The sequence below is a fragment of the Psychrobacter aquimaris genome (assembly GCF_016107525.1).
Lineage (GTDB): Bacteria > Pseudomonadota > Gammaproteobacteria > Pseudomonadales > Moraxellaceae > Psychrobacter > Psychrobacter aquimaris.
On sequence record NZ_JABASR010000008.1, the window covers coordinates 1 to 57,671 of the forward strand.

44 protein-coding genes, 1 tRNA gene, 1 other RNA gene and 1 pseudogene (1 of these 47 running past the window's edge) are annotated in these 57,671 nt (G+C 42.4%); 16 read left to right on the top strand and 31 right to left on the bottom strand.

Annotation, left to right across the window (positions count from 1 at the left end; translation table 11 throughout):
- Positions 1-77: 77 nt before the first annotated feature.
- From JFC10_RS08345 to lspA, 3 genes are all read left to right on the top strand, one after another.
- Positions 78-629 (top strand): protein disulfide oxidoreductase, encoded by a 552-nt coding sequence (locus JFC10_RS08345; protein ID WP_198332468.1) that lies wholly within the window; start codon positions 78-80, stop codon positions 627-629.
- Between the two features lie 424 nt (positions 630-1,053).
- Entirely contained in the window at positions 1,054-3,915 is a 2,862-nt protein-coding gene (ileS, locus tag JFC10_RS08350; protein ID WP_198332469.1) for an isoleucine--tRNA ligase, read from the top strand.
- On the top strand, positions 3,908-4,543 hold the full coding sequence (lspA, locus tag JFC10_RS08355) for a signal peptidase II (protein WP_198332470.1): 636 nt from the start codon (positions 3,908-3,910) through the stop codon (positions 4,541-4,543). The genes ileS and lspA overlap by 8 nt, the downstream gene beginning before the upstream one ends.
- A 152-nt stretch (positions 4,544-4,695) precedes the next feature.
- Here lspA and JFC10_RS08360 read toward each other — a convergent pair whose 3' ends face one another.
- On the bottom strand, positions 4,696-5,367 hold the full coding sequence (locus JFC10_RS08360) for a DUF1294 domain-containing protein (RefSeq protein WP_198332471.1): 672 nt from the start codon (positions 5,365-5,367) through the stop codon (positions 4,696-4,698).
- A gap of 148 nt (positions 5,368-5,515) precedes the next feature.
- Between JFC10_RS08360 and JFC10_RS08365 the strand changes: the two genes are divergently transcribed.
- A complete protein-coding gene (locus JFC10_RS08365) occupies positions 5,516-6,013 on the top strand; it encodes an FKBP-type peptidyl-prolyl cis-trans isomerase (RefSeq protein WP_198332472.1) in 498 nt (165 codons plus the stop codon).
- 49 nt (positions 6,014-6,062) lie between these two features.
- Positions 6,063-7,103, top strand: a complete 1,041-nt coding sequence (locus JFC10_RS08370; protein ID WP_198332473.1) for an aldo/keto reductase — start codon at positions 6,063-6,065, stop codon at positions 7,101-7,103.
- 167 nt (positions 7,104-7,270) lie between these two features.
- Here the strand turns inward: JFC10_RS08370 and JFC10_RS08375 are convergent, their stop codons facing one another.
- Entirely contained in the window at positions 7,271-8,071 is an 801-nt protein-coding gene (locus JFC10_RS08375; protein ID WP_198332474.1) for a lysophospholipid acyltransferase family protein, read from the bottom strand.
- A gap of 285 nt (positions 8,072-8,356) precedes the next feature.
- Between JFC10_RS08375 and hflX the strand changes: the two genes are divergently transcribed.
- The 4 genes from hflX (at position 8,357) to JFC10_RS08395 (ending at position 12,616) form a co-directional block, all read left to right on the top strand.
- On the top strand, positions 8,357-9,820 hold the full coding sequence (gene hflX / locus JFC10_RS08380; protein WP_198332475.1) for a ribosome rescue GTPase HflX: 1,464 nt from the start codon (positions 8,357-8,359) through the stop codon (positions 9,818-9,820).
- A gap of 420 nt (positions 9,821-10,240) precedes the next feature.
- Positions 10,241-10,675, top strand: coding sequence for a CidA/LrgA family protein (locus JFC10_RS08385; RefSeq protein WP_193013211.1), 435 nt, complete (start codon positions 10,241-10,243; stop codon positions 10,673-10,675).
- A 22-nt stretch (positions 10,676-10,697) separates the two neighbouring features.
- The gene (locus JFC10_RS08390; protein ID WP_193013212.1) at positions 10,698-11,387 is read left to right on the top strand and encodes an LrgB family protein; all 690 of its coding nucleotides are present in this window, start codon (positions 10,698-10,700) and stop codon (positions 11,385-11,387) included.
- 407 nt (positions 11,388-11,794) lie between these two features.
- The gene (locus JFC10_RS08395; protein WP_198332476.1) at positions 11,795-12,616 is read left to right on the top strand and encodes a lytic transglycosylase domain-containing protein; all 822 of its coding nucleotides are present in this window, start codon (positions 11,795-11,797) and stop codon (positions 12,614-12,616) included.
- A gap of 210 nt (positions 12,617-12,826) precedes the next feature.
- Here the strand turns inward: JFC10_RS08395 and tsf are convergent, their stop codons facing one another.
- The 10 genes from tsf to JFC10_RS08445 form a co-directional block, all read right to left on the bottom strand.
- The gene (gene tsf / locus JFC10_RS08400) at positions 12,827-13,711 is read right to left on the bottom strand and encodes a translation elongation factor Ts (RefSeq protein WP_198332477.1); all 885 of its coding nucleotides are present in this window, start codon (positions 13,709-13,711) and stop codon (positions 12,827-12,829) included.
- A gap of 350 nt (positions 13,712-14,061) precedes the next feature.
- Complete coding sequence (gene rpsB / locus JFC10_RS08405) at positions 14,062-14,859, bottom strand: 30S ribosomal protein S2 (RefSeq protein ID WP_198332478.1); 798 nt, start codon at positions 14,857-14,859, stop codon at positions 14,062-14,064.
- 358 nt (positions 14,860-15,217) lie between these two features.
- Positions 15,218-15,667, bottom strand: a complete 450-nt coding sequence (locus JFC10_RS08410; protein ID WP_193013216.1) for a chemotaxis protein CheX — start codon at positions 15,665-15,667, stop codon at positions 15,218-15,220.
- Positions 15,668-15,708: 41 nt separating this feature from the next.
- The gene (locus tag JFC10_RS08415) at positions 15,709-16,158 is read right to left on the bottom strand and encodes a chemotaxis protein CheX (protein ID WP_198332479.1); all 450 of its coding nucleotides are present in this window, start codon (positions 16,156-16,158) and stop codon (positions 15,709-15,711) included.
- Positions 16,159-16,187: 29 nt separating this feature from the next.
- Positions 16,188-16,550, bottom strand: a complete 363-nt coding sequence (locus JFC10_RS08420) for a response regulator (RefSeq protein ID WP_045443633.1) — start codon at positions 16,548-16,550, stop codon at positions 16,188-16,190.
- A 62-nt stretch (positions 16,551-16,612) separates the two neighbouring features.
- Positions 16,613-18,817: an ATP-binding protein gene (locus tag JFC10_RS08425; RefSeq protein ID WP_198332480.1), complete on the bottom strand. Its 2,205-nt coding sequence runs from the start codon at positions 18,815-18,817 to the stop codon at positions 16,613-16,615.
- A gap of 12 nt (positions 18,818-18,829) precedes the next feature.
- The gene (locus JFC10_RS08430) at positions 18,830-19,714 is read right to left on the bottom strand and encodes a transporter substrate-binding domain-containing protein (protein WP_198332481.1); all 885 of its coding nucleotides are present in this window, start codon (positions 19,712-19,714) and stop codon (positions 18,830-18,832) included.
- 356 nt (positions 19,715-20,070) lie between these two features.
- Positions 20,071-21,330 carry a multidrug effflux MFS transporter gene (locus JFC10_RS08435; RefSeq protein WP_193013220.1) on the bottom strand — a complete coding sequence of 420 codons (1,260 nt, stop codon included), beginning with the start codon at positions 21,328-21,330 and terminating at the stop codon, positions 20,071-20,073.
- Positions 21,331-21,582: 252 nt separating this feature from the next.
- The gene (locus JFC10_RS08440) at positions 21,583-22,395 is read right to left on the bottom strand and encodes a crotonase/enoyl-CoA hydratase family protein (RefSeq protein WP_198332482.1); all 813 of its coding nucleotides are present in this window, start codon (positions 22,393-22,395) and stop codon (positions 21,583-21,585) included.
- A 161-nt stretch (positions 22,396-22,556) separates the two neighbouring features.
- Complete coding sequence (locus JFC10_RS08445) at positions 22,557-26,090, bottom strand: ATP-binding protein (RefSeq protein WP_198332483.1); 3,534 nt, start codon at positions 26,088-26,090, stop codon at positions 22,557-22,559.
- Between the two features lie 497 nt (positions 26,091-26,587).
- Here JFC10_RS08445 and cysM point away from each other — a divergent pair, with 497 nt between their 5' ends.
- The 6 genes from cysM to JFC10_RS08475 all read left to right on the top strand — a co-directional run bounded on the left by cysM (position 26,588) and on the right by JFC10_RS08475 (position 34,775).
- Positions 26,588-27,562 (top strand): cysteine synthase CysM, encoded by a 975-nt coding sequence (cysM, locus tag JFC10_RS08450; protein WP_198332484.1) that lies wholly within the window; start codon positions 26,588-26,590, stop codon positions 27,560-27,562.
- A 56-nt stretch (positions 27,563-27,618) separates the two neighbouring features.
- Positions 27,619-28,443: a 3'-5' exonuclease gene (locus JFC10_RS08455; protein ID WP_193013224.1), complete on the top strand. Its 825-nt coding sequence runs from the start codon at positions 27,619-27,621 to the stop codon at positions 28,441-28,443.
- An 88-nt stretch (positions 28,444-28,531) separates the two neighbouring features.
- Complete coding sequence (gene rlmD / locus JFC10_RS08460; protein ID WP_198332485.1) at positions 28,532-30,073, top strand: 23S rRNA (uracil(1939)-C(5))-methyltransferase RlmD; 1,542 nt, start codon at positions 28,532-28,534, stop codon at positions 30,071-30,073.
- A gap of 384 nt (positions 30,074-30,457) precedes the next feature.
- The gene (locus JFC10_RS08465; protein WP_198332486.1) at positions 30,458-33,010 is read left to right on the top strand and encodes a RelA/SpoT family protein; all 2,553 of its coding nucleotides are present in this window, start codon (positions 30,458-30,460) and stop codon (positions 33,008-33,010) included.
- 53 nt (positions 33,011-33,063) lie between these two features.
- The gene (mutM, locus tag JFC10_RS08470) at positions 33,064-34,002 is read left to right on the top strand and encodes a bifunctional DNA-formamidopyrimidine glycosylase/DNA-(apurinic or apyrimidinic site) lyase (RefSeq protein ID WP_198332487.1); all 939 of its coding nucleotides are present in this window, start codon (positions 33,064-33,066) and stop codon (positions 34,000-34,002) included.
- Between the two features lie 332 nt (positions 34,003-34,334).
- Positions 34,335-34,775, top strand: a complete 441-nt coding sequence (locus JFC10_RS08475) for a hypothetical protein (RefSeq protein ID WP_198332488.1) — start codon at positions 34,335-34,337, stop codon at positions 34,773-34,775.
- 125 nt (positions 34,776-34,900) lie between these two features.
- Here the strand turns inward: JFC10_RS08475 and mscL are convergent, their stop codons facing one another.
- From mscL to JFC10_RS08490, 3 genes are all read right to left on the bottom strand, one after another.
- Complete coding sequence (gene mscL, locus JFC10_RS08480) at positions 34,901-35,344, bottom strand: large conductance mechanosensitive channel protein MscL (RefSeq protein ID WP_198332489.1); 444 nt, start codon at positions 35,342-35,344, stop codon at positions 34,901-34,903.
- Positions 35,345-35,632: 288 nt separating this feature from the next.
- A complete protein-coding gene (gene typA, locus JFC10_RS08485; RefSeq protein ID WP_193013229.1) occupies positions 35,633-37,483 on the bottom strand; it encodes a translational GTPase TypA in 1,851 nt (616 codons plus the stop codon).
- Between the two features lie 357 nt (positions 37,484-37,840).
- The gene (locus JFC10_RS08490) at positions 37,841-39,169 is read right to left on the bottom strand and encodes an OmpA family protein (RefSeq protein WP_198332490.1); all 1,329 of its coding nucleotides are present in this window, start codon (positions 39,167-39,169) and stop codon (positions 37,841-37,843) included.
- A gap of 561 nt (positions 39,170-39,730) precedes the next feature.
- Between JFC10_RS08490 and JFC10_RS08495 the strand changes: the two genes are divergently transcribed.
- The gene (locus JFC10_RS08495; protein ID WP_227685790.1) at positions 39,731-40,459 is read left to right on the top strand and encodes a GspH/FimT family pseudopilin; all 729 of its coding nucleotides are present in this window, start codon (positions 39,731-39,733) and stop codon (positions 40,457-40,459) included.
- Between the two features lie 54 nt (positions 40,460-40,513).
- On the opposite strand, the pseudogene JFC10_RS08500 reads toward JFC10_RS08495, so the two are convergent.
- From JFC10_RS08500 to bioD, 16 genes and pseudogenes are all read right to left on the bottom strand, one after another.
- A pseudogene (locus tag JFC10_RS08500) lies at positions 40,514-41,188 on the bottom strand (pyridoxine 5'-phosphate synthase).
- Positions 41,189-41,376: 188 nt separating this feature from the next.
- Positions 41,377-42,153 carry a DNA repair protein RecO gene (gene recO / locus JFC10_RS08505; RefSeq protein ID WP_198332491.1) on the bottom strand — a complete coding sequence of 259 codons (777 nt, stop codon included), beginning with the start codon at positions 42,151-42,153 and terminating at the stop codon, positions 41,377-41,379.
- 56 nt (positions 42,154-42,209) lie between these two features.
- A complete protein-coding gene (gene era / locus JFC10_RS08510) occupies positions 42,210-43,262 on the bottom strand; it encodes a GTPase Era (protein WP_406947314.1) in 1,053 nt (350 codons plus the stop codon).
- Between the two features lie 265 nt (positions 43,263-43,527).
- Positions 43,528-44,325: a ribonuclease III gene (rnc, locus tag JFC10_RS08515; RefSeq protein WP_198332493.1), complete on the bottom strand. Its 798-nt coding sequence runs from the start codon at positions 44,323-44,325 to the stop codon at positions 43,528-43,530.
- A 119-nt stretch (positions 44,326-44,444) separates the two neighbouring features.
- Positions 44,445-44,837 (bottom strand): DUF4845 domain-containing protein, encoded by a 393-nt coding sequence (locus JFC10_RS08520; protein WP_227685788.1) that lies wholly within the window; start codon positions 44,835-44,837, stop codon positions 44,445-44,447.
- A gap of 145 nt (positions 44,838-44,982) precedes the next feature.
- Positions 44,983-45,885: a signal peptidase I gene (gene lepB / locus JFC10_RS08525; RefSeq protein ID WP_193013234.1), complete on the bottom strand. Its 903-nt coding sequence runs from the start codon at positions 45,883-45,885 to the stop codon at positions 44,983-44,985.
- Between the two features lie 104 nt (positions 45,886-45,989).
- Positions 45,990-47,786, bottom strand: a complete 1,797-nt coding sequence (lepA, locus tag JFC10_RS08530; RefSeq protein ID WP_193013235.1) for a translation elongation factor 4 — start codon at positions 47,784-47,786, stop codon at positions 45,990-45,992.
- A 362-nt stretch (positions 47,787-48,148) separates the two neighbouring features.
- Positions 48,149-49,393, bottom strand: coding sequence for a capsule biosynthesis protein (locus JFC10_RS08535; protein ID WP_198332494.1), 1,245 nt, complete (start codon positions 49,391-49,393; stop codon positions 48,149-48,151).
- A 160-nt stretch (positions 49,394-49,553) separates the two neighbouring features.
- Positions 49,554-52,136 carry a capsular polysaccharide biosynthesis protein gene (locus JFC10_RS08540; RefSeq protein ID WP_198332495.1) on the bottom strand — a complete coding sequence of 861 codons (2,583 nt, stop codon included), beginning with the start codon at positions 52,134-52,136 and terminating at the stop codon, positions 49,554-49,556.
- Positions 52,137-52,215: 79 nt separating this feature from the next.
- Positions 52,216-53,997, bottom strand: a complete 1,782-nt coding sequence (locus JFC10_RS08545) for a polysaccharide biosynthesis/export family protein (RefSeq protein WP_193013238.1) — start codon at positions 53,995-53,997, stop codon at positions 52,216-52,218.
- A gap of 55 nt (positions 53,998-54,052) precedes the next feature.
- On the bottom strand, positions 54,053-55,159 hold the full coding sequence (locus JFC10_RS08550; RefSeq protein WP_226914691.1) for a capsule biosynthesis protein: 1,107 nt from the start codon (positions 55,157-55,159) through the stop codon (positions 54,053-54,055).
- Positions 55,137-55,808: an ABC transporter ATP-binding protein gene (locus tag JFC10_RS08555; protein ID WP_198332496.1), complete on the bottom strand. Its 672-nt coding sequence runs from the start codon at positions 55,806-55,808 to the stop codon at positions 55,137-55,139. Before JFC10_RS08555 ends, JFC10_RS08550 begins: the two co-directional genes overlap by 23 nt.
- Before the next feature lie 35 nt (positions 55,809-55,843).
- Positions 55,844-56,656 carry an ABC transporter permease gene (locus JFC10_RS08560; protein ID WP_198332497.1) on the bottom strand — a complete coding sequence of 271 codons (813 nt, stop codon included), beginning with the start codon at positions 56,654-56,656 and terminating at the stop codon, positions 55,844-55,846.
- 238 nt (positions 56,657-56,894) lie between these two features.
- Positions 56,895-56,971 (bottom strand) — tRNA-Met (locus JFC10_RS08565).
- 161 nt (positions 56,972-57,132) lie between these two features.
- Positions 57,133-57,516: RNase P RNA component class A (gene rnpB / locus JFC10_RS08570), an RNA gene on the bottom strand.
- 49 nt (positions 57,517-57,565) lie between these two features.
- Positions 57,566-57,671: the end of a dethiobiotin synthase gene (gene bioD, locus JFC10_RS08575; protein ID WP_198332498.1), read on the bottom strand. 620 nt of this gene lie beyond the right edge of the window; 106 of the gene's 726 nt are visible here — the last part of the coding sequence; its start codon lies beyond the right edge, outside the window; the stop codon is at positions 57,566-57,568.

The window sequence follows — 57,671 nt, forward strand, 5'->3', positions numbered from 1 at the left end:
CGCAGGACTGGTAAATCTTGAGCTTAATATCTGACTTTTGCAAGAGGTCTAATATGTAGAGTAGAAAAGTAGCCACTATGACAACTGATATTGAAAAGACCATTGAGAAGCCAAAGAAAACACCCAAGCAAAAGGTGTTGTCTATCGCTAAAAACCTACTCATATATGGCTTGGTATTTGCTGTCATTTATACCGCTATTAATTGGTGGCGACAACCTATCATGCCCGCTAACCCGCAATTGCAACTGACCGATTATCAAGGGCAAGTCGTTGACTTAGCGGCGCTGAGCAATGAACAACCAACGTTGGTATATTTTTGGGGCACGTGGTGTCCCATTTGTAGTGTCACCTCGCCGACCATAGATAAACTTGCCGCCGCAAATGATTATCCGGTCGTTACGATTGCCATTAAATCAGGTACTGACCAAGAGCTGCACCGCTACCTTAATGAAAACAACTATCGCTTTACGACGATAAACGATCAAGAAGGCAGTATCTTCGCCGATTGGCAAGGACAAGTGACGCCTTCGTATGTCATCTTAAAAGATGGCGAGATGACTCAAGGTTTGACTGGCATTCAACCCTTATGGTCACTGAAATTGCGCTTATGGTTATCATCGGTTTTTTAACGCTAGCCTGCTGTTTAGAGTCCAATTGTTTAGAGCCCAATCGATAGACAATGGCATTTGCCATCCATATGATTCGATAGGTGATGCGTTACTCATATAAATGATTGGTTTTGGCTAAAATAAGGACAATACTGACCAGCTCTTTTTACCCTAGCCTTTTTGTCATATAATAGCTGGCAATCTCATTGCCTCTTTTTAGTTTATTGCTATCACGGTATTTTATTATCCATAAGCATATTTTATGTTGCATTCGTCTCGATAGCATTTATTATTGACGTGAGCATATTTATGACGTTGATGCATAGCGATATATTATAAGCGAGAAAGCGATCATCAACGGTTAAGCAGCCAGCTAAGCATTACCCTAAATGTCACATCTGACTTTACATCGATTTTTAATCCATCTTCTAAAAAGACACCTTCTATGACTGATAAAAGTACTGATACGCCAAGCCAGGATTATAAAGACACGCTAAACCTTGCCGATACGCCATTTGCGATGCGTGCAAACCTTGCCAAGCGCGAGCCAGATTGGCTTGCTGCTTGGGAAGCGGATGATGTATACGGCAAAATTCGTCAGGCACGTGCTGGGGCGACCAAATACATTTTGCACGATGGCCCTCCATACGCCAACGGTCAGATTCACTTGGGTCACGCGGTTAATAAAGTACTCAAAGACATTATCGTGAAGTCAAAAACGCTATCAGGCTTTGATGCCCCTTATGTCCCCGGTTGGGACTGTCATGGTCTGCCTATCGAGCAAAAGGTCGAAGCCAAAGTTGGCAAGGTCGGTCAAAAAGTATCGGCGACTGAGTTCCGCGGTCTATGCCGTGAATATGCGAGCACCCAGATTGAATTGCAAAAGGCAGATTTTAAACGTCTAGGCGTATTTGGCGATTGGGACAATCCTTATCTAACGATGAACTTCCACCAAGAAGCAAACATCGTACGCGCCCTTGCCAAAATTTATGACAACGGTCATGTCACTCGCGGTATGAAGCCAGTCAACTGGTGCTTGGACTGTAGCTCTGCCCTAGCAGAAGCGGAAGTGGAATACCAAGATAAAGTGTCTGATGCTATCTATGTGAGCTTTGATGTTTTGGATACCGATAAGGTTGCCCCGTTGGCTGGCGTAGCGGGCAACATCGGCGCTGTTATTTGGACTACTACGCCGTGGACACTGCCTGCTAACCAAGCCATCTCAGTACATCCTGAACACAACTATAGCGTGGTTGCTACCGAAAAAGGCAATCTGCTACTGGCAGCTGATCTTGTTGACACAGCGTTGAACGAACTCAAACTAGAAAACAAAGGCATCCTAGCAACTGTGTCAGGACGTGAGCTTGAAGGGTTACATGCACAGCATCCACTGATTGAAGAGCGCCAAGTGCCATTAATCTTAGGCGATCACGTGACCACCGATAGTGGTACTGGCCTCGTCCATACGGCACCCGGTCACGGTCTTGACGATTATATCGTGGGTCTTAAATATAACTTACCCGTTGAAAATCCAGTAAGTGGTACGGGTGTCTATTTAGACAGCGCGGCGGTATTTGCAGGCGAGCACATTTATAAAGCCAATCCAAAAATCATCGCCGCACTGCATGACAATGGTCATCTAATCAGCCATACCAAAATTGAACACAGCTACCCGCATTGCTGGCGTCATAAGTCACCGATTATTTTCCGTGCCACGCCGCAGTGGTTTATCAATATGGAAACCAAGGGCTTACGTGAGCAGGCGCTTACTGATATTCCTAAAGTCAACTGGACGCCAGCATGGGGACAAAACCGCATTGAAGCCATGATGACGGGTCGCCCAGATTGGTGTATCTCACGTCAGCGTACGTGGGGCGTGCCAATTACTTTCTTTACGCACAAAGAAACGGGCGAGTTGCATCCAAACACGCTTGAGCTGATGGAAACTGCGGCACAAAAGATTGACGCAGGCGGCGTGGAAGCATGGTTTGATGCCAGCTGTGAAGACTTCTTGGGTAACGAAGCTGCTGACTATGATAAAGCAACCGACACATTAGACGTTTGGTTTGACTCAGGGACGACACATTTTGCCGTGCTTGAACAGCGTGATGAGCTAACCAATCCTGCTGATATGTATTTAGAAGGTTCAGATCAGCATCGCGGTTGGTTCCAGACCTCATTATTGACCTCAGAAGCCATGTACGGTCGCCCACCATTTAAGCAAGTATTGACCCATGGTTTTGTAGTCGATGAAAATGGTCGCAAGATGAGTAAGTCACTTGGCAATATCATCACTCCGCAAGAAGAGATCAACAAGACAGGCGCGGACATGCTGCGTCTGTGGATTGCGTCTAGCGATTATCGTTATGAGATGAGTGCCGGTAAAGCATCATTTAAAGGGGCAATAGATCAATATCGCCGTATCCGTAATACGCTACGCTTCTTACTTGCCAATACTGATGACTTCGATCCAGCGACCAACAGCGTCGATGTTAATGAGTTGGTCAGCCTTGATAAATTCATCATTGAGCGTGCCCAAGCGGTACAAGCGCAAATCATTAGCGCTTATGATGCGATGGACTTTCACCAAGTCACCCAGCACGTGACGGCGTTTTGTTCGCAAGACTTGGGTAGCTTCTATTTAGATATCATCAAAGATCGTCAGTACACCACGCAGGCGGATGGACAGCCTCGTCGCTCTGCGCAGACAGCTATCTATCATATCACTCACGCGCTTATTCGCTGGATCACACCGATCTTGTCATTCACTGCACAAGAGGCTTGGGAAGTCCTGAACCAACGTGATGCTGATAAAGACGGCTACGTATTTACTCAGGAATGGTATGATTTCCCAGCATTTGAGCTAAGTGCCATCAGCAATGATGACTGGCAGCGCATTATGCTAGCCAAAGATATGGTGAACAAACATATCGAAACCGCACGTGGTGAAAAAATCATCAATGCTAACTTGTCTGCCGATGTCAATCTTTATGCCGATGGAGCAATGCATGAAAGCTTGGCCAAGCTGGGTGAAGAGCTGCGCTTTGTACTAATCACTAGTAGCGCAACTTTGAAACCAATGAGCGACGCTCCTGCTGCAACTAATGATAATATTACAGAGCAAACAGATAGCAATGCTGATGAAGCTATCGATTTAGTGGTCAACGTGAGTGCCGCAACTGGCACCAAGTGCGTACGCTGCTGGCATATCCATGATGATATCGGTACCGATAGCGCACATCCAGAATTATGCGCGCGCTGCGTGACTAACGTCAGCGGTGATGGCGAGGTGCGCCACTATGCCTAACTCAACAGAATCATCAGAAAACAAGCCGCGATATAGTGAAGTCGATAAATCACCTGAGCCAGCTCATGCAACCACAGGCAGCTCAACGACACCGAAAAGTCGTTTGACGAAGACACCAAAAATGATTGCGAATGGCCGTCGCGCGTTTATGTGGTATCTGTTGTCGCTGGTCGTGCTAATCATCGATCAATGGACGAAATGGTTGGCTGAAACTAAGCTGACTTTTCATGAGCCAGTACCTGTGATTGAGCCATTTCTTAATTGGACATTGGCATACAACTATGGTGCTGCTTTCAGCTTTTTGGCGGATGCTGGTGGTTGGCAGAAGTGGTTTTTTTCAGGACTGGCATTATTGATGTCATTGTTCTTAATTGGCTACCTGATAAAAGCCCCGCGCCAAGCCAAGCTACTATCGACAGGTCTAGCGCTAGTGCTCGGCGGTGCGGTTGGTAATCTCATTGACCGCTTGCTGCATGGTCACGTTATCGACTTTATCCATGTACACAATGCAGATGTATGGCATTATCCTATCTTTAATATTGCGGATATGGGCATCAGTATCGGTGTGGCATTGATTGTCATTGATATGCTGTTTTTAGAAAAAAAGCGTGAAATGCCACGGGTATAATTTCAAATCGTATTATCAATACAGTTCAATTTATAAGTAGAAAAGGTGGTTTACGTATTCGTAACCCACCTTTTTTTGTGTCTGCTATTCTTAATAGAAATTTTGTTATCTGTACATTGATGCAGCTAACTATGGCAACAACCACATCGTTTTTATATGAACTCTGACAATAAATCTACCAAAGTCTCTAACCCATCACCTGCCAACAGAAACAACAACCCAGCCATATTGATAACGACGGTCAAATAATAAGTGACTCGAAATTCAGGCTTTTGTGATTTGTGACGTAGATACGTCTGTGCAACCATCGCGCCCACCCAGCCGCCAAGCGCGCTCAATAGATGCAGCGTTGATTCAGGCGTTCGCCAATCATTATTCTGAGCAGCGGCTTTGTCTTTGGCATATATCCCATAGGTTATAATTCCTAGCGCGGCATACCAAGCAACGACTAGCCAGCTCAATTTATTGGTTGCTGCCAGCAAGATTAAAACGCCATAAAAGCCCACACCAAGGAACAAACGTTTCTTTTGTCCCGCTTCAAAGTTTGCTTGATGACTACGTTTAGCATTACGCTGACGGATTTGCTGATTTTTTTGTGCCATTTTCTGTTGCACAAAGCTCAGTTCTTGTACATCTTTTGCTTGCATACGCCCTTGATTGTCTTGCCCAAACGTAAAAACAACTGGCTCACCGACCTCAGGGCGACGGCGCGCTTTAAACTCATTGATATGGAAGAATATTGAATCACCATTCTGTGTTTCGATAAAACCAAAGCCCTTGTCGTCTTGCCACTTTTTAATGTGACCTTGTTGCTTATTTACCATAAAAACCCCTGCCATCCCTTAGAATTGCCAAATATATTACACTATTTGCGTTACACTATTTACGCTTACATACCCTCCCAGATGGCTTATCATTTCTTATATTATTTGCCAAACCAATTCCTAATCCCATAATAAATGGCTGTTGACTATGACCGACTCACAATTTATCAAACCCAATGAAGACACCCGTATCACGTTTGGCAGCCTTGTAAAGCTGCACTTTGAAGTCTCACTAGAGAATGGTACGGTGATTGACTCTACCTTTAGCCGTGACGCGCCTGTGACGCTCACCATTGGTGATGAAAGTTTATTACCTGGCTTTGAGCAAGTTCTGATGAACCTACGCGCAGGTGATACGCGCTCTGCCCACCTTGAGCCGGAGCAGGCTTTTGGTGATTGGAACCCTGACAATATCCAACATTTTAGCCGTACTCAGTTTGCGCTAATCGCTGATAATCCAGAAATCGGTATGATGGTAGAGTTTGAAGACAAAGGCAAAAACACCCTTCCCGGTACGATCAGTGCCATCAATGACGATCAAGTCGAAGTGGATTTTAACCACCCCCTTGCAGGTCAATCACTGTTATTTAAAGTAAAAATCTTTAAAGTGACCCCGCCTGGTGTCACTGGCATTAAGCTAATGTAATGGCTTAAAAACTGTCAGCTATAAAAACACATTTACAAAGGACATTCATATGCAATATCAAATGTTGCCACAACTCAATGAAAAAGTTTCCAAAATCTGCTTAGGCACGATGACATGGGGACAGCAAAATAGCGAAAGCGACGCGCATGAGCAAATGGACATGGCGTTAAGCGAAGGGGTGAATTTTTGGGATACGGCGGAAATGTATCCATCTCCGCCAGATAAAGACAAGCAAGGTGATACAGAACGTTTCATGGGCACGTGGTTTAATAAAACCAAACAGCGGGATAAAGTCATTCTTGCCAGCAAAATATCACCGATGGATTTTTTGCGTGATGGGCAAACGCGTTTTAATGCCGAACATATTAACAGCGCCATCGATGGCAATCTTGAACGTTTGCAGACCGATTATATTGATATTTACCAGCTCCATTGGCCTGAACGCCAAGCGAATTTTTTTAGTCAGCGCGGTTATACAGAAGAGATGGCTGCGCAATCTCTAGATGATTTGACGCCATTTCTAGAGACCATTCAAGCGTTAAATGATGAGATTAAAAAGGGTCGTATTCGCGCTTATGGGTTATCGAACGATACCGCTTGGGGAGTGATGCGCTATCTATGGGAGGCTGATAAAAATGGTTTGATCGCCCCTATAACTGTGCAAAATCCTTACAGTTTGCTAAACCGCTTATACGAAGTCGCTATGGCTGAGATTACCCACCGTGAGAATGTGGGTCTACTGGCTTATTCACCGCTTGGCTTTGGTGTCTTATCTGGTAAATATCTCGATGGCAAACGTCCAGCGGGTGCGCGTCTGACGATGTATGATCGCTTTGCGCGCTATACCAATGAAGAAGCGTTATCAGCCACTGCTCAATACGCCAAAATAGCGGCAGATGCAGGTTTAGATATGGCACAGATGGCATTGGCTTTCGTTAACTCACGCTCATTTGTCACCAGTAACATTATTGGCGCTACTACGATCGAACAGCTAAAATCCAATATCGATAGTATCCATTTAACCTTAAGCTCAGAAGTATTGGAAGCGATTGAAGCGGTGCATACACAGCATCCCAATCCATCACCCTAATTTCGCTTGATGTGACACTATAGTCTTATACAAACCCGACTTTGGCGCATCGAGGCTGTCGTATTTATAATCGACAAAAAAGGCGCAAATCGCAGTTATAAACTGAGCGATTTGCGCCTTTTTATTGGAGCGTGTTGAATATTCGCAACTATTATACTGTCACCGCTTTATACTTTAGCGACTTTCGTTAATACTCGTGAATGTAGTTCTGCCAAACCTTCTTGCATACGTACTTGTAACAAGTCAGTGAGCTCACTTTTGCTCAGCCCTTTGGGATCTATGGGCTCCAGTGGCAGTACGTAAGCCGTCACATCTTTACTATCGAGTACCTTTTTTATGCTTTCTTTCATCGTAAGCTTGCCATAGTAAGGCAACTCTTCACTTAACGTGCCGTCTTTATTGACATAAGCAATTACCAATGGGCGTACGGGTACGTCAGCATCTATGGCAGCTTGTAGCAATGTGCCATGAATACGCTTGATTTTCTTACCATCCGTGGTGGTTGCCTCTGGAAAAAAGATGACCGAAAATCCCTTGGTCAAAAAACTGGCGATTTGGGCGGCGACCGACCCTGCATCACCGGAACCACGCTCGATAAATACCGTGCCTGCCGCATGAGCCAGCTTACCAAATATAGGCCATTCACCGATTTCGGCTTTTGATAAGAAAAAAGCAGGACTCAGTGTACCCACCACAGGGATATCCATCCATGACACATGATTGGATACCCATAATCCATGGTGTTGCTCTACCCGCTCGACTGCCACAACCTTGACACCAAAAGAGCCTGCCATTTTGCGGCAAAAGGCTTGAATATAGCGTGGCAATTTTTCGCGTGGTGGCTGCTTAAATGCGCCAATACGTTGGGCGGCGCGCAATCCACCAGCGATAGTCGTGGTCATGCCAGCAATTTGCTTGCCGCGCCCCAACTGTTGTCTGAGTGAGAAGCCTGACTTAGATTGGCTCATCTGTGTCCCTCGTGGTTAAAAACTTATGATTATATATCGTAAACAAGCGCCATGAGTATAACAAAATTTATTCAGTCAGTGACGATTTGTTCACTGAGTTCTATTTTGTCCACTGATTTGTATATGGCTTTCATTTATGCTGTAACATAAAACTATCGTTAATTGTGCTAAGACGCTTTAATATTAAGTGATGAGACCACATATATATGGCCATATGAACGCTATATCGACGTTTACTGAATTGATAATAGCGATATATTTACTTTATTAAATAGGTGATACTCTTTGGATTATTTTGAAAGACACGAAGGTGGCGAGCGCGCCATTATAGTACATTTAGACATCCGCCAAATTCAAGATCCTGATGATCTAGGTGAATTTGAGCTATTAGCAGACTCAGCAGGGGCTGACCGTTTAGCACTGGTCACAGGCTCACGTCAAAGACCCGATGCTAGATACTTCGTTGGTAGCGGTAAAGCAGAAGAAATAGCAGAATTGGTGCGCGAACATGATGCGGACATCGTCTTATTCAACCACAGCTTATCGCCATCACAAGAGCGTAATATTGAAGCCTTGGTAAAATGTCGCGTACTTGATCGTACTGGTTTGATTTTGGACATTTTCGCGCAGCGTGCCCGTACTTATGAAGGCAAGCTGCAAGTAGAGCTGGCACAGCTCAACCATTTATCGACGCGTTTGGTACGAGGTTGGACGCATTTGGAGCGCCAGAAAGGCGGTATTGGTCTACGTGGACCAGGTGAAACCCAGCTTGAGACCGATCGTCGCTTACTACAAGTGCGAGTGAATCAGCTTAAAAGCAGAATCGAGAAAGTCAGACAGACTCGTGCGCAAGGTCGAGCCCGCCGCCAAAAATCAGATGTACCGACTATTTCACTCGTCGGTTACACCAACGCTGGTAAATCAACGCTATTTAATCGCTTGGTCGACGAAAACATCTATGCAGCGGATAAATTATTTGCCACGCTCGATCCGACTTTACGCCGTTTAGACTGGCAGGGTGTTGGTCGCGTAGTGCTAGTCGATACAGTAGGTTTTGTCCGTCATCTGCCACATGAATTGGTCGAATCCTTTCATGCTACCCTAGAAGAGACGTTAGAGGCAGATTTATTGTTACACGTCATCGATTCTTCCAGCGAAGACATGCATGAGCAAATTCAGGCGGTAAAAGACGTATTAGCAGAGATTGATAATGATGTGCCGGTGCTCAATGTTTACAATAAAATCGATTTGACAGATGAGCCTGCACATATTGGTTATGCTAGCGAAGGACAGCCCAATCGCGTCTATGTTTCTTCTAGAGAAAATCTAGGCATGGAGGAGTTGTCGTTAGCTGTCCAACAGTTACTCACTGGCACACTCACCACCTTTGAGTTGACCTTACCTTATCATGCAGGTCAGTTAAAAAATGCCTTATATGAGCTGGGTGTCATCTTAGAAGAAAGCTATGATGATACAGGTCATGAGTGCTTAACAATTCGCTTACCAAGCGATACGCTAAGACAACTACTGGGTCAGGCCAATTTAGAGCCTTTAGATGTATTGCCATTAGCGCAAGCCACACTATTGATGCCAGTACTTGAAGAGTTCGAAAAGCCTGATGAGGCTGAAGAGCAGACGATGACCGAAGCAGAAGAAAAAGCGTTTGATGAGTTTGATGCACTGAATTCTGAAGCTGCTCAGTCAGAGGAATTAGCAGTAGAAGCGGAAACTCCTGACTCAAAGATATAAATGACTGAATCTGTAAAATAATCGGTTTCTTAAAATCACTCTCTTTTCAAATGACTTCATAAATGATAAAAGGATGATATCCATTGATATTGTCCTTTTTTTGGGGCACATAGCACTAAAATTTATAGGTTACCCGATTACGAAAAAGCGCTACCATAGTCGATGTCATTTACAGTGAGCACAAGGCATTCGAGCACAAATAATGCAATCAGTATATTAAGCGAGCTTAGCACTGTTGCTATTTATAATCGCATTGACGATACTCTATAAGCTTTATTAGTTTGCCTACTCTCTATATAATCATCGGCTATAGGTTCAACCAGTATTAATATCATTGATATATAGGACACGATTGTTAGAGTGCTGTGACCTATATCGTTGCTCCTACCCTATCTATTTCTAAATCGGCCAGTATTTCTTATGAAATCTACTCACTCCGCCCATTTGCCGCTATGGCTTGCCTTAGTCCTGACACTCACGATGGTCATCGTGGTTCGTGAATCAGCTGTTATCATCTGTCAATTGGCAGGAATAGAAAAGGCTGCCAACATCGTTGGGCTGGTCGCCATGTTCTTTATTTTGATGGCATGGCGACTACTCAAAGGTTTGCCCAGTTGGCTCACCCAAGCCAGTAATACTTTATTGGTGGATAGCGGTTTTGCTTTTTTGCCCGTGTCTGCAGGTGCAGGCTTACTGCTATTCGCTTTAGGTGATGAGCTGTGGGGCGTTATGCTGACGATGATTATTAGCACACTCATACCGCTTTGGGGACTTGCCATACTTGCCAACCGTTGGCTCAATCACGATGCTGGTATCAATAGCACCAACGTTGAAGAGCACAAAGGACAGCTATAAGCTGTATGAACAAGGAAATGCAATGACTTTTGATAACGTGTTTGTGGCAACCCTTGCGGCGATATTATTAACGCTAATCGCCCATGTGACCGCTCGTGTACTGGCACGTAAGCTCTCATGGTTGCCGATGGTGATTACGGCGTTGGCGCTTGTTCTTTTATTTTTGTTTATCCTACAATGGGACTACAACGATTATTACGATGTTGCCAAGCCTGTATTTGATCACCTATTGGGATATGTCACCGTACTGTTGGCAGTACCATTAGCAGCAATGAACTTTAAAGGTCTGCCAGTCAAAAAGCTTACTCTCATAGTCATCCTTGCGAGCGTCGTCGGTGCATTGCTGCCGATGTCGTTGGCTTATTTATTTTCATTAAGTCATGACACCATACTTGCTTTCGCAACGCGTTCAGTGACCACCCCAATCGGTCTGAGTGTCGCAGATTTAATTAAAGCACCACTGGCAATGGCAAATTTGATTATTATTGTCTCAGGGCTTATCGGTGGTACTTTGGCGCGTTTCTTATTTCGCGGTATCGATGATGACCGTGCCAAGGGCTTGGCACTTGGATTGGCAGCGCATGCTTTTGGTACCGTAGAAGCTTGGCAAATTAGCCACACTGCTGGACGTTATGCCGCATTTGGATTGGCAGTAAACGGTCTGGTCACCGCTGTCTGGGTACCTATTTTTATCAGTGCGCTTTCTATATAACCCTGCTCAAAGAAGCTTCCCAGTGCTCCAAATAGCTTTTATTTCTCATAATTCAGTTATTACCACAGCCAGAATACTCACGTGGCATACACGCCTAAAAACAGTAAAGCAGATACTCAATCAGCATACTTAGAAACGTTAGTGTGTTGATTTTTTTACAAATTAAAAGTGACTTTTATACTTTGTACTGATAATCGCATGCGTCGAAAAGTTATTATATGTTATAGTAAGCAACTATTATTTTTTGTATCCAATGCGAGTGGTTTCTAGTTAGACGTGATTTTTGCTAGGGTGCTATATCGTTTACAGCGATAAAATCCTACAAGCACGATAACCGCTTAAATGCGCAGAACGACGCGCCTATAGGCAAAGCAATTTGCTATTACTCGATGAAAAGTGATAACCCTATGATAAATGTTGCAACCTTAGTGACTCGCTGCTTGTCTCCTATTTTATTGACCGCCGTTGCCCTATCCAGCCTATCTTTATCTGTTGCCGCTCAAGCAGGTAATATGTATATCTACAAAGACAAGGGCGGACAAGTCTTACTCACTAACGTCAATCCAAGTGGTAATTTTGATAAATTTACCAAAAAAGTGAAAGTCACTTACTACAAAGATTCTAAGATGTATGACGGTAGTGGTAGTAGCAGCAGTAATTATGGTAGCAGCGCTGCCAGTAGTAGCGGTAGCCGTAACGCTTATGACAGCTATATTCGTGCTTCTGCCGAGCGTCATGGCGTAGATCCTGGGCTTATGAAAGCGATGATGCACACGGAATCAGCATTCAACCCCAATGCCCGCTCACCTGTCGGTGCGCAAGGTCTCATGCAACTAATGCCTGCCACGGCTCGCCGCTTTAAAGTAAGCAACCCTTGGAACCCTGCTGATAATATCGAAGGCTCAGCCAAATATATCGCTTGGCTAATGCGCCGCTTTAACAATAATGTCGAACACGCGGTGGCTGGCTATAATGCAGGGGAAGGCAACGTTGATAAATACGGTGGTATCCCGCCTTTTAAAGAAACCCGTAACTATGTCAAAAGCGTGATGAGCCGTTATCATAGCTTATATAAAAATGATTCAGGTTTGTCTGGTGCGACGATGAATGCCAGTAACCAAACAAATAATACGACCATGAGTAATGGTCTACAAAATGTCAGCTATGGCACTAGTAGTAATAGCAATAGTGCCAGCTATGCCAACTCAGCGTATGACGCATTACGTTAGAATAAAGACTGCATAAACATTTGAATCCAAACGTAAAAAAGCCCGTTAATATAATTAACGGGCTTTTTTGTGCTAAGGGGCTTTATCTATTCATTTATAACCTATCTTGTCATATTTTTTGCGTTCGATACAAGATTAATAATAAAGCTGAGCGGTGAGTACCAAAATAAAAGTTTAGTACTCACCATGATTCTTAGCAGAGTTTAAAAATTACTTGTTAGCCAGTGCTTGTGTTGCAGCAACTTCAGCAGCGAAGTCTTCTTGCTTTTTCTCGATGCCTTCACCAACTTCTAGACGTTTGAAAGCAAGTACTTTTACGCCTTCAGCTTTTAGTACATCACCAACTTTCTTCTCGTTGTCCATAACGTATGGCTGACGCAATAAAGTAACTTCTTCTAGGTACTTACGTAGGCCACCTTCAATCATTTTTTCAACGATGTTATCAGGCTTGCCAGACTCACGAGCTTTTGCTTCGATGATGTCTTTTTCACGCGCTAATAAATCAGCAGCGACGTCTTCGTCATCAACCGCAACTGGGTTAAACGCAGCGATATGCATGGCAAGGTTTTTGCCAGTATCTGCGTTGCCGCCTTCAAAAGATACCACAACACCAATACGTAGACCATGACGGTATGAAGCAAGGTTGCTACCTTCTAATACTTCAACTCGGCGTACTTGGATGTTTTCGCCGATTTTTTGTACCAAAGATACACGAGCTTCTTCAATAGTCTGACCATTGCCATATGGCAATTCAGCGATAGCAGCTACGTCAGTCACATTATTTTCTAATGCAATGTTCGCTACTGCTTCTGCAAATGCCGTAAAGTTTTCGTCTTTTGCAACGAAGTCAGTTTGGCAGTTTACTTCTAATAAGAATGCTTTGTTATCGCCTTGAGCGATGATGATAGCGCCGTCAGCTGCAATGTTACCAGCTTTTTTAGCAGCTTTTGCTTGACCAGATTTACGTAGGTTATCAATGGCAGTTTCTACATCACCGTTTGATTCTTCTAACGCTTTTTTACATTCCATCATGCCAAGACCAGTACGGTCACGCAATTCTTTTACCATTTTGGCAGATACTTTTACTTCTGACATAAGAGTTACCTTTTATTATGTATGTGAGTATTGTTATGTATGGGAGTGCTTAATTTCTATAGGATATATCTTTGCTATCTATTCGTACTATATCGCTCTTATAGTAATGGAAGCACTTATGGTTGATCGTGATAACAGACATCATTGTAATAATAGATATTATGCATCACGAGGGCATACATAAGCGATAATACTCGCTTATTAACGAGTGTTCCATCAACAATAAGGCATGACGAGTAAAACTACATCATGCCTATTGTGAGCTTATACGCTGTTAATAACTTTATATGGATGCAGATAGCGTAACTAACAAGCTATCCTTACAAAGTTAAACCTTTTGGGTCAGCCAATTATTCTGCTGGAGTCGCCGCTTCTTCTGCTTTGGCTTCAACTGGTGCTTCTTCAGTAGCAGGTGCTTCTTGCTCAGTTTTGCCGCCTGCTTGAGTCTGTGCGTATTCTTTACCAGCGATAATCGCATCAGCCATAGAAGTCACATACAAGGTCACAGCACGGATAGCATCATCGTTTGCTGGGATGATGTAATCAACGTTATCTGGGCTAGAATTCGTATCAACGATACCGATAACTGGGATACCTAGATTTTTAGCTTCTTTGATAGCAATCGCTTCATGATCTACGTCTACAACGAAGATTGCGTCAGGTAGGCCGCCCATATCTTTAATACCACCTAGTGAACGCTCAAGTTTTTCCATATCGCGAGTACGCTCTAACGCTTCACGCTTAGTAAGCTTGGCGAAAGTACCGTCTTCTGCTTGCTTTTCAAGCTCTTTTAGACGATTGATTGACTGGCGAAGTGTTTTCCAGTTAGTCAACATACCACCTAACCAGCGATGGTCAACGTATGGCATGCCAGCGCGGGTAGCTTGTTCACGGATGATGCCGCTTGCAGCGCGTTTCGTACCAACAAACAATACTTTGTTTTTCTTAGCAGCTAGGCCGTTTACGTAAGTCAATGCTTCGTTAAACGCTTTTACTGTGTGCTCAAGGTTGATGATGTGAATCTTGTTACGGGCACCAAAGATGTATGGTCCCATTTTTGGGTTCCAAAAACGTGTTTGGTGACCAAAGTGAGCGCCGGCTTGTAGTAAATCGCGCATTTCGATTTTGGTTGGATTCTTTGTAGACATGTGAAATTCCTATTGGTTGGGTTATGCCTCCACATCACAAAAACTGCCTATCTAGCGACACGCATCTGCTAACGGTTAATGTTTATTGGGACAGCACTAACTTTTTTGCAAATTAATCAAGTCGCCAAACACCCAGCAATTTTTTGCCATGATGTGTGTGTCATTGGTTGGTTTAAAAAATTGAGCTATATGAATTAGAACTTAAAAATAATACTAAATTATAAAAATAGCTGCGCTGTATTTTATCATAAAATACTCAGCGACTGCTAGTACTATTATGCTGTTGAAGTGGATGATAACGCATAAAAAAACGACGCATTAACGTCGTTTTTTTACTTAATAAGTGAGCAGCTGTAGATTAAGCGATACAGATACCAATAACCGCTTTGTAACCACGCCACGTAAATGGTGTGACATAACTTTGACGATCTTTTGGCAAATAAGACACGCTTGGTGCGCTTTCAACAATATGCGGCGGAGAGATGATAAACTCCGAGCCAAACTCCGTACGAGCATTACCAGAGATAGTGTTGGCCATCTCACCCAACAAATCTTTCATCATCGTGATTGATGAGTCAGGCTCGCCCATTACTTTTATGACCTCTCGTAACATCACGCTTGGCGCACTCACATACACACAGCCTCCGATAGGTCCTGATATCTCTATAACACCACTATAATCATAACCAACAGCACTCTTGTTATGATTTAAATAAGGGGTATCAATGGACACTTCTGAGCCATCAATTTGTGCAAAAAATGCATTGATTGAGCTCAGAAACACACCCAATTTTTCTACTTTAACCATAATATATTAATATCCATCTTTATGACGCGGTGGCAGCAACGTTAATCCTGCAAACAGACCACAATCTCGCCTATTTGCGAGTTCCAAGTGATGGGAATGATAAAAGAACGCTCATCATTCGGCAACACAATACTTTGTGGAGAGCCTTTAAATACAAACGGCACAGAAATATGGAACTCTGAGCCAAACTCTTTACGCGCATTGCCTGCGATAGTGTTGGCCACTTCACCAGCCAAATCGATATAGTTTTCATCACTCTTATCGGTTTCACCCATGCTATCCAATATTGAAGACAGTAAATCACGGGTTGCCGAAAAATACACCACGCCTTTTTGTCCACCCGATATACCGATCACACCCGTATAATCATGGACTTTTGGCTGTTTGTTCTCTAACAGATATGGGGTGTCAGCGACAAGCTCCTCCCCCCCAAACTGATTAAAGTAGTTACTAATAATACTTAAAAAAATCTGTAGCTTTTGTTCTTTCATAATGACATCTACTTAAGTCGTTGAATGGTTTAGTCTTGCATCAGCTCATACAAGGACTCTACAAGCTCTTCTTCTGAAAAAGGCTTGCACAAAAATCCGCTGGCACCCAACGACAATGCTTCAATGCCAGTGGCTTTATCAGACAGGGCTGACACCACTAAAATACGTACTTCAGGATCAATCGCAATGATTTTCTCAATGCATTCAAGTCCATCCATTTGCGGCATGGTCAAGTCCATGGTGATTACATCAGGACGATGTACATTGAATTTTTCGATGGCTTGAACACCACTGGTTGCCGTCGCAACCAGCATAAACTGCCCTGAATCGTACGCGCGTTGAATACGATTTCTAATAATATTTGAATCATCAACAATCATTAACTTATGCATAACTGATCTATTACCTTTAATGAAGTGCTTGTCATCCTTGACAATATACCTGCTGTTTCTAATTAAGCTTTTGGTAAAGTAATAACAAACCGTGTCATCTGACCGAATTCGCTGTTTACATTAAGCTTGCCATCATAATCTTTTACTTTGGCTTTAATGATATCGAGACCGACACCGCGTCCACCATCTTCATCTGCGTGTTCTTTAGTAGAAAAACCCGAAGAAAACAGTTGTTTGAGCAGATCGCTTTGACTGAGCTGGCTGGCTTCTTCAGTACTAAAACGACCTTCTTTGCTTAACTTGGCACGAATGCTGTCATAATCAATACCTTGACCATCATCTTGCACCATCAGCATGAAATCTGAGCCGTTGTCTTTTAATTCTAAATCAATCGTTCCTACCGCGGCCTTACCAGTCGAATGACGGACGCTTGGTGCTTCAATACCATGCACTACAGCGTTACGTAGCAACTGAATGCTAATCTCTTTAATCGGCTTTGCAAGATGTGCTGGTATGTCCGCTTGCATCAGCGTATTACTCTTTAGCTCTACTTGCTTACCTTGTCTTGCGGCGATATCTTTTGCAAACGCTTTATAAAAAGAAAGCTGATCATCAGTCGCTTTATTATCCAGATCGATATTCTGACCACCACCGGTATCTATGCTACCGATTGAAGGATTTGATGCCTGACTTTCAGTCACCACCGTTTTTGGCATACTATTTTGAGTAGCATTGTCATCTACCCCCTTTGCAGTTGGCGCAGGTGCTGAACGGTTAATACGCTCACCCAAGGTCGCAATAGTATTTGATAGGCTTAATAAGTCATCTAAATGTACCGCCAATGGTAGGAAATCATTACCCGACAGCTGACCTTGATTTTGCAACGCGTGCAGTTTGTCTTCCGCATCTGAGGCAATCTTGGTAAAGCTATGCAGTTTCAGAGCAGAAGCTTCACCTTTTAAGCTATGCATTTCGCGATAGATGGCTTTTAGTTTGCCTTCAAGCTCGTATTGCGAACTACCAGGATTTTTCAAAATATTGTTCATCTTCTCAATATGCATCTGAGTATTATCAATAAACTCATTAATAATCTTTGGATTTACATTCAGAATAGTGGTGAGCATCTCAATCTGCATATCATTTTGCGAACGCTCTTTTTCTAGACGTTGCTCTAGGTAAACAGCATCTGATACATCGTTGACGTTAACCAAAATACGGGCAATGTCTTTGTTGTCATAAACACGTGAGAACTTAAAGTCTAAGAAGCGATTATTCTGTGCTTTATCTCCAGAAGCATTGTGTAACATGACCTTATGCAACGGATTGAGAGAATCTACCAGTTTTTCTTTGACTCGTGGATTATAGAGCTGTTCAATAAATTGCTGTGTGGTTTTCAGATCTTTATCAGAAATACGACCACGTAAAACGTTGGTAAAGTTCTCTCCTGACAATTTGTCTTCACCGATAATATCATTCAGTGCGCGAGAATGCTGCTGACCAATATTCAAGTCTTTATCAAGCAAGAATAGTCCCGTATTTACCGTTTCCATAATCTCTTGCGTCTCGCGACGAGCAGCGAACGCTTCAGCATCGGTTTCACGTAAACGGCGCACAAAGAAGAATACGAAGATCAAGAAGTACGTAAAGACAGCAGCAACACCAAGTACCTGAATAAGACGAATAGTAGTCGCCTGACGCTCTGCACTGTTGAACACGTCTTTAGTAAGATTGTCCAACGAATCGTTAACCAATAGACTTGATGTCTTTGCTTGCTCAACGGCTTGGATCAGATCATCTTCAGAGGAGACCATAATATTATCAGCATCTTTGAGATATGCTTGAATTTTAGGCTCTAACGCTTTCCACTGCTCCTTAGCAGCGGCAATATTTGCTTGTGCATTGCTATCAATCTTCGGCAGATCATAAGTCTTGCCATCAGCATCAGTGATCGTCGCACCTTGCTCGATGGCCGCAATAGAGCTAGTAATCAACGCAGTGTTTTGCTCCAAACGGCTCAGCACTCGTTGTATGTGTGGAGAGTTGGTATCTTCACCATAACTATTATCTAAGTCAAAAAGATCCTTAATTACTGCCTGCGCGCTATTAGCGACTTGGTTGGTTTGGTCAATTAAAGCGGTATTTCTTTCTAATAAGTTTGAGGTATAGAACGTAAAGGCTAACAAAGCACCGATGAGCGATAAAAATAGTGCAATTGAAATGATCAGACCTTGATAGCGCTTATTGTCAACATTGGGAGTGGTTGCCATCTTCAGAATTCCTTAGTTCAATTGCGTAGTATTAGTATCAGAATTGCTCTTATCAGCAGATGCAGGTACAGCCTCACCTAACCAGCGCTCTTCAATTTCTTTAAATGTCCCTTTTTCTTTCAGTTTAGCAATACCCTCATTAACCGTATTAATCAACTGAGTATTTTCTTTTGCCATTAATACGACTTGTTGCGCTGAAGGTGCGTCTGCCGCTTCATAAGGTACAATCTTCACTTTATGTTCTGGATAACCTTTTATGATGTACTGCAGCACTGGCATGTCATATAAGAAAACATCAGTCTTACCTTGTATTAAGTCCTGATAAGCCAAAAATGCAGTGGATCTTGAAACCAACTCAACCGAGTTACCCATCTGTTTTAAAGTATCTTCTTCTTTAGAACCTGCCAAAGTACCGGTTTTTAGACCCTTTATATCGTCTAGTCCTTTTATATCAAACTTACCTTCCAAGTACATGATGGTAGCTGGGTTAAAAAAGTAAGGCGTTGATAGACCATATCTTACCGCTCGATCGTCTTTATAAGAAATACCAGAAATAGCTAAATCACGTTTTCCCGACTCCACGCTATCAAACATATCTTGCCAAGTTTCTTTATAAAACTCGACCTTAAAGCCTTGCTCTTCTCCAATAGCTCTAATGGAGTCAACGTCAGTGCCTTGCATGTTGCCATAGTCATCTTGAAATGAGAAAGGCGGTAAATCACCTGTCATGGCGACCTTTAATGTTGGCGCCGTGTCAGGCAGATTACTAACAAAGCTGTCTTTATTTTCTGTTACTGGCGTACCAGTCGCATTGGCATTTTCTTGAGTGGAAGAGTTACTGCAGCCAAACAGGCCAACACTCAATACAATTGGTAACACTCGATATAACTGCATCATAATCTACCCTTAAAGCTTCACGTGGTTGTACATATTAATAAATGACAATCTAGCAAGGTTAGGTAATATATCAACAATACTTACTTACAGAAAGTTACGTTTGATAATACTTGTCTAACTTTGTTATTGCAATAATTATGTTTAGCTACTACGTACAATTTGTTTTATATGGCAAATAAAGGATATTAAGGTCTTACATAAGTCTATTAATATATTATCAATATCGTAATATAGCCTTGTTTTATAATCAGTTTTATACAAATAACAGAATGAAAAAGACACAAAAAAAAGCATTTATACAAAGTAAATGTATAAATGCTTTTTAAAATCAGTAAAAGGTTAGTTAAGCTTCTAGCTTATTCCGCATCATCAAGATTCAAATTACGATCTATCTGCCAGACTAAAAAGGAACCAAGACTCATCAGTGCAAACATGGCAATACCAATTTTGAGCACAGGATTAACTGGAAATAGGTTTAATAACAACCCACCAAAGATACCGACTGAAAACATGAGCGAGCCTTGTAGCGCACTTGCCATACCAGCTCGGCGCTTTTGAAAAGCGAGCGCAATAGCAGAAGCATTTGGCTGGGTTAGACCTAAGCCTGCGATACAGAAGAAAATACAGGCGAGTACCAATGGCAACCAAGCATCAGTACCCAAAAATAGACCTATTATAAATAGCACGCCTGCAGAAATAACCTGCATCATCGCACCAAAGCGTAAAATACTCAAAATACGAAAGCGATTGGTCAGCCACTGGTTCAGCTGAGTTAGAGCCACAAAACCAGCAGCATTCATCCCAAACAGCCAACCAAAATGGGTCGCTGAGACGCCATAAGTATCCATAATCAGCTCAGAGGCCGAGCTGATATAGACAAACATTGCTCCCATCAATAGACCACCACCAATCGCTGGATAATTAAAGGTTGGATCTTTCAATAAATCCCAGTACTGGCTAAGGACTTCTTTAGCAGGGCGCACATTGCGATTCTCTTCCGTTAATGTTTCAAAGAAGAAAAACTTAGTCAGCAATAAATTGAGCGTACCAAAGGCTGCCAAAAACCAAAAAATGGAGTGCCAGCTAAAAAACTGTAGAAATAGCGCACCAAGCGATGGCGCTAATATTGGTGCTAAGCCCATCACCAAAATCATAATAGAAAATGCTTTTGCGGTTTGTTTGGCAGTCAATCGATCACGAATTGCGGCACGGGTGACCACCGCGCCCACACAAGCGCCTAGTGCTTGCATGGTACGCCCAACAAATAATACATATTCGTTATCAGTGGTCGCACAAACAATTGAGGCGATGACATATAGCGTCATACCAATATACAAAGGCTTAACACGACCAACGCGATCACTAAAAGGGCCATAGAACAGCTGACCAAATACCAAGCCTAAAAAATAGGCAGGAACAGAGTTGGCCATAAAGGCTGTGGATACGCCAAAGTCATCAGCCATGGAGGGTAACGCTGGCAAATACATATCGATGGATAGCGGCCCTACCGCTACGATAAGTCCAAGCATCATAATCCATGCAACAGGCAAATCAGCAGAGCGTACTCGCTCAGAAGCAATAGGTTTATTGGGTAGGGAAGATTTTGGAGCAGACATATTTAGACCATTTTATATAGGGATTATTATTTTATTATTCATACTATCTTTATTCTTGACGTTTCTTCTATGCTAAAAACAACGACTATTAACGACAATAGTGCACTTCTACATGTATCTATGCAAGCGGACAGTGTTATATCGCACTATCCGCTCTTATTTCAATAGAAACATGAAATTAACAAAACAAACCCCAACAACAATCAAACCAATATATCAAAATATGCCTAAAAATTTTGAATCCAAAATCTGTTAACGGAATTGCCGCTTGCCAAACACAGTACTGGCCTGCTTGGCTTTTCTCAGTGCAAGCTTGCGATTACGACCAAGCATCATTTTAAGCTGCCAAACTTTTTCTTTATATAAAGTAGTAGCTGGCTGTTGGAACATAGCGTTGACAACACGCTTACTCGCCAACACCGCATCAGGAGAGCGCTCTGCAAATTCGGCAGCGAGCTGTTGTGCCTGCTCAAGTGGCGTTTCACTACAATGGCTGACGAGCCCCAATACTTTGCCTTCACTGGCCGCAACGATACGCGCACTCATGGCAAGTTCTTTCAGGACATCTTCACGTACCACGCCAAACGCCGATTGCGTCAGACCCATGTCTGGTACTAACCCCCATTTAGCTTCCATAATAGACAATTTGCAATCTGGATGACTGATGCGCACATCGCAAGCCAGTGCTAGCTGGAGCCCTGCACCGATACAATAGCCTTCTAATACGGCAATGACCGGTACAGGCACATCGCGCCACACCAGACAAACACGCTGGAATGAGCTCTGCCATGGCTTTACCAGCTCCCAAACGGCGAACGCTTGATTTTTTGGATGATTCAAATCACCCAAGTCAATGCCTGCACAAAACGTGCCTTCAGCGCCATTGAGAATCACCGCACGTATCGTTTTGTCTTTACCAATGCGTTCTGCAACGGCAATCAACTCATTCACGACTTTAAAGCTCATAGCATTTTTTTTGTGTGGGCGATTCAACGTCACCGTGAGTATATTGTCGGTCATACTAACTTGTAAGGTTTCATATCGGTAAGTGGCAATCGCGTTCATAACAATCCTTATTGATGAATAAAATAGAAATGGCACCTAAGTATGATGCCAATACTTCTAAAGCTGATAGCAACAATATTAGCAGCCTTATTACGACGCTACCTCATCAATAACTGACTGCAACGATTCGATTAACCCTTAATATCATAAAATCATCAGTTCTAAATCATTTTCCATGTCATATCATTTTCACTCAAACGATGGTAATTGAGCTGAGGATAGGCTGACAAATCTAGCGCCTGCAAATTATTTAACGCTGTTATTAATGCGGCATAATATGGCTCAAGCATGGCAAACTGCGCAGGTGTGGTGTGCTGGACATTCAGCAAGCATTTATCTTCTAGGTCTTGACTGGCTTGACGTAATTGCGGCACACCCGTATAACGACTGCCGCCTAATATACGATGGGCAATTTGCGCCAGCATACTGCGATCACGGGCATCCCACGCTTGCGTCAGTGCCTGCTTTTCATCATTGATAGTATCAAGCATCATAATGATAAGCTTGGCTGCCAAGTCAGGCTTATTCGCTGAGCGGGTCAGCGCGTCTTGCCAGTCTAAAATAGCAAACCCATCACCTTCATTAACCCCTAAATAATTATGGCTTAGATGGTGGTGACTGCTTTCCCAATTCTTTGTTTCTTGCTCATATGTGTTGGAATCTGTAGGCATTGCCACTCCATCGTGAGCACTGTTTATCGATTTTTCCGATGGATTTAATAGTGGCGTTTGTCCTTGTTTGTGTAAGCGCAAGCTCTCATAGCGTGGCTGGGTTTCGCGCGGTGTTTCGCGTCTATAGTCTTCGCGGGGTTGACTGTCTCGCAAGTAATTATCACGAATTTTTTTCAATGATAAAGGACGAGTTATTTTTTGCTCATTGACCCCATCTGAGCCGCTATAACGATTATTTTCATCACCTTTCACCATAGGATAGGCAATGGTTGTAGAGTCCGATGGCCACGTTGAATACGTTTCAGTCTCCCTATTCTGTAAATCGGTAGAATGTGAATTCTCGTTTGATAAATCGAAGGTCTGCACATCAGTACTATGCAGATTGGTATCAGGCAACGCTGTTAACTGCGGCATTGTCGTCGTGCGTCCAAGCCATTTTTGAAGCACTTGTAATAACTGAGGCTGGCTAATGGGCTTACCCACATAGTCATTAATGCCACTGGCTATCAGTTTGTCTCGCTCATCAGCCAAACCATGTGCAGTCAACGCAATAATCGGGATACGGCTATCATCATTTTCAATATTGCGAATTTGTCTTGCGGCTTCATGCCCTGACATACGCGGCATTTGGATGTCCATGAATATTAGATCAATATGATCTTTATCCTGAATAGCGACCTTATCCTCAGAATTCACCTCTTCATAAAGCGCACTACTTGATTTTTTGTTCACCTCATCGCGTGTTTCAGCTTTAGAGATTTGCGTTTTATTCGAAAGACTTTGCTTATCATTTTTCGTGGTTTTAATATTTTTGGTTTGTTGTTTGCTGATAATTTCTATTGCCTCAAACCCACTACTCGCTGTGATGACCTGAATACCAAGCTCACTAAGCAATGCATCGAGCACCAACAGATTGGGCAGATGATCGTCTACTGCCAGTACTGTTACCCCTTTCCAGCGTGGTTCTTGCACACTTTTTGTGGTACTACGATTTTGGGTGTCGAGCATGGCATAGAGCTGTCTTTTGTCTAAAGGCTCATACAAAATATTGGCATGATAACGATTTAATAATGCTTGATCGGCGGCAACTTGATAGCCAAATACCGCAAGCTTACCTTGATAATGCAGACGAATCTGTTTGAGTAATGCCATCATATCGTCTTGTGTGTCATCATCGACGATGACCCAATCCCAATAGTTGCCACGCTCTTTTAATGACTCAAGTACGCCTGGTAAGGAGTTGGCTTGGGTCAATTTAATCGGCAGATATTGCAAGCTGGCTTTGAGCACTTGGATAGAGGCGGTATGATTGATCCATACCAATACATTAAACTCATCGGTCTCACTCGCCAGCGGAGCCAAGACTGGAAGCTCAATTGTCTGGCCAGTAGCGGCTTCTAACACATCGACATGCGCTGGCATCCGAAACCAAAACGTCGCGCCCTGATTGGCAATATTCTCTTGAGCATTATCATGAAAGCCAATATCACCGCCCATCAGCCGCGTTAATTGCTTGGATATAACCAGACCTAACCCTGTGCCGCCATACTGACGAGTGATTGAAGGGTCACCTTGGCTAAAGCTTTGGAACAGCATCTTTTGATCGGCCAAAGAGATGCCCTTACCGCTGTCTTGCACACTAATCATGAGATAATTATCACGATGATCATCCAAGCTGACGCGCACCACCACATCGCCACTATCGGTAAATTTAATCGCATTGCCCACGATATTGGTCAATACTTGCTTGAGGCGCAGGGCATCGCCATTGATGCGCATCGGCACGTCATTATAAAACAGCACCGCCATGCGCAGACCTTTTTCTGCGGATACGGGCGAAAGCATATCGACCACATCATAAATGGTGTCATAAAGGTCAAACTCATGACGATCGAGTACCAGCTTGCCTGCTTCAATCTTGGAGAAATCCAAAACATCATTAACCAAGGCGAGCAAATGTGCCGATGACTTACGTATGGTTTGCACGTACAAATCTTGTTCGGGATTTAATTCACCATGCCTTGCCAGCAAATTGATAAAGCCATCGATACTGTTTAATGGCGTGCGTAGCTCGTGGCTGATATTGGCCAAAAATGCAGATTTAGCTTGACTGGTTGAGATTGCCGCATCACGCGCATTACGAATAGAGATGTTTTGCATTTCCATCTCATCAAACGCGAGGCGCAAATCATCCTCGGTTTGCTCGGCATGGTCTTTTAATTCCTGAAAGCTTCTATGCAGGCGGCGTAGCGTTTTGACCAAATCTTGCTGTAATAAGTTCAGCTCACCATCTGACTCAACGGGAATAGGCTGATACAGATTGTCGACATGGGTGCGCTGCAACTGCAAACGCAGCTCGTAAATTGGTGCTATCCAGCGCTTTGAATAAATATTTAAACTCAGCAATAAAATCAAAATGGTGAACAAGCCGGTAATCACTAACGCCATGGCGATACGATAGCGGGCTATATAGAGTGGTTCGTTGTCCATATCGACGACCAGCCACAGTTTTTGTCCTTCAAACTCCCCTAACACACTGCCATAAGCAGTTCCAATAGGTGTTGGTTGCTGCGATAAAAACTTCTCTTTTGTGTCTATTGCAGGCCATGCTTCATTCAGTCCATAACCGACTGCGGCGAGAACTTGATTGCTTTCATTGATGATCGCAATACGCTGTACATGTTGCTCAGACTGCATACGACCCAGCTTATCTTGGATTTCCTCAAGCTTCGTGATGGTCGTTTGAGTGGCATCATCGGCACTGACTTCGCTATCCGCATTGGGTTCGCCGTCTGCTTGCTGACGCTCTTGCGCTAACAGCTCAGGGATTAGCTCTGCAATCGCTGGGGTATAACGAATCAGCACCGCCTCCGCCAATACTTCTTGTTCTGAATTGCTGGCACGCATGGTTTCGTAAAAGACCAAAATACCGCCCACCGCTGCCAAGATACAAATGGGTAAAAACACCAATATAATCAACTGGCCATACGCACTGCTGGTATCAAAACGTTTTTTGTATGCCATACTAGCTTTACTCTCTACAGAAAATTGCACTATGAATCAATAGCGGCGGTAAGCGGTTTTAGCCAATAATAAAATTTTTGGGGGCTATTCTCATTTTAAAGCTATCCTGATCTCAAAAATGATAACTGCCCACTCATGATAAAATTTCGTGGTTACTTATTATTGCCGTACCTATATATTGCCATAACTATAACGCATTTCATTAATTATGGTGAATGGCTATGGCGCAAAAGCATTTTAACTATCCAACCCTTTTTAAACACCACTCATTTACCAAAATCTCTTGATGCCTTCAGCGTAGCCAAAAACAAAATGATATAATGACGCAACTTTTCATTTATTGCTATTTGGTTAAAGCGACAGAAATACCATTAACGACTAGATCATCCAATTAACTCGATGGTAGCCGTATCAAAATATTTATTCAAAAACCACAATGACAATTAAAAATAAACGGTTATTTAAAAATCAATTTTAAAAATTAACAAGGATACTTTATGTCCGCAACGGCTATCTCCAACCCTAATTTCATTACTCAAGTCACCAAACTTGCTGATTGCGTCGGTCAGACGCCATTGGTTAAATTACAGCGCTTACCTGAGCAAGAGCAACTGACCAATGGTGCTGTATTACTGGCCAAGCTTGAAGGTAACAATCCAGCGGGTTCTGTTAAAGATCGTCCTGCTTTTAATATGATCTATCAAGCAGAACAGCGCGGTGACATCAAGGCTGGTGACATGTTGATTGAAGCCACGAGTGGCAACACTGGTATCGCTTTAGCCATGGTCGCGGCGATGCGTGGCTATCCGATAACGCTGCTGATGCCAACCAATTCAACTCAAGAGCGCAAAGATGCCATGATTGCTTATGGTGCGACGTTAATTGAGGTTGATGAAGGCATGGAAGCAGCACGTGATTTGGCGCTGCAAATGCAAGCAAATGGCAAAGGCATCGTATTGGATCAGTTTAATAACCCTGATAATAGTCAAGCCCATTACCTGACCACAGGGCCTGAACTGTGGGCGCAAACCGAAGGTAAAATCACTCATTTTATTAGCTCAATGGGCACCACTGGTACCATTACCGGTGTATCGCAATACCTTAAAGAACAAAATCCAGATATCAAAATCATCGGACTACAACCTGATGAAGAAGCTTCGATTGCTGGCATTCGTCGCTGGCCTGCGGCTTACATGCCAGGTATCTTTAACGCAGATTTGGTTGATGAAGTCATGGATGTGGATCAGCGTATCGCAGAAGTTTATATGCGCAAACTGGCCAAGACCGAAGGTATTTTCGCGGGGGTTTCATCAGGTGCCGCAGCATGGGCTGCCGTACAAGTCGCTAAAGAAAATCCTGATGCTGTCATCGCCTTTATTGTTTGTGATCGCGGCGATCGTTATTTGTCGACGGGTTTATACAATATTAACGACAACAATATTGACGACAGTAATGTCGATAACCGCACATAAATTAATTAACGCACAGACAACGCTGCTCAGTTTAGTTGATTTAATCAGGATTTCTTATGTCACAAGCTCTACCATCCGACCCTATATTGGTCTTTGATATCGAAACTGTCGCTGATACGGATGCGGCGCGCCGTATCTACCCGCAATTGGCAGATTTGAATGATGCAGATGCATTGAGCGCACTCACAGCGCTTCGAATACAAGAAGCTGGGCATGACTTTATGCGCTTGCCACTGCAGCGTATCGTCTGTATCTCAGCTTTATATATCAAAGATGGCAAGTTGTCGCTGTTCTCATTGACCGCTGATAAATTTAGTGAAAAAGACATTCTTGCCAAATTTTTTCGAGCATTTAGTGATCTTGAAAAACTGCCACAGCTTATTAGTTGGAATGGCTCAGGTTTTGATATTCCCGTACTGATATATCGCGCTATGCAATACGATTTATCAGCGCCATGGTTATTTGAAGAAGGCGAGCGCATCAAAAACATGCGTTTTGATAATTACGTCAATCGCTTCCACACGCGTCACCTTGATTTGATGGACAGATTTAGCCAGTACGGTGCCAGCCGCCGCGAAGCCATGGACGTAGTGGCAAGCTTATATGGTCTGCCGGGTAAAACAGCCGTCGACGGTAGCATGGTTGGTGAGCTCGTCAGTACTAATGACTGGCAAACGTTATCGATATATTGCGAGTCTGACGTCATGAATACATGGCTCATCTATTTGCGCTGGTTACGTCTGACAGGACAGTTATCTTCACAAGGCTTTGACGCTTGGCAGCAGCAGAGCTACGACTATTTGGTAAAATATACCCAAGCGGATGGTCATGCTCGTCATCAAGACTTCATCGCTGATTGGTCATCTGCACCCACATCATAACAAATGAAGTTATAAGAAGGCGCGTTATAAGACATCGCGTTTATCCTCATTTTTTTAGTTATTTATCATTTATTATTAAGGCAGGTTTATGCAACCCACCGATTCAAAAACGTCTATAACCTCTGATGTTACACCACCGACGAGCGATACCCAAACGATTACTATTCCGCCTAATAAGAAAAAATCTAAGCCGTCATCAAAAACGCGTCGCCGTTTGAAAGATGCAGAGCCGATTCCTTTTACCGTTGATAGATTGTCGCATGATGGTCGCGGTGTTGCCATCTATGGCAATGGTTTTGGGGTTGATGATGGCCACGCTGAAGACAAGCATGGCAAAACAGTCTTTGTCAGTTTTGCTTTGCCAGGTGAAAGCGCATTGGTCAAAATAACCAATAGCCGTGCCAGTTTTGAGGAAGGCGATGCAATCAGCATCACTGCCAATCCAAATCCTGAACGTGCTGTGCCGCCTTGCCCACATTTTGGCGTCTGCGGCGGCTGCAACTTGCAGCACTGGCAGCCAGAGGCACAAATAAACTTTAAGCAGTCCGTACTGGCCGAGATGTTGATGCATCAAGCCAATGTCGCGCCTGATAACTGGCTTGCGCCAGTGGTTGGTGATCGTCTTGGTTATCGTACCAAAGCACGATTGGGCGTACGTTATGTCGTCAAAAAAGAAACCGCGCTTGTTGGATTTCGTGAGCGCTCAAGTAACTTTTTGGCAGAGCTAAATGAGTGTCATATATTAGACCCACGTATTGGTTTTGAGATTGAAAACTTAAAAACATTGATTAGTACGTTAGAGAGCCGTAACAAGATTGCCCAGCTTGAGTTGGCCATGGGTGAGGAAATACCTGAGCTGCCAGATGGTAATCAGCCCGTTGCCCTTATCGTGCGCAACTTAGAACCGCTGTCAGATGCTGATATAGACAAATTAAAAGTATTTTTTGCGGCGCGTAATTGGCAACTATATCTACAGTCGAAAGGCGCTGATAGCATCCAGCGTATTGCACTAACAGATGCTGATGATCTAAGCGAGCAATTTGGTCGTTTGTATTATCAACTGCCAGAGTATGATTTGACGTTTGAGTTTATCCCTACTGACTTTACCCAAGTTAATCTATCTGTGAATCGTCAAATGACCAAGCTTGCTTGCGATTTATTAGACTTAAAAGCGGGCGAACGTGTACTGGATTTATTCAGCGGTTTGGGTAACTTTAGCTTGCCACTCGCGCGTCTCGTTGGTGAGACGGGTTCTGTGGTCGGTGTTGAAGGCAGCGAAGCGATGACAGCACGTGCAGCCGATAACGCACGTCGCAATGGCATCAATAATACAGAATTTTATAGCCAAGATTTGACGCAAGACTGTACCGATAAACCTTGGGCCAATCAAGGCTTTGATGCGCTATTGATCGATCCACCGCGTTCTGGTGCTTGGGAAATTATGCAGTATTTGCCGAAATTTAATGCTGAGAGAATTGTTTACGTCTCTTGCAACCCTGCAACCCTCGCCCGCGATACAAAAGCATTGCTAGAGCAAGGCTATCGTCTGACTGATGCTGGGGTAATGGATATGTTCTGTCATACTGGTCATGTTGAGTCCATCGCTCGTTTTGAAAAAGTAGCGGTTTGATTCTATTTTCCCTCACATCAGCGGTTCAGAATATTACATAGCCATCATAGAAGTCACCAGCACTGATATACCATTTGAATCAATCAGTGACAACAAATGATGGCTATTTATCCTGATTAACCGCAGACATTACATAGCCTCGCTTGATTTGTTACCTCAAAATGAGATAATAACAAACAATCTTCCCAGGCTGGTTTACTCCAAACCTGGTGGGCGTTTGCACTCATAGCTTTATATATTTTATGCGCATTTTATAACTGCTAAAAAACAGATTTTTTAGCAGTTGTATTGGTTTATAGCTGACACTTTATGAATCGTAAGTTCAACGTGTGTGCATAGTAGATGAGGTTATAATCAATTCAAAATAGCTAAGAGGAGTCGGCTATGGTAAAAATTCGTGAAGGATTACCGCTGGTGGATGGACAGACCACGCAAGCCGATAGTGCAGCACTTGCCGCTCAACTGGTCGCGAGCCAACGCTCGCACCAGTCTGCCAATAGCTATGCCCAAATCCCCCTCGATATTAAATACCAGCTGTCCACTCATAAGCTACACACCACTTTTGATCGCTCAGCTCTGCATGCTTTTCATAGTCATGATCCAAAGCTTGAGAATGAGTATTCTGATAACCCACTTTTAGATAAAAACAACGCTCTCGCAGACAAAGAGCTGGAAGCGATTGATCTAGATCAAGTCAACATCGACGTTCCCACTTGGTTAGACAACGTCGCCAAGCGTATCGGACAAGAATCTGTACCCAATTTGAGTGCTGCTTGTGAATTCATTCGCAATCATATGAATACCAGCGAATCTGAGCGCTCAGGTGCATATGTCACTGGTATTGGCATGACAGACATATTGACCTATCTTTACCAAGATGAAGATGCCCTTGTGGCTGCGATGCTCTATCGCAGTGCGCGAAAATCAATCATAAGCCTTGCTGATATTGAAAAAAAATTCGGTGTAGACATATCGACTTTAGTCAAAGATACCTTAGCAATGGGTAAGCTGTCTGAGATTATTGAAAGCAATAAGCGTCTAGAAGATCACTTCGTAAACAACCAGCGCGACCAGCTATCTAATATTTATAGCATGCTAATTTCCGTCACCAATGATGTGCGCGTCGTGCTTATCAAATTGGCTGAGCGTACCTTTGCCATGCGCGAATTGACCTTTTCTAATGAAGAGCGGCAGAATCGCGTGGCGCGTGAAGTCATGACTATTTATGCCCCGCTAGCGCATCGCTTGGGCATCGCGCAACTTAAATGGGAGCTAGAAGACTTAGCCTTTCGCTACCTTGCGCCTGAACGCTATAAAGAGATTGCCAAACTGCTCTCCGAAAAACGCAGCGAACGTGAGTCCTATATTCAGCGCGTACAAGATAAGCTCAATGAAGCATTAGCAGAGGCTAGCATCGAAGGCGAAGTCTCTGGACGCGTCAAACATATCTATTCTATCTATCGGAAAATGAAGCTCAAAGGCTTATCATTTGATCAGCTTTATGACATTCGTGCACTGCGGGTATTGGTCACCAATCCTTCAGACTGTTACCACGTGCTCGGATTGGTACATGGATTGTGGCGTTATATCCCTGAACAATTCGATGACTACATTACCAATCCTAAATCCAATGGTTATCGCTCACTACACACTGCAGTGATTGCTGAAAACAAGTCACTTGAAGTGCAAATTCGCACGCATGAAATGCACTTTGAGGCTGAGCTCGGCATGTGTGCCCATGTCAACTATAAAGAAGGTCTGAAGAATAAAAAAGACAATTATCTGAATCAAAGAATCAGCTCGCTGCGTCAGCTATTATCGATCAATAATGAAACACGCAATCAGCCACGTTCGTCTTTATTAACAGGCGAAGAGCTAGATGAGATGGGGCTTGATGAAGAAGAGCAACTTGTTGATTTTGATGAGCTTGAACGCATCTATATCTTCAGCCGTGATGGTGATATTACTGAATTGCCAAAAGGCGCAACGGTTCTTGATTTTGCTTATTACGTACATACACAAGTTGGTAATCGTGCCCAAGCGGCGCGAGTCAATCAGCGCTATGTACCATTAACCTATCAGCTCAAAACGGGCGAACAAGTCGAAATAATTACCAAAGCATCACGTGAGCCTAACCGTGATTGGCTGGTCGCTTCACTGGGTTATATCCATACCAACCGTGCACGCTCAAAACTGCGTCAATGGTTTAACAAGCAAGACCGCGACAAGAATATTGAGATTGGTCGTCAAATGCTCAGTAAAGAGCTTGAGCGATTATCGGTACATCCTAATAGCATCGATTTAAACGACTATACTCAGCATTTCCACGTCAATAATACTGATGATATTATCGTCGGTTTGGTCACAGGTGATATTGGTCTTAATCAGCTCACCAGTCATATTTCTCGGCAGCTACATTTAGAGCCTGAGAAACCGCCAGAAGATTTTGTGCCGAGCGTAGATACCAGAGGTATAGGCAAACTTGATGCTTATAAAATTCGTATTGATGGGCTGGACAATATAGAAATCAATTTAGCAGGCTGTTGCCACCCTGTACATGGTGAGCCGATTGCGGGTTACATCACCTTATCACGAGGTGTCAGTGTCCATAATCGTGGTTGCCCTGAATACTTACGCTTGATCGAGCGTGATCCTGAACGCGAAATAGAGGCTGCTTGGCGGGTACAAGCTGGACGCTATCAACCAGTTGACATTCATGTAGAGGCGTATGATAGACGTGGACTATTGCGTGATTTGACACAAATCATTGACAAAGAAAATGTCAATATCCGCCAAGTTGAGACGCTCAGCAATGATGATAACATCGCCTTTTTAAAGTTCCATATTGAAGTTTCAGGATTGGCACATCTGTCTAAGCTCTTGGCTAAACTAGAGCAACAGCATGGAATCTTGCATGCTCGTCGCGCTGTTGCTTAAATATACAACCACAAAGTCCATTCATTGAATCATAAGGTTATTATAAAAACATCATGCCTGAACTGCCTGAAGTAGAAACAACTAAGACTAGCCTTACACCATTATTAGGGCAACAAATTATCGATATAAAAGTTTATCAACCAAAGCTGCGCTGGGTGATGCCAGATGACTTAGATAGCTTGATTGATTACACACTAGATAGCGTTGAGCGCCGCGCAAAATATTTGGTTCTCAACTTTTTACCTTCATTACCAAATGATGGTAGCACTGCTGTTCAAACTGATACGTTAGTACCGCGTCAACTTTTGGTTCACTTAGGCATGTCAGGCAGCCTACAACAGCACAGCTACGGTACTGAAAAGCGCAAGCATGATCATCTAATAATCGTTTTCAAGGGCGCTAATAACACAAAATCCCAGCTACATTACTATGACCCAAGACGTTTTGGATCAGTATTATGGCACAAGGATTATGGTGCTAAGCTATTAGATCACTTAGGTCCTGAGCCATTATCAAATAAATTTACCGCAGACTACCTATATCAATTGATTCAACGGACAGATCTGCTTGATCTCAATGCTGAAACCATAGCCATCAGCAAAGCCAAATCCAAGAAGCAGCCCATTGCGCGCGCTATAAAATCAGTCATCATGGAACAGCAAGTCGTCGTGGGTGTTGGTAATATCTACGCGACAGAAAGCCTATATTTATCAGGTATTCATCCAGCCACCCCTGCTCATCAACTATCCCGTGCTCAGATGATTGTTTTGGTTGATCATATTAAAGTTATTTTACAAAAGGCGATAGCGCTTGGTGGTTCGACACTACGAGACTTCACCGTAGCAGATGGTCAAACTGGTTACTTCCAGCAGACATTAAACGTTTATGGTAGACAAGGGGATGCTTGTCCGCATTGTGATACTGTGCTTGAGAATATCAAACTTAATGGTCGCGCCAGTGTGTTCTGCCCCAACTGTCAGCCAATCGCTTAAATATTATTTTGAACTGTTGCTATCTGTTTCGCCTTAGCTACTACAATAACTTAGATATTAGGTCGTATAATATAGCAGCAAAATTCTCCTGATTCGGCTTCCTATTATTTCCCACTGATATCGTTACGTCTTACGCCATTTTTGTTGCTTATTGACACACATCTTGCTTTAATAGTATAAGCACTTACATAAATAGTGCATAATGTTTATATAGCTGTAATATATTTAGCCCATTTACTATCGTTGCCGCATTGTTTATATAGGGAAATTGTCTCTGTGTGGAAATAGCAGCAGCCAATAATCATACCAATTATGCATTTTAGGACATCGTTATGACTGTTAAAGCCAAAACCCAACGTACAGTTAAGCAAAAAGCCTTTACTATAGCTGCAAGCTTAAGTTTAGTGGCTGCTACTATGCAGCCTGCCTTGGCAGCCATAGAAATTGATGAAACCGACTTTGGGCCCTCTTATGAGACAATGGTGGTTGATACGGTGGTGGGTAAACCTTTACAACTGGTAAGTGCCGTTGCCGGTACTGCCGCCTATCTGGTTAGTCTACCCTTCTCGCTTATCGGTGGGAACGCAGATCAGGCCCAGCAGAAACTCTTTGTTGAACCTTGGGACGCGATGGGACGTTGCTTAGGTTGTACTGTGGCTGAAGATAACTATTACAAATCACAAGTAACTAATGATAATGTGATCCGTATTGTCGTTGACCAACCATCTGAGATTTTGATTAATACTAACGATTATGTCGTAGTTACGCCCTAGTCTTTATATTAACAGCTGGTTAAATGATACAACTGTGCTAAAGACAATGCATTTATAAATTATCCATAAAAAAGGCTAACGTCGTGTTAGCCTTTTTTATGTTTTTTCAATCAAATCATCATATTTTATTTTGAAACAGTGGTATTGCTTAACTTAGCACTAATTTCACGAAGCAATTGCACCTCTTCTGAAGGTTGTTTTACCAACTCTTGCACTTCTTCTTTACGACGCATTTTGTTAACCATTCTAACCATCATAAAAATGATGAAAGCCAAAATCAGAAAATTAATAAGAACAGTAATAAAGCTACCATAGGCCAATACTGGAACGCCCGCTTGTTTGAGTGCATCATATGTCATTGCAACACCTTCAGGCACATCACCCAACACTAGTAACATATTTTTGAAATTGATTTCGCCACCTGCTATGAAGGCAACTATTGGCATAATAATATCTTCAACCAAGGACATTGTGATAGTCGCAAATGCCCCACCGATAATGACACCGACCGCTAAGTCCATCACATTACCTTTTAAAGCAAACTCTTTAAACTCAGAAGCCATACTCATTATTTTCTCCTCAAAATACTAATCTATAATCAAATAAGTATCTCAACAGTCGACCTAATCTGGAGCCTTAAGAAGAATAGCAAAAAACACTACTACTATCGGTTATTCTGTCTGTATTCTCTGAAAATTACAACACAAAAAAAAAGCAGCATAAAGTGAACCATATTAAGTTCACTTTATACTGCTAATTTTTTAGCTATCTTGATGCCAATCATTAAATGATAACGGCATCAAATGCTTCTATGAAATATCAATCCAATAAATTACTCAGTAACTTATGACTCAATATTAAGCACCTTTTTTACCACGGCCGTGACGCTTACGCTCACTTTCAGTCAAGTAACGCTTACGCAGACGAATCGCCTTAGGTGTTACTTCAACCAATTCATCATCTTGAATGAATTCAAGCGCTTGCTCAAGTGTGAACTTGACTGCTGGAGTCAACGTCAATGCTTCATCAGTACCACTAGCACGAACGTTGGTTAACTGCTTAGCAGTCGTTGGGTTAACAGCCATATCATCGTTACGTGAGTTAAGACCAACGATCATACCTTCGTAAACTTCAAGCTGCGGCTCAGCAAATAATTTACCGCGTTTTTGCAGGTTAAACAGTGCGAAACCTAAGCAAACACCCTTCGCCATAGAAACCAAGACACCATTCGAGCGACCACCAACATCACCGATCTTTTGTGGACCGTAATGTGAGAAGCTTGATGTCATGATACCAGTTCCTGAGGTCAATGTTAAGAACTCAGAACGGAAACCAATCAAGCCACGGGCAGGCATAGTCGCTTCGATACGCATACGACCTTTACCATCAAGCTCCATATTGGTCATCTCGCCTTTACGCAAGCCAACCTGCTCCATGATAGAACCCTGATGCTCATCTTCGATATCAAAGACAACGTTTTCATACGGCTCTTGTAGTTTACCATCAACTTCTTTAACGATAACTTCTGGGCCTGAAACACCCATCTCAAAACCTTCGCGGCGCATGTTCTCAATCAGTACAGATAGATGAAGCTCACCGCGACCTGATACTTTAAATTTATCAGGAGATTCTGTATCTTCTACACGTAATGCTACGTTATGAATCAATTCACGCTCAAGACGCTCACGGATATTACGCGAGGTCACAAACTTACCATCACGACCAGCAAAAGGTGAGTTATTTACTTGGAAGTTCATTGAAACGGTAGGTTCATCAACCGTTAATGCTGGTAATGCTTCGACAGCACTAGGATCACAAATCGTATCTGAAATATTAAGCGCATCAATACCAGTAATACAAACGATGTCACCAGCCTGTGCATCTTCAACATCAATACGATCAAGACCATGATAACCCATAATTTTCAAAATACGACCATTACGGGTATTGCCATTTTTGTCGATTATAGTCACTTGAGTGTTTGTTTTAACTTTACCACGCTGAATACGACCAATACCGATAACACCAACGAAGCTATTGTAATCAAGGCTAGATATTTGCATACGGAACGGCGCATCTGCATCAACCTGTGGAGGCTGAACAACATCAACGATAGTTTTGAAAAGTGGCGTCATATCATCAGCCAAGTCGTCAGCTTCTAGACCTGCAATACCATTCAATGCTGAAGCATAAACAACCGGGAAATCAAGCTGCTCATCAGTTGCACCTAAGTTATCAAAAAGATCAAAGATTTGATCCATGACCCAATCAGGACGTGAGCCAGGACGGTCAATTTTATTAATAACAACAATTGGCTTTAGACCTTGCTCAAACGCTTTTTGCGTTACAAAACGAGTTTGAGGCATTGGGCCATCAACTGCATCAACGACTAGAAGTACGCAGTCAACCATAGACATTACACGCTCAACTTCACCACCAAAATCGGCGTGACCTGGGGTGTCAACAATGTTGATACGATATTCAGTATCATCAGTCTTATCTGTCCAGCGGATGGCTGTATTTTTAGCCAAAATGGTAATACCACGTTCTTGCTCAATATCGCCTGAATCCATTGCACGTTCAGCAATGTTTGCACGGTCGCCAAAGGTACCAGACTGATGTAATAACTTATCAACCAAAGTCGTTTTACCGTGATCAACGTGGGCAATAATTGCAATGTTACGCAGGTGTTTGATATCGTTCGCCATATAAAATGCTCGTTTCGTCTTAAAAAAAATGCAGTAGCAATAAGCGCCGCTGGATAAACTTTTATCATCAACCAGATAGATATTTAGTACTTACTTTTAGAAGACCGCACAATAGGTGCTGTTAATCAAATAATTTCAATACAATCAATTATCTACACTAATAAATTCATCATACAGATAGCTATGCTAATGTACATTCTGTCAATTTACAGAATGTTTGGGCAGCTAGTATAACATTATTGCTTCATAAATTTATGTAATAACTTGCCTTTCTCAATCCATAAATAAAAAAAAGCCACCCATTAGGTGACTTTTTTTGTAACTATATATTTAACAATATAATCGGTTCAATACTACTTACTGAACAACCATGTCTTTAGTTTGTTCAACAGTCATTGTTTTGTCACCAGTGATGATGGCATAAACACGACGGTTCATAGCACGACCTTCTTCAGTATCGTTTGGAGCGATTGGGTTGTTATAACCATAACCAACAGTTGAGATACGGTTTGGAGCAATACCGAATTCGTTAGTTAGCATAGATTTAACTGCAACAGCACGAGCTTCAGACAGACGTTGGTTATAAAGTGCTGAAGGACCAGTTTTAGAAGCATGACCTTCGATACGTGCTGTAGAGTTAGGATACTCACGCATCTTCTCTGCTACTTTAGCAATTTCTGGCTTGTATTGGTTTTTGATAGTTGATTTATCGTTATCAAAGAATACACGTAGTTCCATTTTTAGCTCATCAGTAATATCTACTGGTACTGGGCAACCGCGCTCATCTACAACGACATTCATTGGAGTGCCTGGGCATGCATCGATGCTATCAGGTACGCCATCGCCATCAGAATCAAGATCAGATTCAACTACTACTACTGGAGTAGTGTCGATAACTGGCTCTTGCATTGGTGGTACTGCTACTGTAGGTGCTAAATGGCCACCAAGTACAACTTCTAGACCGGCCAAAGCCATGCCTTCCCACCAGTTGTTATCAAAGTTATGAATCGCACGAGCTTCACCACGTAGGCTCAAAGCGTCGTTGATACGATACATAGCACCTAAACCAAGGTTACCAATGGTATCTTTAGATTCTGCAACTTCAGTACCAGCTGGAATATCATTTCCGTCTACAGTTACCTGTTCACCATTAACTATACCAGCAATTCTTTCTTGGTTCTCTACTTTGATCTTAGACTGACCAGCACCAACCAACACATATGGCTTGAACGCACTGTCAGTGTAACCAGTAAACTCTTCAGTACCAATTAAGAAGTTACCAGAAAGCATGGTTTGTTCTACGTCAAAGCGGTTAACACCAGCTTTTGCAGAATCTTCAGAGGCTTCGCCGTTTGCACTTGACACACCATACTCTACTTGGAACTGAGTAGAAGGAGTTAACTCAATACCTAGTGCAGCACCAGTGTATAGGCTACTTTCTTTAGCTACGCCGCCATTATTAGGATGACCATTAGCACCATTAAAAGGAGTACCATCGTCGATGTTATTACCATCAGCATTTACGTACAAGTTTTTACCAGTTTTAAGAATTTCGCGTTGCTCGTCATGAGCTTCGCCAGTGTAATGGTAACCTAGTAACAATGGGCTAATAGTTACGCCAGCATTAGCTGCTAAAGGTGCAGCCGCTACAGCAACCAGAGCTAGAGCAATTTTATTCAATTTCATGGACTTCCTCCAAAGGATAATTTTAGTGATGCGTTAAGCAAAACCGCTTCTCAAGATGCTCTAAAATAGACATCTTTTACGAATTTTAAGTGACAAAGCAAAACCAATTAAGGAGTAGCTTAGCGATTATCAATTCAGTTTACAACTTTTTTCGTTAACGAGCTACACATTATTACACGATAATGTCGTAACTAAAACACAATAACCAGCTTAAGTTACCTAGAACTAACACACCTTACGCTTTTTATCTTTTGTATGTCAGTTCACAATAGATAGTAAACCTAACAGTATCTATTGTCTGAGCTTATTTTAGTACAGTTAGTATTTTTTCTCTATTATTAAAACCTGTCATTCACTAATTGAAACATTTTTTGACAGTAGACATATATTCTGTTTATATTATAGCACTCAACATTATTTCATACATCATAAATTCTATTATTATTTTTAGGTTCTAAAAGTCTATTGGCTCAACTGTTATAAAATCATTGCATTGAATAACATTCAAAAAAGTGAGACTGTTTTATTGAACTGAACTACTTATTATAGGTAACAAGCCTCATGGCATTGCTGCATAAAATATCATCAAGCTATAAAATGCTCTCAGCATTTATGTTATTGGTGTTTGCTTCAAATAAGCATAAACTAGTGCAAAGCAGATGGATTATTTATCTGCATCAGATATGTATAGTGATTTTTTATAAAAACACAACCAATACAAATACCGCAATAGATACAAGCACTTTTAATAGCAGTAGAAAGCAGGGTTTCACGCTGGTTGAACTTATCGTCACTGTATGCGTATTAGCGATTATAGTGACGATCGCCGCCCCAATTATACGAACGCAATTAGCACGCATGGAAGCCAAACGTATTAAAAGTCAGTTAGAGACTTCTCTTGCCTTAGCCAAAGCTGAGAGTTATATCAGAAGACAGAATGTCATTGTTTGCTTGTCTGATACTGGAGGGCGCTGCCATAGAGACAGCGATAAGACACTTTTGTTATTCATAGATAAAAATGACAATAATCACTTTGATGCACAAATAGATCGATTGATCATTCGGCAGTCTTTAACCCCTAAATACAGTAAGCTAAGTTTACGAGTTGGGAGTCGACGCCACTACATCAAATTTTGGGGTGATAGCGGTAAACCACGAGGACATTTTGGCCATATAAAATACTGTCCGACCTCTACCTACAATCATACCATGTATCAAATTTCGTTCAGCCAAGGTGGTCAGGTTACTTATAAGCCTAATGAGAGCCACCCTACTGATTGTGGACAATAAAAAATTAAATGATTAAGCACTTTGATGCATAACACCTTTCATCATAATAACAGCCTACTCGAGTCCTACAAATATAGCATCTGCAATGAGTGCATGGCAAATATTCAACTCATAAACATCCTCAATTTGCGCGATTGCATTCACATTATCACGTGTCAGCCCATGACCTGCGTTAATTAAGAGTTGGTGATCACTGCGTTGAGCAGTAGCAACAGCTTGCTTGATTCGTTTAAGCTCAGCATTTTGCATGTCTATATTGGCTACCAAGCTTGCCTCGGCATAAGCGCCTGTATATAACTCAACAGCATCAGCGCCGCATTCTATAGCAGCAGCAATTTGCTTTTCTTCTGGGTCAATGAATAAAGAAACCTTTATGCCTGCCGCTTGTAATTTGCCAATATATTCTGTCAACCACGTAATCTGCTTTGCGACATCAAGGCCACCTTCTGTTGTCAACTCTGCTCGTTTTTCAGGTACTAAGCACACCTAAAATGGTTTGACGTCACAAGCAATCGCCAGCATCTCATTCGTGGCTGCGATCTCTAAATTCATTCTAGTCGTCAACTGCCCTGCTATCTCATAAACATCTGCGTCTTGAATATGACGACGATCTTCGCGTAAATGAATAGCAATACCATCTGCTCCCGCCTTCTCGCAACAAAGAGCGGCGGCTAAAGGGCTCGGATAACTAACCCCACGCGATTGACACAAAGTTGCCACGTGATCAATGTTTACACCTAATAAAGGTTTTTACGAAGCATTTTTGGATGAAGGTAATAAAGAAGTGATCATAAGAAATTCTTTTGATAAAGAAACCCAATTCACTGATAAACGGTGCTCAGAAGATGAAGATAAAGCTTTAGACAGTCTCAATACTAATCGAACTAGTTATAGCACGTTGAGGATAGCACTATTATTTATTGGTAACGCTGTTGCTGCTGCCATAGTATGCGACTTTGCAACGGTTGATAGTCCAGTAAATGGTCAATAAGGTGTCGATGGACTTTCGACCAATTATTTAAAGTTGTATCAGTGATCCCTAACTGTGCCATCTCAATAACATCAGTACCTTTGAAAAAACATTGCCCCACAGCATTCTCTAAACGCTCAGTCTGTGTATCATTCTGCAAGACAAGCATTAAACCAACATCAGGTAAAAAATGATAAGAACCATCTGGCTCAATGATGTTTTCAATACTATCGTGAGTCATCATTAAGGTAAAACCCAGCTCATTGAATAAATGCTGCTCAAATTGGCGCAAACATAAACGGAGTTCGTTGGCGCTCAAAGGCTGCCTAAGCTGACGCAGACTATCCTGATAATGTAGCCACAATACCGGCATCGGATATTCAGTCGATAACAGCCGCCATAGTATTTCATTTAAATACAACGCCGCGTATTGATGTTGACCCGTGATATTTCCGTAAGGCAGTGCGTCTAAAACAGTCGCAATGCTTTCATCTTTTGCCATGCTTGTTTGAGTTGTGTGTGGCGATGCAATATTAATCTGACTAAACGTTTTTAAATCGCGTTTACCAGTGGCAAAGAGCTGCAATGGCATGAACAATGGAGCGCCTTTTTTCCCAATACCATGTATCACGCCATGTTGCTGAGAAAACAGATAGTATAAGGCGCGCTTTTCTTGATAAGGGCGCTGATGCAATAAATAACCGACTAACGCTTCATTGCGCATTTCTTATTACCTCAGCATCGAGCATATAGAAAAGTGATTAAAGCGCTATTCTTTAATCAATATCCTAAGCTGGTTAGTGCACGTTCATCATCAGACCAACCGCGCTTGACTTTCACCCATAGCGTTAGCATGATTTTTTTATCAAAAAGTTGTTCCATATCTTTACGAGCATCCATACCCACTTGTTTGATGCGCTGACCCTTATCACCAATCACAATGGCTTTTTGACCACTACGTTCGACATAAATAGTCGCATCGATGAAAGTACAGGCTTTACGTGGACGACCAGTTTTTGGGTCAGTGTGCGCAGGCTCATCTTTAAACGCATCAATCTGTACGGTTAAGTCATATGGCACTTCGTCACCGGCGCTACGCATGATTTTTTCACGGATAATCTCACTGGCCAAAAATCTTTCTGAGCGGTCAGTAATTTGCTCGGTATCATAGATAGGGGCAGCAATAGGCAGGTGTGAAGCAATCACTTCTTGTAGACGATCTAGGTTTTGGTTTTTTAAGGCCGATACTGGTACGATGTCAGCAAAATCAAAACTGTCATTAAACGTCTCAATCAGTGGCAACACGCTGCCTTTATCCTTTAAGGTATCAGATTTATTAATGACCAATACCACATTTAAATTGGTGTCACCAAGCTTTTGCAGCACTAACAAATCATCATCACGCCATTGATCTGAATCAACAACAAATAACACCAAATCAACATCTACCAAGGCAGATACCGCAGCTTTATTCATACGTTCGTTAATAGCACGTACTTCATTGCGATGAATACCTGGCGTGTCAACAAATACCGCCTGCATCTCATGATTTGACAAAATACCGTGGATACGGTGACGAGTCGTTTGCGGCTTACGTGACGTAATAGAAAGCTTTTGACCCAATAAGTGATTCATCAAAGTCGATTTGCCAACGTTTGGACGTCCAACGATCGCGACATAACCCGCTTTAAAATCATCAGCAATATCTGCATGACCGCTAGGGGCAAAGAACTCTTCAATTGCCATATCGTTGTCTACGCTAATATCTTCTGATTGATCGATACCCTCATTAGTAGTATCTTGGTTTTGATTCAACTCTGTGTTTTCGGTCATATCTTTGGCATTATCTTCATTATTGGATGGCAAATCAGTACGATTGCTCATAGGTTAATCCTATAGAATTTATACTCAGTCAAATGGTGCTTAATCATGTATTGACTGTATCAACACTAAAAAAGCAGAACCATCATCGGCTGGGAAATATTTGGGGTTTTGAAATGTGTGACGTTTACGCTAACTCAAATAAACGATTTTTAAAACGTCACTCAACATATACTATCAATGGAATTTGTACTTGTGGCACATGGGTTAATACTAATTAGGAGCGCTTTTTGGCTGAGCTTGGCAGTTTGTGCAATTGGTTAATCATTAGTTCTGCTGCTTTTTGTTCAGCGATACGGCGGCTCTCACCAGATTCAGTAATATCAGCACAGTTATTGATGTTAACATGGCAACGTACAACAAAAATTTGATGCGGCGCATTACCACGGGTTTCCATCAGCTCATAATGTGGCAGATCAAACTGTTTAGATTGTAGCCACTCTTGCAACCGACTCTTGGCATCTTTTAAGGCTTTTTGGTCATTCACGTTATCGATCAAATCACCATACCATGAGAGCACACAGTCGCGAGTAATATCCAAATCTTGGCTGTCTAAATAAATAGCACCAATCAAAGACTCCACAGCATCAGCCAATATAGAAGCGCGATTGCGACCACCACCTTTACGCTCACCTATTCCCAATATGAGATGATTGGAGAGCTCTAAGTTTTGCGCAATAATAACCAATGACTCTTGACGTACCAAGGTGGCACGCATACGAGTTAAGCGACCCTCATTTTGGCTAGGATAGCGATGATATAAAGCCTCACCCACAATCATCCCTAATAGAGCGTCACCTAAAAACTCTAAACGCTCATAATTTTTTTTGCTATCAAATGAGCGGTGTGTCAACGCAAGTTTTGGGAGACTCAAATCTTTGAACACATAGCCTAGCTTGCGTGTTAATACGGCTAACCGCTGAATAAATTCTGAGCTAACAATCAGCGTGTCGACAGACGTGCTATTTTGTTGAGGAGTAGGAAGCGCTTGGGAATGCTGCGAAATTGGTTTCATGCGTGGCTTGTGGTTATCCCTTCTGTTTTACTGATTTGGTTAGTAATAGTATTGATTGATGAACGTTATAAAGACATTCAGATGTTAAAAATTTAAGAATGGTCTAATATTCTCTTTGGTTACTCTGCTGTTGCCATATCAATATCACCTTCGAAGCGATTGACGATATCAACATTACCAAAGAAGTTTTTGGTGACTGCATATTGTTTGCGGATAGCCAATTGTCCCGTCTTTTTATCAGTAAAAGTAAATACGTCTTCTGCCTGAGTATCATAGTCAGCATTGATAGATAACTGTCTATTAACACGTTCGACAAACTGCTTGGCCGTCTCATTATTATTATTTGCCTCTTTAAGCTGTGCGCTTAAAGTCTTGGTCAATTGATAATCACCAATCTGAGCAGGTACGATGGCAACCATCAGTTTGGCAGCAACGCCTAAAACGAGAATAATTAAAACGATACTTGTTACACTAGCACCACGCTGCGTGGCGATTCCAGTTAATTGCTGCACTATGATATCCCTCTACTGGTAAACAACTATTTTTAGGAGCTACCAGAATATTAGGTAGCCGTTTATTAGATAGCAACAATATTAGCATAAAACTATTATCGATAAATCAACCAATAGAGTGTCACATAATCTTAATTACATAGTCTTAATTAATAGTACCATTACGTTCAAAGGTTGGTAAATTAAGTCCAGGTGGCTTATGCATCCAGATATAAACGGCCTTACCCGCTAAATTTTCATCAGGAACGAATCCCCAAAACCGGCCATCAGCACTGCGATCACGGTTGTCACCCATCACAAAATACTGACCCTCTGGAACGCTAATACGCCATTTGGTACCTGCTGAGCTAACCACCTCTGGTGATTGCTGCTGCAAAAATGGTGCATATTGAGAGCTATTCATACCATTTAAGTAACGAACAAGATGCTTGTTTTCACCTTGTGTTTCCTGAAAGTATTTTGCTTCACCCTCTTCTTGCTGACCCATCGCTGCCGCACTTTCTTCTGTGAGCACTTGTCCTGGGCCAATTTGTCCTGGTAGATAAAGCTGTGAGATCAACTCAGGGTTTGCCGCAAACTCAACAGGCTTAGTATCAACTGGAACATCATTGATAGAAAGTACCCCTTGATCATAACTAACGGTATCGCCAGGCAAACCAATAACACGCTTGATATAATAAATACTTGGGTTTTCAGGATAGCGAAATACAGCCACATCACCATGTTCAGGCTCGCCCGTATCCAGCACTTTATTATACGTTAGCGGCAGTCGAACCCCATAGGCATACTTATTAACCGCAATAAAATCGCCCGTATATAATGTCGGCACCATAGAAGATGAAGGGATATTAAAAGGCTCAATTAAAAATGAGCGTACTATTAATACTACTGCCAATACAGGGAAAAAATCGTAAGCCCAGCGTACTAGCAAACTTTCTTGACCACGCCCGCGAGTTTTACGCTGCTTGAGTGCCAGCTTATCTAATAGCCAAATAATACCCAAACCAATGGTTAATGGTACTAAAATTAAATTAAAATCAAAATCCATACTCAATTGCCTATTAACGAGCGACTTATCTGGCTATCTATACTATCAACTGCGCCACTAATTACACTAACAAAACTATCGATGACCAGTCATTTAATAATGACTTACTCAACCTGCAATACCGCTAAGAAAGCTTCTTGTGGAATTTCCACATTACCGACTTGCTTCATACGTTTTTTGCCCGCTTTTTGCTTAGACAATAACTTTTTCTTACGCGACACATCACCGCCATAGCACTTAGCCAAGACATCTTTACGCATGGCTTTCACCGTACTACGACCAATAATTTGACTACCAATCGCCGCCTGAATCGCTACATCAAACATCTGACGCGGAATCAACTCTTTCATCTTAGTAACCAACGCATTACCACGGTAGCGTGATTGGGTTTCATGAACAATCATGGCGAGTGCATCAACTTTATCGCCATTAATTAGCACGTCTACTTTAACCAATTTATCGACTTGGTAACGCTCAAAATTGTAATCAAGCGAAGCAAAGCCACGAGAGACAGATTTTAGGCGGTCAAAGAAATCCATGACCACCTCGCCCATTGGAATATCAAATATCAGCTGTACTTGACGACCCATAAAGCGCATATCAACCTGTACACCGCGGCGCTCAATACACAGCGTCATCACATTACCAAGATAATCTTGCGGTACTAAAATCTGACAACGGGCAATTGGCTCACGGAACTCTTCAATGTTATTCGGCTCAGGCAATCTTGATGGATTATCGACATAGATGATGCTGCCATCTTTTTTTACAATCTCATAGATAACTGACGGCGCAGTGGTAATCAAATCCAAGTCATATTCGCGCTCTAAACGCTCTTGGATAATCTCCATGTGCAGCATACCAAGGAAGCCACAGCGGAAACCAAAGCCCAACGCATCAGAAGTATCTGGCTCAAAAAATAGCGAAGCATCGTTAATTTGCAGCTTTTGCAGCGCTTCACGAAATTTTTCAAAATCTGTAGATTCAACAGGAAACATACCCGCATAAACTTGTGGCGTAATCTGTTTAAATCCAGGGATACGCTCAACATCGGGCGTTTTAGCATGAGTAATCGTATCACCCACTGGCGCGCCAGCGATATCTTTGATGCCAGCAATAATAAAACCGACTTCACCCGCTTCCAAGATACCCGTATCTACAGGCTTAGGCGTAAAGACACCAATCGAACCAACTAAATGCGCTTCTTTGGTTGATTTGATATAAAGTTTATCACCTTTTCGGATAGTGCCTTCACGTACCCGAACTAAAGACACAACACCCAGATAATTATCAAACCAAGAGTCGATAATCAATGCTTGTAGGGGTGCCTCACGATCACCAGTCGGTGCAGGGATAAACTCAACCAATGCCTCAAGTAGTTTATCGACGCCCAAACCCGACTTAGCAGAGACTCGTGGTGCATCAACAGCGTCAATCCCAATGATGTCTTCAATCTCTTGAATGACGCGTTCTGGCTCGACTTGTGGCAAATCAATCTTATTTAAGACCGCCATGACTTCTAGGCCTTGATCAACGGCAGTATAGCAGTTGGCGACGGACTGAGCTTCAACCCCTTGCGCCGCATCAACGACCAATAGTGCCCCTTCACAAGCTGCTAATGAACGCGACACTTCGTATGAGAAGTCAACGTGTCCTGGGGTATCAATAAAGTTTAGCTGATAGCGCTCACCATTAGGATGATCGTAGAATAAGGTTACCGACTGCGCTTTAATGGTGATACCGCGCTCACGCTCAATATCCATGGAGTCAAGTACTTGCGCCTGCATCTCGCGATCTTGCAAGGCACCGCACATTTGAATAAAACGATCAGCAAGTGTCGACTTGCCATGATCAATGTGGGCAATGATTGAAAAGTTACGAATATTTGCTAATGCAGTCACAAAGCGCCTACTAAATTAAGGGTGATAGAATAATAAAATTAAGAAATAAATGCTGTCAGGCGCAATCGCTAAAATAGCTGTCCATCGTTAAGGGGGAAATAAGAAGAGAAAACAATTAGAATCAGCCTATTCGCTAATACTGTCATCTTCAATCAACCGCTCAGGACGCTAACTCTTACGCGCAGGCATGAAAGAGTATTCTAGCAGTTTTCTACTATAAAGTAAGGCGATTTTATTAGCAGAGGGATGATTTACAAATGAAGTTACGAGCGGATAACTGTACAGATAGAAAGCGAGCTGCTTATTAGCACCTTATTCACTTCGATAAGACTCATACTAACTTAATATTAAAAGTTAATAATCTACTGAGGGGTATTGGTTTTGGATAGATCGTTCTCTATGCACTCACGTCCGGCGTGATGCAAATATTTATATATCCATGGTGACTTACCGTAAAAAGCACCATTTAACTGAGTTTGCTCTATCAAATATTCACGAAATCTAAGATAAAACTCATTGTCTGGGCGGTTAGGTTGTTGCCAAAACTCATTCAGTGGTTTTTGATCTATCAGTTTAGGCGTATTATAAATCGCGCGGCCCATAATCTTGGTGGGTTTTTTATGATAGACCGATTGCAAACCCGTCGTGCTATTGATAGTCACCATCCCAATGCTATATTTCATCAAGGTTGGCAGGTGCATATCACAACCATAAAACACACGATCAGCCACTTGATAGCGTCTGGCCAAGCTAGATACTAGCTCGCGATAATCTCGATGACCACGATCTAACGGATGATGTTTAAAGACCAGTAATTGCTGCTTATCAGCATACTCTGCAAAGCTTGTAATAGACTCATCAATAAATTGCACCACATCGCGATAGTCACTATGATGCGTAATCTGCGAGTCATTATGCACTTGCAAGCTAATCAAAAAATAATTATTGCTTTGTTGTTTTGTCAGCTTATTTTGCAATCGCTTATCAGGTAAATACCCACGCAGTTTACGCCATGGTGCTTTGAGCCAAGCTATCGCCTCTTGCCATGCTGTCATACCGCGATAATGCGAATAGTGCGGATAGCGGCTTTTGTAAATCCAAGCGATAACATAATAGACAATAGCAGCGATACTCAAACGATAAAAACGATTGTGGGTATACAGTGGTTTATCATTAGCTTTTTTGAGCGCTTTGATATCTGCCGTATTTAAGCGTGAATAGCCATTAATGCCATATTCTTGCAATGTAATGTAATCGGGACGCAAGTAGCCTTCTTCAAATACAAAAAAAGAGGTGCCCAACTGCTCACTGACACAGGCAGCTTGGGTGTGATGCGGACGACAATCCCCAAAACAGACAATCGCATCAATGCCATTTTCTTTAATGAAAGCCTGCAACCAAGAAGAGAACTGCGCTAACGTATCGGTATATTCATACGTATTATCATGACGATAAAAGAATGCATCACCTGCATTAAAGTTAATCTTACTAACTTTAATATTTTGAGTTTGCAAAAATGTCGAAAAACGGTTGAAGAATCCGCCCATCTTTCCTTGTAACAGCAAGACGTGTCGATGAGTAAGCAAATGAGACATCGAAGCTGCCATAGTATTGAATTACCATTAATAAGAAGATGAAGGATAAAAGCGAGAGTATTTATTAAACAATTTGAATGTTAAGCCGTGTGAATACACATCAATCATCACTGATTATACCGAAAAAGCCCATACTTGTCGCAGTGGATTTACGGCACAATTTTAGAGCAAACTAACGAGATAGTTGACGCAGGCGCTGCTGCCATTGATGACGCTGCTGCATAAAACGAGTAGTCGCTTGGCGTTTAAACTTTGCAGGTAGCGCTAATAAAATTGAAGTCGCATGGTTAACCGAGCTATTTACATGGTTAGATATTTTGGCTTGAGATTCTGCATTATGAATGTCTTTAAGCAAGGAGGAGCTTTTAGGAGGGTATAAATAGTCAATCACCTGCTCTACTTGTGCAAGCCCATAGCCATTAGGCAATCGATATAAGGGATAGCGAATAAGCGCACAATATAATAATTGCTCAAGCGTTAATGCAGTGTCTCGTTTTCGTCTCTCTAAATAGTCAGCTTTCGGCGATAATTGGGCATCAATATCTGTCGTTAACCCCCAACCAGCATAAAATGGTAGGCCGTAGCAAGTAACGTCTAAACCACGCAGCAACGCCTCAAAGCCAGTCAATGAACTAATCGTATGTACTTCGTCGACACACTCTAAACAATCAGGCATCGCAGTATCATAGGCGACGGCACTAACCTGCCGTAAAAACTCCGCGCTAACCTTACCTGCCCTTAGTCCTGCTTCAACGTCGGGATGCGGTTTATAAATAAGATAAGCCTCAGGATTGTCTTGGCATACACGCTCAATCAAGCCGCTGTTGGTTTTGATCGTTGAACCGCAGTACTGCACCGATAAATCATCTTCGACTTGACCGATAATAAGAATACGAGACTTTCCAGATGTTTTTGCAGCATGCATCCACGAAGTACGTTGGTTATTAGCACTGTCGACCTCAGCCCCAACATTATATTTACTCACCCGCTGATTCAGCAGTTTATCTTGCAGTTTTTTTACACGTACACTTTGCTGTGGCTGCAATACCTGACAATGACGTAGCTGCGTCTCTAAGTCTGAAGGCTGGGTCGCATCATAATAAATACCTTGCTTGTCTATGACGACTGACAACGGTGCTAACAACGTCGCGCCCAAACCATTTGAGCGGATAAACCCATCTTCCATACAGTATATAGACGGTATGGATAAATGCGGCTGTTTCTCAAGCTTACGCTGTAATTTATTTTGTACTTGTTGCCGTTTAGCCAAACCCCACACTAATAGAGGCTGCTGATAATCAATACGAAAATGATCAGGATGCAGTAAATTCTTAAGACGTGGCTTGGGTTTGATAAATAATGTCGTACGCGGTAGATTCGTAAAGGCTTTTACAAATGGCAATTTCCAGCGACTAAATTCATATACCGTTAAATCACCTTCAAGACGCGCTTGCCAATATCGATTAGTCACTAGCCACTCTATCGCTGTATCAATATCACAGGCTTGTTTGGTGGCTGGATCTACATAGCGACTATAATCAATATAAGCGCTATAAAATAACGTTTCTAACGTCGCAGATGTTTTTTTAGCAAATGATGTAGGAAATAATGCAGGATTTGAATTTCCTCTAGACTCTAGCAGTTTGCTGGCAAGTTTTTGACGACGTCTCTCAACCGCTTTAAGCAGGTTTTTGGGTGCACCGCTGTCATCAGTCAGGCCCCAGCCACTATACCAGTTGACCCCGAAGCAATGTACTGTTTTACCTAACATCAACCCTTCAAAGCCCATATGTGAGCTAACCGTATAAATATGGTCAACTTGCTCTAATAGCTGGATAGGATTGAGTGCTTGAGTTAATAGCCGAACATGCTTAGGTAGTTTTAAACGGGTCAGGTATCCCGATTTTGATGCAGGGTGTGCCTTTATCCAAATATGAGCATGAGGATGATTACGACAAGCAGATTTTAACATCTTCTTAAACTGACGTTTATTCGCGCCAGCACCCTTGATAGAGGCATCACCAACCACTTGGTCAATCAATAAAACATGCGATTTCAAGGAATCTGTTGTTGTATTAACGCCGTCTTCACTTATCAATTTATCCAATGACGGACAATCGATCACTGCGTTATATTTACTGAGCTGTTCATTACAAATACGTGCCATCAATTGCCGCGCACGTGCGTCATCTATTTCGTAATGATTAGGCGTGGTAGCGTTTTTGGTACGCTCAATAATCAGCTGCTCAAGGCGTGAGTCATGCGTCATATCAAAGTAAATACCAAGGTCATCGACAACCACACTCAAGCCGTGACGACTACTAATACCAGAATCTAATGAGCGCAAAAAGCCATCTTCGATACTCAACGTCGTTAGGTTTTGCCGAGTAGCCACTTTGTTGGCCCGTTGATAACTTTTTTTACGACCCCAGCCGATAAAGGCATTGGGTTGCTGAAAAGAGAGAGAGGAATTGGACAAATGAGTGATCTGATTTTTTACAACGTTCGGTAGTGGCAGTGCAGACAGTAAGGGTGTTTTACGAGCATTGATACTTTGTTGTAGACCTGACCACGGATACCAACGCTGAATATCTGCTTGCAATACCTGAGACAACAGTACATTGTTTTGACGCATACCCTTACCAATGACCGCCAAATGCATTGGTAATTGGTATTGGGATAATGGCAAAAGCAGCGCATTATCAGAGTGAGAGGTCACTGCCGCCTTGACATCATCTGCTGCGCTTTTTGCCATTTCTACACCCTTATCTATTACTTTTGCATCAATTTATGCAGATGACTTGTTCTCTTGTTATACAACTTTTCAGTAAAGGTTATAAATCGAGGACCACTTTAGCAGCAATTGCCAACTGATAAACAATTTGCGATAAGCCGCGAGCGATTTCTACGCGCTTGGTTTTGACTTTTGGTAATACCATAATTTCATCACCTTGCTGGATACGATAAGCAGTATTGACCACTTCACTAGCCCCATTTTGATGAATAACCAAAATTTCTTTAACGTCAGCGTTGTCAGAGAAACCGCCTGAATTGGCAACATAATCACCAACGGTATAATCCGGGTTAAAGGTCAGCGCGCCTTGTGCTCGTACTTGACCATTAACGGTAATGACTGAAGTTTGCGCAGGTATCTCAATAATATCACCCTGCTGTAAGATAATATCCTGCCACGAATTCGGTACGACGACAATTTGACCAGTCGTCTTAACATTACGTGCTTTGGCGACAAACTGCTTGACCAAAGCTGCATCATCTTGACGCAGTGCTGCTTCCTCACGAGTGGTCGACTGCGTGGCAAGCGTCAGCTCTTCTAGACGATCGAGCGACTCATTAATCATGCGTTTTTGTTGCTCAGCAACAGACTCACGATAAATGGTCAAATGAGTCAGTTTAGCGAGTGGGCTTGGCTGTAATTGCGGCACGATGTCCTTTAAGCGAGCGCCATATGGTACAACCATTGCACCGTTACCGGTATGCGCCCCTTTTACTTGCACCGCGATTGTACCCGCATAGCGATCGGAGGTAACTACCATCTGATCACCGTTATACACAGGCACGTTTTGGGCTTCTGCCAACGAGTAATATTCCGCCGTCTGTGCACGTCCTGCACTGCGAGTGATACTAACGTTAGTCGCATTTGCTGCTGGATTGGCCACTTGCAACACATCACCAATGGTCAAATCATTCACATCAAATTCAAAGGTGTATTCGTTTTGGACTTGACCGCCTACTTCAAAGGTTTTTTTCTGCGGCGCGACCGTAATCACATCGCCATCACGAAATGAGAATGCTTGTAATTTACCCGCTAGTAAAAAATCATACAGGTTGACTTGCTGTAGCATTTGACCATTACGCTTAATTTGAATATCAATATAACTACCACGAGTCGGGTCAACACCGCCCGCTCTATCCAGATAAGACAATACCGAGTCTGCTGCTAAACCGCCGTAATAACCCGGTTGTTTAACGAAACCTGTTACAAATACCTTCACTGGCTGTGCTTGCTCTAATGAGGCATAAACGCCAACATTCGAGCGATAAATACGACTGACAGCGCTTTTTACCACATTTTGCAGACTGCCATTTTGCACACCTGAGACACGTACTGGACCGATATTTGGCAAGAAAATATTGCCTTGTGGGTCGACGGTCATGGTAGCAGCATATTGATAAGCGCCCCACATCCGTACTTGGACGTTATCACCAGGGTTGATCACGTAACTGTCATTAAAGGTAGAGCCAGAGGTGGTCGAAAAAGCCCCACGGAATAGCTGCTCGCCAAACATCATGTCTTGCGTGTTGATGTCTTGATAAGGGCGCGTGGTATTGATGACCGACTGACTTGGCAAACTTGAGGCATTAACCGCTTCTTGCGGGGTCGCCTGTCCTGATACACCACCTGCAAATGCCTGCGTTGAGACATTGATGTTATTGCGGTTTTGGTCTTGACTCATGCTATTGTTGCTGGTGCCAAAGCTAGATCCTGATATTTGATCAGCATAACTGCCTGCTGCTAGCGCGGGCACACTACTGGCTGCCATAGCCAAACTTAACACTTTTATCACTGTCACAATAGGACGTGGTTTCATATTCATGAGTGGTATTCCTTTGCTGATCTATCGATCATTACTGATATCTGGTGTGTTAAAACTAGCTACGATGATCACGGACAACCGCCATCACTAGGCGCACAAATCCATAAAGCATCAAAAGCAAAGCCAACGATGTCCAAATAATATAAGCACGGCGTGGATAAGTTGCTTCTTCAGCCTCATAAGGTGTTGAAATAACAATCAAATTTTTCATCTTTTTAAAGGCTTCTAAACGTGCCTTCTCAAGTGAAGATAACGACAATTTATAGAGCTCAGTAGCGAAATCAACATCTGCCTTGATAGTCTCAAACTGTACCGCTTGACGGTTCAACTTGGTAGTATTCGGTGATGTCAACTTGGTTTGCTCTTGATTGATTTGCTCCTCAACCGCTTTAATCTGACTTCTTAATGACACCACTTGCGGTGCATCTGGATTTAGATAGCTGAGTAATTGACGCTCTTCGGTACGTAATGAGCTTAATTGCGCTTGCAAGCTACCAATCAGCTGATTCACAATTTGAGCATTGGATTGTGGATCGTAAATCTCATTTTCGTTTTGATACTTTAATAGCTGCTCTTTGGCATCATTTAGGCGATCTTGTGATTCATCTAATTGGGTCTCAGCAAATACTAACTGATCACGAGCCACCTCTTGTGAAATACGGTTGACGAACTGCTCAGATTCATTCAGGATCGTTTTATTCAGCTCAAAAGCATACTTTGGATCAAAGGCTTCTGTCGATACTGAGAGTACATAGCTCTGTTCATCAAGATTGATGTGCACGCGTTTTTTAAAGTACTCAAGTAACTCTTCTTGGGTGGCATCAGGCTCAATTTCATTGAGTGGATCTGAGCCATCGACATAATAAGCTTCGCGGAACTTGAACTTATTATCAAGGCGCTTCACCATATCATTAGATAGAATATACTCGGTCAGATAAGTCGCATCTTCTTTACTGGTACTATTCACACCTAATAAGGCAGACAGCCCACCACCAGAAGGCACACTGGTATCACTGACTTGTTTGACTACCACATCAGCCGTCGAGACAAACCGCGGATGAGCAATGGTCATGACATAAAATATCACCAACACCCAAGGGAGGACCACCAAGCCAATAAATAGCGAGAAGTCAATTATCTTATTTTTTCGCTTTGTGGACATGCTCTTCATATACCTCAATCGCTTCTGTTGTGTCTTCAAAGACGTGTGCTGTTTGATCCATTAGCACAATACCAATATCACAATTACGCTTAATATCACCGATGTTATGCGATACGATTAAAAATCCTGCTTGTTCACGGCGCGCGGCCAATATCTCTTCACTACGCTTACGAAAAGCCGCATCACCAACAGCGCCTGCTTCATCGAGCATATAATAATCAAAATCGAAAGCCAAGCTTAAGCCAAACGTTAAGCGCGACTTCATCCCTGATGAATAGCTTTTCACCGGCATATCGAAATAATTACCGATATCTGCGAACTCTTCAACAAAACGAATTTTTTCGTCAATATAAGGACCGCTTGAATAGAGACGGCAAACGAAACGAACGTTTTGACGACCAGTCAGACTACCTTGGAAACCGCCAGCTACCCCTACTGGCCAAGAAATCGTCGAGTCGGTAATAATCTCTCCATGATCGGGCTTATCTAGTCCGCAAATAATACGCAGCAAAGTTGATTTTCCCGCACCATTACGACCGAGTAAACCCACACTTTTTTTATCACCAATGGTCAGATTTAAGTCTTTAAATAGATAATGCCGACCCTGTTTGGTCATAAATGACTTAGAAACATTTTTAATTTCAATCACTTCTTTACCTTTTTATATATCTTGTACCGCTATATCTAGCGAGAACGAATCATGTCGCGCTCAGCATACTTATAAAGTAACAATCCTAAGAAATTCACCACAAACATCCATTTTAAGAAATACCCTATATCAATATGATAGGCTGGATAATTAGGAGCAAATGCATTCCTCATTAACTCGATATTATGAATAAGAGGATTGTAGAGCAAATAGCTAAAATAAGGCTCTGGTACTATATGTATAGGGAAAATTATCCCAGATGCAAAATATAATATCGTAAAAAATATCGTAATTACTTTGCTGATTTCGCCTCCATAAAATCCTACCACCATCATAATTAAAGCAACGCCAAAGCTAAATATAAAAAGCGTAATCCAACAAAACAGGACAATATGTAAATTTTCTAAACTGGCATAGATATTAAAAAAAGCTAAACCAACTAATAGTAATATCGACGTAAAGAAATAAATAACTAGCTCTAAAAATGAGCGTGCAATAATCACATCAATGTGTTTGATTGAACGGTACATCAGCAAGCCTTTGTTTGCGTCAACCGCCCCTAAGGCTCTAGTCGCTACCTTCTGAAACATGCGAAAGGGTACCATTCCTGCAACTAAAAATAGGGAAAAGTCCATTCCTGGCACTAGACGCTCACGAATAGCACCAAAAATTACTAGGAATATTAGTACTTGGAAAAGAACTTCTAATGGCGCCCAAAGATAGCCCAAGCGATAACCACCAAAGCGCGTTTGCAACTCACGCATCAGCAATGCGTGAAAGGCTGCACCCATGACTTTCAGACCACTGCGGTGCTTAATAGGACGATAAGGAGGTAGTTGTACAGACATGGCGTTACAGGACTTTACCGAAAACAGCCCCTATGATAAGTAAGCGGGACATAAGTTACAACAATTAATCTGTACCTAAACAGATAAACCTATGGTTTAGCAAGAAATCAGTAGGTAATTATAATACCTTACTGTCTGCGTTGAACCACATCACTTATTCTTCTGCCACTTATTTCAGGCAAAAAAAAACCAATCAAATAATGATTGGCCTTCTTAATGTTACAGGTCTTGCTAAGAATGGTGGCGATGAAGAGACTTGAACTCTTGACCTCACGATTATGAGTCATGCGCTCTAACCAGCTGAGCTACATCGCCATTTAAGGCTCGGTATTATGCCGATATGAGTGACTTACGTCAACCCCTAATTGGCTTTTTTTTGCAAAAAACTGAATTAAATTCAAATTAACTGCAAATATTGCAACACCAAACTTGTAATGCTATACATTTAGAGAAATGTATTTTTAAAAACAACTAAAAAAATTGGTAAACCGATAAGCCGGGTTCTGTCGTGGACAATCATTCCTCTAGGCGTACAATCGCTCGTACGCTCAAGCAACCTACCCGCATCGAACGCGGGCCGCGCCATGCCGATGCCTATTTGGTCTTGCTACGCGTGGAGTTTACCATGCCGTGAACTGTTACCAGCCACGCGGTGCGCTCTTACCGCACCCTTTCACCCTTACCGATGACATGAGTATCTTGCGATAATCATATAAGCCAAAGGCGGTCTACTCTCTGCTGCACTGGTCGTCAAGTTACCCTGCCCAGCCGTTAGCTGGCACGCTGCCCTATGTAGCCCGGACTTTCCTCCCCTGCTCAATCTGTTGCCAGTGTGCAGCGGCGATTGCCTAGTCTACCAAGCGCGCTAGTATAGCAAAATAGTATCGGCATAGGGAACGAAATTTTGACTTATTTTATCTTATCGATAAAAGTATTGGGCAAACTCATTGCGACTTGATATAAATCATCTTGAATCGGTAATTGCAGCCAGTACGTATTTTGATAATGTTGCTTC

Bases quoted from the DNA above. Each gene is read 5' to 3' on its own strand.
- JFC10_RS08345 (WP_198332468.1), top strand. From the start codon at position 78: ATGACAACTGATATTGAAAAGACCATTGAGAAGCCAAAGAAAACACCC.
- ileS (WP_198332469.1), top strand. From the start codon at position 1,054: ATGACTGATAAAAGTACTGATACGCCAAGCCAGGATTATAAAGACACG.
- lspA (WP_198332470.1), top strand. From the start codon at position 3,908: ATGCCTAACTCAACAGAATCATCAGAAAACAAGCCGCGATATAGTGAA.
- JFC10_RS08360 (WP_198332471.1), bottom strand. From the start codon at position 5,367: ATGGTAAATAAGCAACAAGGTCACATTAAAAAGTGGCAAGACGACAAG.
- JFC10_RS08365 (WP_198332472.1), top strand. From the start codon at position 5,516: ATGACCGACTCACAATTTATCAAACCCAATGAAGACACCCGTATCACG.
- JFC10_RS08370 (WP_198332473.1), top strand. From the start codon at position 6,063: ATGCAATATCAAATGTTGCCACAACTCAATGAAAAAGTTTCCAAAATC.
- JFC10_RS08375 (WP_198332474.1), bottom strand. From the start codon at position 8,071: ATGAGCCAATCTAAGTCAGGCTTCTCACTCAGACAACAGTTGGGGCGC.
- JFC10_RS08385 (WP_193013211.1), top strand. From the start codon at position 10,241: ATGAAATCTACTCACTCCGCCCATTTGCCGCTATGGCTTGCCTTAGTC.
- JFC10_RS08390 (WP_193013212.1), top strand. From the start codon at position 10,698: ATGACTTTTGATAACGTGTTTGTGGCAACCCTTGCGGCGATATTATTA.
- JFC10_RS08395 (WP_198332476.1), top strand. From the start codon at position 11,795: ATGATAAATGTTGCAACCTTAGTGACTCGCTGCTTGTCTCCTATTTTA.
- tsf (WP_198332477.1), bottom strand. From the start codon at position 13,711: ATGTCAGAAGTAAAAGTATCTGCCAAAATGGTAAAAGAATTGCGTGAC.
- rpsB (WP_198332478.1), bottom strand. From the start codon at position 14,859: ATGTCTACAAAGAATCCAACCAAAATCGAAATGCGCGATTTACTACAA.
- JFC10_RS08410 (WP_193013216.1), bottom strand. From the start codon at position 15,667: ATGGTTAAAGTAGAAAAATTGGGTGTGTTTCTGAGCTCAATCAATGCA.
- JFC10_RS08415 (WP_198332479.1), bottom strand. From the start codon at position 16,158: ATGAAAGAACAAAAGCTACAGATTTTTTTAAGTATTATTAGTAACTAC.
- JFC10_RS08420 (WP_045443633.1), bottom strand. From the start codon at position 16,550: ATGCATAAGTTAATGATTGTTGATGATTCAAATATTATTAGAAATCGT.
- JFC10_RS08425 (WP_198332480.1), bottom strand. From the start codon at position 18,817: ATGGCAACCACTCCCAATGTTGACAATAAGCGCTATCAAGGTCTGATC.
- JFC10_RS08430 (WP_198332481.1), bottom strand. From the start codon at position 19,714: ATGATGCAGTTATATCGAGTGTTACCAATTGTATTGAGTGTTGGCCTG.
- JFC10_RS08435 (WP_193013220.1), bottom strand. From the start codon at position 21,330: ATGTCTGCTCCAAAATCTTCCCTACCCAATAAACCTATTGCTTCTGAG.
- JFC10_RS08440 (WP_198332482.1), bottom strand. From the start codon at position 22,395: ATGAACGCGATTGCCACTTACCGATATGAAACCTTACAAGTTAGTATG.
- JFC10_RS08445 (WP_198332483.1), bottom strand. From the start codon at position 26,090: ATGGCATACAAAAAACGTTTTGATACCAGCAGTGCGTATGGCCAGTTG.
- cysM (WP_198332484.1), top strand. From the start codon at position 26,588: ATGTCCGCAACGGCTATCTCCAACCCTAATTTCATTACTCAAGTCACC.
- JFC10_RS08455 (WP_193013224.1), top strand. From the start codon at position 27,619: ATGTCACAAGCTCTACCATCCGACCCTATATTGGTCTTTGATATCGAA.
- rlmD (WP_198332485.1), top strand. From the start codon at position 28,532: ATGCAACCCACCGATTCAAAAACGTCTATAACCTCTGATGTTACACCA.
- JFC10_RS08465 (WP_198332486.1), top strand. From the start codon at position 30,458: ATGGTAAAAATTCGTGAAGGATTACCGCTGGTGGATGGACAGACCACG.
- mutM (WP_198332487.1), top strand. From the start codon at position 33,064: ATGCCTGAACTGCCTGAAGTAGAAACAACTAAGACTAGCCTTACACCA.
- JFC10_RS08475 (WP_198332488.1), top strand. From the start codon at position 34,335: ATGACTGTTAAAGCCAAAACCCAACGTACAGTTAAGCAAAAAGCCTTT.
- mscL (WP_198332489.1), bottom strand. From the start codon at position 35,344: ATGAGTATGGCTTCTGAGTTTAAAGAGTTTGCTTTAAAAGGTAATGTG.
- typA (WP_193013229.1), bottom strand. From the start codon at position 37,483: ATGGCGAACGATATCAAACACCTGCGTAACATTGCAATTATTGCCCAC.
- JFC10_RS08490 (WP_198332490.1), bottom strand. From the start codon at position 39,169: ATGAAATTGAATAAAATTGCTCTAGCTCTGGTTGCTGTAGCGGCTGCA.
- JFC10_RS08495 (WP_227685790.1), top strand. From the start codon at position 39,731: ATGGCATTGCTGCATAAAATATCATCAAGCTATAAAATGCTCTCAGCA.
- recO (WP_198332491.1), bottom strand. From the start codon at position 42,153: ATGCGCAATGAAGCGTTAGTCGGTTATTTATTGCATCAGCGCCCTTAT.
- era (WP_406947314.1), bottom strand. From the start codon at position 43,262: ATGACCGAAAACACAGAGTTGAATCAAAACCAAGATACTACTAATGAG.
- rnc (WP_198332493.1), bottom strand. From the start codon at position 44,325: ATGAAACCAATTTCGCAGCATTCCCAAGCGCTTCCTACTCCTCAACAA.
- lepB (WP_193013234.1), bottom strand. From the start codon at position 45,885: ATGGATTTTGATTTTAATTTAATTTTAGTACCATTAACCATTGGTTTG.
- JFC10_RS08535 (WP_198332494.1), bottom strand. From the start codon at position 49,393: ATGGCAGCTTCGATGTCTCATTTGCTTACTCATCGACACGTCTTGCTG.
- JFC10_RS08540 (WP_198332495.1), bottom strand. From the start codon at position 52,136: ATGGCAAAAAGCGCAGCAGATGATGTCAAGGCGGCAGTGACCTCTCAC.
- JFC10_RS08545 (WP_193013238.1), bottom strand. From the start codon at position 53,997: ATGAATATGAAACCACGTCCTATTGTGACAGTGATAAAAGTGTTAAGT.
- JFC10_RS08550 (WP_226914691.1), bottom strand. From the start codon at position 55,159: ATGTCCACAAAGCGAAAAAATAAGATAATTGACTTCTCGCTATTTATT.
- JFC10_RS08560 (WP_198332497.1), bottom strand. From the start codon at position 56,656: ATGTCTGTACAACTACCTCCTTATCGTCCTATTAAGCACCGCAGTGGT.